At 73.8% G+C, this 42,775-nt stretch carries 25 protein-coding genes and 5 tRNA genes (1 of these 30 running past the window's edge); 11 read left to right on the plus strand and 19 right to left on the minus strand.

The features are described 5' to 3' along the window. Nucleotides 1-825: the 5' portion of a sulfatase-like hydrolase/transferase gene (locus ACFYZF_RS25715; protein WP_387024906.1), read on the minus strand. Its footprint begins 591 nt before the window's first position; the window shows 825 of its 1,416 coding nt (coding positions 1-825); its start codon is at nt 823-825; its stop codon lies off the left edge, out of view. A 236-nt stretch (nt 826-1,061) separates the two neighbouring features. Beyond that, nucleotides 1,062-1,700, minus strand: a complete 639-nt coding sequence (locus tag ACFYZF_RS25720; protein WP_387024908.1) for a response regulator — start codon at nt 1,698-1,700, stop codon at nt 1,062-1,064. Nucleotides 1,701-1,888: 188 nt separating this feature from the next. Between ACFYZF_RS25720 and ACFYZF_RS25725 the strand changes: the two genes are divergently transcribed. Next, nucleotides 1,889-2,863, plus strand: a complete 975-nt coding sequence (locus ACFYZF_RS25725; RefSeq protein ID WP_387024911.1) for an Acg family FMN-binding oxidoreductase — start codon at nt 1,889-1,891, stop codon at nt 2,861-2,863. A 39-nt stretch (nt 2,864-2,902) separates the two neighbouring features. Here the strand turns inward: ACFYZF_RS25725 and ACFYZF_RS25730 are convergent, their stop codons facing one another. The 4 genes from ACFYZF_RS25730 to ACFYZF_RS25745 form a co-directional block, all read right to left on the minus strand. Beyond that, the gene (locus ACFYZF_RS25730) at nt 2,903-3,901 is read right to left on the minus strand and encodes a reductase (RefSeq protein ID WP_387024913.1); all 999 of its coding nucleotides are present in this window, start codon (nt 3,899-3,901) and stop codon (nt 2,903-2,905) included. A 97-nt stretch (nt 3,902-3,998) separates the two neighbouring features. After that, nucleotides 3,999-5,834, minus strand: a complete 1,836-nt coding sequence (recQ, locus tag ACFYZF_RS25735; protein ID WP_387024915.1) for a DNA helicase RecQ — start codon at nt 5,832-5,834, stop codon at nt 3,999-4,001. A gap of 132 nt (nt 5,835-5,966) precedes the next feature. Then, a tRNA-Val gene (locus ACFYZF_RS25740) sits at nt 5,967-6,041 on the minus strand. 63 nt (nt 6,042-6,104) lie between these two features. Beyond that, nucleotides 6,105-6,177, minus strand: a tRNA-Gly gene (locus ACFYZF_RS25745). A gap of 206 nt (nt 6,178-6,383) precedes the next feature. Between ACFYZF_RS25745 and ACFYZF_RS25750 the strand changes: the two genes are divergently transcribed. After that, nucleotides 6,384-6,623, plus strand: a complete 240-nt coding sequence (locus ACFYZF_RS25750) for a DUF6458 family protein (protein ID WP_387024916.1) — start codon at nt 6,384-6,386, stop codon at nt 6,621-6,623. 56 nt (nt 6,624-6,679) lie between these two features. Here ACFYZF_RS25750 and ACFYZF_RS25755 read toward each other — a convergent pair whose 3' ends face one another. Beyond that, nucleotides 6,680-7,684, minus strand: coding sequence for a ParB/RepB/Spo0J family partition protein (locus ACFYZF_RS25755; RefSeq protein WP_387024918.1), 1,005 nt, complete (start codon nt 7,682-7,684; stop codon nt 6,680-6,682). Nucleotides 7,685-7,823: 139 nt separating this feature from the next. Continuing rightward, nucleotides 7,824-11,198, minus strand: coding sequence for a BTAD domain-containing putative transcriptional regulator (locus ACFYZF_RS25760; RefSeq protein ID WP_387024970.1), 3,375 nt, complete (start codon nt 11,196-11,198; stop codon nt 7,824-7,826). Nucleotides 11,199-11,624: 426 nt separating this feature from the next. Here ACFYZF_RS25760 and ACFYZF_RS25765 point away from each other — a divergent pair, with 426 nt between their 5' ends. Next, nucleotides 11,625-14,519 (plus strand): BTAD domain-containing putative transcriptional regulator, encoded by a 2,895-nt coding sequence (locus ACFYZF_RS25765; RefSeq protein ID WP_387024920.1) that lies wholly within the window; start codon nt 11,625-11,627, stop codon nt 14,517-14,519. Nucleotides 14,520-14,579: 60 nt separating this feature from the next. Here the strand turns inward: ACFYZF_RS25765 and ACFYZF_RS25770 are convergent, their stop codons facing one another. The 6 genes from ACFYZF_RS25770 to ACFYZF_RS25795 all read right to left on the minus strand — a co-directional run bounded on the left by ACFYZF_RS25770 (nt 14,580) and on the right by ACFYZF_RS25795 (nt 29,876). Next, on the minus strand, nt 14,580-16,577 hold the full coding sequence (locus tag ACFYZF_RS25770; protein ID WP_387024922.1) for a tachylectin-related carbohydrate-binding protein: 1,998 nt from the start codon (nt 16,575-16,577) through the stop codon (nt 14,580-14,582). Between the two features lie 362 nt (nt 16,578-16,939). Further along, entirely contained in the window at nt 16,940-19,306 is a 2,367-nt protein-coding gene (locus ACFYZF_RS25775) for a hypothetical protein (protein WP_387024924.1), read from the minus strand. A 36-nt stretch (nt 19,307-19,342) separates the two neighbouring features. Next, the gene (locus ACFYZF_RS25780) at nt 19,343-29,107 is read right to left on the minus strand and encodes an RHS repeat-associated core domain-containing protein (RefSeq protein WP_387024926.1); all 9,765 of its coding nucleotides are present in this window, start codon (nt 29,105-29,107) and stop codon (nt 19,343-19,345) included. Between the two features lie 499 nt (nt 29,108-29,606). Further along, nucleotides 29,607-29,681, minus strand: a tRNA-Val gene (locus ACFYZF_RS25785). Nucleotides 29,682-29,695: 14 nt separating this feature from the next. Beyond that, nucleotides 29,696-29,766, minus strand: a tRNA-Cys gene (locus tag ACFYZF_RS25790). A 37-nt stretch (nt 29,767-29,803) separates the two neighbouring features. Continuing rightward, a tRNA-Gly gene (locus ACFYZF_RS25795) sits at nt 29,804-29,876 on the minus strand. Nucleotides 29,877-30,293: 417 nt separating this feature from the next. Between ACFYZF_RS25795 and ACFYZF_RS25800 the strand changes: the two genes are divergently transcribed. Beyond that, nucleotides 30,294-30,965, plus strand: a complete 672-nt coding sequence (locus tag ACFYZF_RS25800; RefSeq protein ID WP_387024928.1) for a TetR/AcrR family transcriptional regulator — start codon at nt 30,294-30,296, stop codon at nt 30,963-30,965. Nucleotides 30,966-31,114: 149 nt separating this feature from the next. Here the strand turns inward: ACFYZF_RS25800 and ACFYZF_RS25805 are convergent, their stop codons facing one another. After that, a complete protein-coding gene (locus ACFYZF_RS25805) occupies nt 31,115-32,353 on the minus strand; it encodes an alkane 1-monooxygenase (RefSeq protein ID WP_387024930.1) in 1,239 nt (412 codons plus the stop codon). 198 nt (nt 32,354-32,551) lie between these two features. On the opposite strand from ACFYZF_RS25805, the gene ACFYZF_RS25810 reads away from it, so the two are divergent. The 4 genes from ACFYZF_RS25810 (at nt 32,552) to ACFYZF_RS25825 (ending at nt 36,234) form a co-directional block, all read left to right on the plus strand. Then, nucleotides 32,552-33,220: a class I SAM-dependent methyltransferase gene (locus ACFYZF_RS25810; RefSeq protein WP_387024932.1), complete on the plus strand. Its 669-nt coding sequence runs from the start codon at nt 32,552-32,554 to the stop codon at nt 33,218-33,220. A 9-nt stretch (nt 33,221-33,229) separates the two neighbouring features. Beyond that, nucleotides 33,230-34,393: a cytochrome P450 gene (locus tag ACFYZF_RS25815; RefSeq protein ID WP_387024934.1), complete on the plus strand. Its 1,164-nt coding sequence runs from the start codon at nt 33,230-33,232 to the stop codon at nt 34,391-34,393. An 84-nt stretch (nt 34,394-34,477) separates the two neighbouring features. Then, nucleotides 34,478-35,437 carry an ABC transporter ATP-binding protein gene (locus tag ACFYZF_RS25820; RefSeq protein ID WP_387024936.1) on the plus strand — a complete coding sequence of 320 codons (960 nt, stop codon included), beginning with the start codon at nt 34,478-34,480 and terminating at the stop codon, nt 35,435-35,437. Next, complete coding sequence (locus ACFYZF_RS25825; protein WP_387024938.1) at nt 35,434-36,234, plus strand: ABC transporter permease subunit; 801 nt, start codon at nt 35,434-35,436, stop codon at nt 36,232-36,234. Before ACFYZF_RS25820 ends, ACFYZF_RS25825 begins: the two co-directional genes overlap by 4 nt. A gap of 30 nt (nt 36,235-36,264) precedes the next feature. On the opposite strand, the gene ACFYZF_RS25830 is transcribed toward ACFYZF_RS25825, so the two are convergent. From ACFYZF_RS25830 to ACFYZF_RS25845, 4 genes are all read right to left on the minus strand, one after another. Continuing rightward, nucleotides 36,265-36,954 carry a response regulator gene (locus ACFYZF_RS25830; protein WP_387024940.1) on the minus strand — a complete coding sequence of 230 codons (690 nt, stop codon included), beginning with the start codon at nt 36,952-36,954 and terminating at the stop codon, nt 36,265-36,267. Continuing rightward, nucleotides 36,951-38,504: a sensor histidine kinase gene (locus tag ACFYZF_RS25835; RefSeq protein ID WP_387024942.1), complete on the minus strand. Its 1,554-nt coding sequence runs from the start codon at nt 38,502-38,504 to the stop codon at nt 36,951-36,953. The genes ACFYZF_RS25830 and ACFYZF_RS25835 overlap by 4 nt, the downstream gene beginning before the upstream one ends. Nucleotides 38,505-38,606: 102 nt before the next feature. Then, a complete protein-coding gene (bioD, locus tag ACFYZF_RS25840; protein ID WP_387024972.1) occupies nt 38,607-39,311 on the minus strand; it encodes a dethiobiotin synthase in 705 nt (234 codons plus the stop codon). A 172-nt stretch (nt 39,312-39,483) separates the two neighbouring features. Next, nucleotides 39,484-40,620: an 8-amino-7-oxononanoate synthase gene (locus ACFYZF_RS25845; protein ID WP_387024944.1), complete on the minus strand. Its 1,137-nt coding sequence runs from the start codon at nt 40,618-40,620 to the stop codon at nt 39,484-39,486. Nucleotides 40,621-40,838: 218 nt separating this feature from the next. On the opposite strand from ACFYZF_RS25845, the gene bioB reads away from it, so the two are divergent. The 3 genes from bioB to ACFYZF_RS25860 are packed head-to-tail and all read left to right on the plus strand — an operon-like array spanning nt 40,839 to nt 42,555. After that, nucleotides 40,839-41,834, plus strand: coding sequence for a biotin synthase BioB (gene bioB, locus ACFYZF_RS25850; protein WP_387024946.1), 996 nt, complete (start codon nt 40,839-40,841; stop codon nt 41,832-41,834). Nucleotides 41,835-41,845: 11 nt separating this feature from the next. Further along, nucleotides 41,846-42,037 carry a hypothetical protein gene (locus ACFYZF_RS25855; protein ID WP_387024948.1) on the plus strand — a complete coding sequence of 64 codons (192 nt, stop codon included), beginning with the start codon at nt 41,846-41,848 and terminating at the stop codon, nt 42,035-42,037. Nucleotides 42,038-42,042: 5 nt separating this feature from the next. Continuing rightward, nucleotides 42,043-42,555, plus strand: coding sequence for a GNAT family N-acetyltransferase (locus ACFYZF_RS25860; RefSeq protein ID WP_387024950.1), 513 nt, complete (start codon nt 42,043-42,045; stop codon nt 42,553-42,555). The last annotated feature ends 220 nt before the right edge of the window (nt 42,556-42,775 follow it).

Here is a 42,775-nt window from a genome sequence, read left to right on the forward strand (position 1 = left end):
GTCGCGGTGGAACAGCGCGCCGCTCTCGCCCGCCCGGAGGCGCGCGGTCAACTCCGCGCTGACCGCCCGGTCGCCGGGGGCCTCCCAGGGCCAGTGCGGGCTGGTGAAGTTCAGGTTCAACAGCCAGGGGCGGCGGTGCGCGCGCCGGACGAACGCGGCGGCGCGGTCGGCGACCGTGTCGGTGTAGTAGTCCAGGGACTCCACCGGCACCTCACCCTCGTACAGGTCGTGCTGGCCCAGGTGGCTGACCTTGGAGTAGTAGTCGAGGCCGCCGGAGAAGTTGCCGAAGAACTCGTCCCAGCCCGACCGCAGCGGGCTGAACCAGGGCAGGAACCCGCAGTGCCACTTGCCGTACATGGCGGTGGTGTAGCCCGCGCCCTTGAGCAGGGAGGCCAGCGTGGGGTGCGCCGGGGGCAGGCCCTCCAGTTCGTGGGCCCGGGCGATGGGCTCGGACAGCCCGCCGGGCAGCCGCCCGGGGTAGCGGCCGGTGTAGAGGGCGAAGCGGGTCGGGGAGCAGACGGCGGCGGCGGAGTAGCCGTTGGTGAAGCGGACCCCGTCACGGGCGAGCCGGTCCAGGTGGGGTGTTCGGATGTCGGGCGATCCGTAGCTGCTGAGGTCGGCCCAGCCCAGGTCGTCGCCGAGGATGACCAGCACGTTCGGCCGTCCCGTGGGGCGCTGGCCGGGGGTGTCGGCGCGGAACGGCCGCTCGTCGGGCCCGCCCGCGAGCGCCTGTTCGGGCGTGAGCGCCGACGCGGCGACTGCCCCGGCGACTCCCGCGATGCCGCCGATGATCTGCCGCCTGGTCTGGCCGTCCGATGGTGCCATGAGCCCTCCCTAAATCCTGTTTTTCCTATCGGGACAGTAGGGAGTTGGCCGTCGAAAGGCAAGGGCGCGTCCCGGCAGTCGGAAAGCCAGCCGGAACTGGGACCACCGAACGGCAAATGAGCTCGGCCGCACGCTGGCGCACGCCCTCCCGGCCCGCCCGGGGCGAAGCCTCTCGGCGGGCTGACCTACGGGATCCGGCAGGGCCAGGGCCTCGGGCCGGCCAGCGGCCCGGTCGCCTAGCTGCGGGGGCCCAGCAGGCGGGTGGCCAGGACGGCGGCCTGGGTGCGGCGCTCCAGGCCGAGCTTTGCCAGCACGCTGGAGACGTAGTTCTTCACCGTCTTCTCGGCGAGGAACATCTTGCCGGCGATCTCCCGGTTGGTCAGCCCTTCGGCGACGTACTCCAGGATGCGGCGCTCCTGCTCGGTGAGGGCCTTCAGCTCATTCGGCTGCTCCACGCCGCTGCGGATGCGCTCCAGCACCCGAGTGGTGATCGCCGGATCGAGCAGCGACTGCCCGGCGGCCACCCGGTGCACCGCGTCGACCAGGTCGGTGCCGCGGATCTGCTTCAGCACGTAGCCGGACGCGCCGGCCATGATCGCCGCGAACAGCGCCTCGTCGTCCTCGTACGAGGTGAGGATCAGGCCCTTGATCGACGAGTCCACGGCGCGGACGTCCCGGCACACGTCGATGCCGTTGCCGTCGGGCAGCCGGGCGTCGAGGATCGCCACGTCGGGCCGCAACGCGGGGATGCGGCGGGCCGCCTCCTGGGCGGAGCCCGACTCACCCACCACCTCGATGTCGCCGCTGCTGGTGAGCAGGTCGGCAAGGCCACGACGGACGACCTCGTGGTCGTCGAGAAGGAACACCCTGATCATCCCCCATTTCTACCCCCTCGCGCCGCCACCCGCACGGGCCGAAGGTCCCGACGCCGACCGCAGGCCGCCTGGGCAGGGGGGCCCGGGGCAGAGGGGACATCCGGCCCTGCCCGCACGCCGCCCCGATCACGCACTGTGGGTGTGGACCGAACGGGACGGCAGGAACTGCCACGGGAAGGAGCACCACCATGGAGACCGACTTCACCGTCGAGCAGCTCAGGGCCGCCGCGGCGGACGCCGTCCGGGCACCGTCGCTGCACAACACCCAGCCGTGGCGGTTCCGGCTGCGCGACGGCGGGATCGAGGTGACGCTGGACCGGGAGCGCCGGCTGCCGGCGACCGACCCGAGCGGCTGGGGCGCCCGGATCGCCTGCGGGGCAGCCCTGTTCAACCTACGGCTGTCGCTGGCAGCGGCGGGCACCCCGGCGAAGGTCCGGCTGCGCCCGTACCCGACGGAGACCGACGTGCTCGCCCGGCTCACCCCGGACGCGCCACGCCGCCCCACCCCGGCCGAGCAGAGCCTGTACGCGGCCATCCCGCACCGGTTCAGCAACCGCACCCCGTTCTGGCCCGACCCGGTGCCCGCCGACGTCCGCTGGCGGCTCGGCGAGGCGGCCCGGGCCGAGCAGGGCTGGCTGGAACTGGTGATCGGGGTGAGCGCCGTGAACGCGTTCGCCGAGATCGCCCGCAGCGCCAACCGGGTCCTGGAGCGCGACCCCGCCTACCGCGCCGAACTGGCCGACTGGGTACGCACCGCGCCCGCCCCCGACGGGATCCCGGCCGCCGCAGGCGGCCCGCTGGGCGAACCGCAGGACCTGCTGCCCAGTCGCGGCTTCGGCGGGCGCGACCGGGCCCCGGGGCGGGACTTCGAGCCGGAGCCGCTGGTCGCCGTGCTCGGCGCGACGGGCAACACCACCACCGACCAGGTGATCGCCGGCCAGGCCCTGCAACGGGTGCTGCTCACCGCCACCGACGCCGGGCTGGGCGTGTCGATGCTCTCCCAACCGATCGAGGTACCCGGGGCACGGGAGGCGCTGCGGCTGTCCCTGGGCCGGTTCGGCACCCCGCAGATGGTGATGCGTATCGGGTACGGCCAGCCGGGCTCCCCGACCCCGCGCCGCAGCGTCGACGAGGTGCTCGACCTGCCGGTAGCCCGGGCCTGACCCGCCCGACGCGGGACGGGCCGACGCCGCGCGGCGGGGTCAGCGGGCGGCCGCGAGCAGGGCGGCCTCCCGCTGCGGGGCCAGGCCCACCGGTGCCCGGGGCGGGCGGCCGGCGCGCGACGGCACCGTCCCCACCTCGCGCAGCCAGGCCCAGGTGTCGGCGACGGTCTCGGCCGCCGGCCGGCAGGCCAGCCCCGTCGCGTACGCCCGCTCGACGTCCCGCTCGTGCAGCCAGCGGTACTCGTGCCCGACGGGGATCCAGATCGGCAGGTCGTTCCAGGGCTCCACGCCGGCGGCGAGGATCGGCTCCGGCGCGGTCCAGCGCAGCCGGGCCGCCGAGCCGGTGGCCGCGACGCAGGCGTCGAGCAGCTCGCCCATCGTCGCGTGCCCGGTCCGCGACACCACGTTGTACGCCCCGCCGGACCCCGCCGCGCCCCGGTCCAGCAGCCAGATCGCCAGGTCACGGACGTCGACGTACTGCACCGGCAGGTCCGTGGGGCCGGGCGCGAGCACGTCGCCGCCCCGGGCGATCCGGGTCAGCCACCAGGGCAGCCGCCCGATGTCCTCGCCCGGCCCGAGGATCAACCCGGCCCGGGCCAGCAACGCCCGGTCGCCGAACACCTCCACGGCGGCCCGCTCCCCGCCGGCCTTCAGCTCCGGGTACCCGCCGTCGGTGGCGTCCGGCTCGGCGGCCACGACGCGCGCGTCCTCGGCAGCGCCGAGCGGGAACGGCAGCGCGTAGACGGATCCGCTGGATACGTAGCCGTACCAGCCCACCGAGCCGCGCAGCGCCCGGGCCGCGTCCCGCACCGCGCGCGGCGCGCCGGCCCAGGTGTCGACCACCAGGTCCCACTCGCCGCCGGCCAGCGCGGCCAGGCCGCCGGGCGCCGTCCGGTCACCCCGCAACAGGTGTACGCCCGCCGGCGGCGCGTCGCGCAGCCCCCGGTTGAACACCGTCACCGACCAGCCGCGGCGCACCGCCTCGCCGACCGTCGCCCCGCCCACGAAGCCCGTGCCGCCCAGCACCAGAAGTCTCATCCGCCCACAGTGCCGGCCCCCGGCCGGGGCGACAACGGCGTTCACCGGCAGCGGATCTGCCGACGGCAGAACCGCCCGACCGGCCCGCTCGCGGAGGTCAGCCGGCGAGGGCGGCGAGGAGATGTTCGCCGTACCGGGCGAGCTTGGCCTCCCCCACCCCGTTGACGCGGGCCAGGTCGTCGAGCGTCGACGGCGGGTCGACGGCGATCTGACGCAGCGTCGCGTCGTGGAACACCACGTACGCGGGCACCCCCTGCTCCTTGGCGGTGGCCGCCCGCCAGGCGCGCAGCCGCTCGAACACCGGCTCGGCCGCCGGGGTCAGCTCGACGGCCGCAGTCGCGCCGGGGCGGGTCTTCGCCGACCGGGTCCGCGCCGGCCGGGCCGCCTCGCGGCGCATCGGCACCGGCCGACGCCGGCCCAGCACCTCGGCGCTGGTGTCGGTGAGGACGAGAGTGCCGTAGTCGCCCTCGACGGCGAGCAGACCCTGGGCGAGCAGTTGCCGGACCACGCCCCGCCACTCGGCCTCGCTCAGCTCCTCACCGATGCCGAACACGGTCAGCGCGTCGTGCCGGTGCTGGGTCACCTTCTCGGTGCGCCGGCCGAGCAGGATGTCGACGCACTGCCCCGCGCCGAACTTCTGGTTCCGTTCCCTGTGCAGTCGCAGCACCGTCGACAGCAGCTTCTGCGCGGCGACCGTGCCGTCCCAGGACTCGGGCGGCTCCAGGCAGGTGTCGCAGTTGCCGCACGGCCCGCTGTCCTGGCCGAAGTAGCTCAGCAGCCGCACCCGGCGACACTCCACGGTCTCGCAGAGGGCCAGCATCGCGTCGAGGTGGGCGGCGAGCACCCGCCGGTGGGCGAGGTCGCCCTCCGAGGAGTCGATCATCTTGCGCTGCTGCACGACGTCCTGGAGCCCGTACGCCAGCCAGGCGGTCGACGGCAGGCCGTCCCGGCCGGCGCGGCCGGTCTCCTGGTAGTAGCCCTCCACCGAGCGGGGCAGGTCGAGGTGGGCGACGAAGCGCACGTCCGGCTTGTCGATGCCCATCCCGAAGGCGATGGTGGCGACCATGACGAGGCCGTCCTCGCGCAGGAACCGCTTCTGGTTCGCGGCGCGGGTGGCCGCGTCCAGGCCCGCGTGGTACGGCAGCGCGGAGACGCCGTTGGCGACCAGGAGTTCGGCCGTCTTGTCGACCGAGGCCCGGGACAGGCAGTAGACGATGCCGGCGTCGCCGGGGTGCTCGGTGCGGATCAGGTCGAGCAGTTGCTTGCGGGGCTCGCGCTTGGGGGCGATCCGGTACTGGATGTTGGGCCGGTCGAAGCTGGCCACGAAATGCCGGGCCCCGGTGAGGCCGAGCCGGGTGGCGATCTCGGTGGCGGTCGCAGCGGTGGCCGTGGCGGTCAGCGCGATCCGGGGCACGGTGGGCCAGCGCTCGTGCAGCATCGACAGCGCCAGGTAGTCGGGGCGGAAGTCGTGGCCCCACTGCGCCACGCAGTGCGCCTCATCGATGGCGAACAGCCCGATCCGGCCGCGCTCCAGCAGCCCGACCGTGGCGCGGCTGCCCAGCGCCTCCGGGGCGAGGTAGAGCAGGTCCAGCTCCCCGGCGAGGAACGCCGCCTCGACCCGCCGCCGGGCGTCGAAATCGAGGGTGGAGTTGAGGAAGCCGGCCCGCACCCCGACGGCGGTCAGCGCGTCGACCTGGTCCTGCATCAGGGCGATCAGCGGGGAGACGACCACCGCGACGCCGTCGCGCACCAGCGCGGGGATCTGGTAGCACAGCGACTTGCCGCCGCCGGTCGGCATCAGGACCAGGGCGTCGCCGCCGCCGACCACGTGGTCGATGATCTCCTGCTGCTCGCCGCGGAAGGCGTCGTAGCCGAAGACCCGGCGGAGCACGCCCAGCGGAGTCTCGGTGAGCGTGTCGCTGGGGGAAGTCATCGGGCGAGTCTACGAGGAGTCCCCGACACCGTCCCGTCCCACACCGACCCGCCCGCTGACCTGGGCGTGGCCGCCCTCATGACGGGTGCGGCCGGCCGGTGGCCGAGATAGGAAAGAAGGACCGTGCGTATCTGGTGGGCGATACTGGGTTTGAACCAGTGACCTCTTCCGTGTCAAGGAAGCGCGCTCCCACTGCGCCAATCGCCCGCGGGCACCCGGCCCGAACAGGTCGGGGACGGCGGCGGTCGGCCCCCGACGGGGCGGATCGCGAGCGGACGACGGGATTCGAACCCGCGACCCTCACCTTGGCAAGGTGATGCGCTACCAGCTGCGCTACGTCCGCGTGTCGCCGATGCTCTCGGTGACGGGTGAACTGTACCCGACGACAAGATCGCCGACGGCACCGGCCCACCGGCGTCCGACCGCCACCGGAAGGTACCGCCGGGGGAGAACTACGCGGACCACTTCCAGAGTCGTCCGATTACGCGGTTCACCCACGGGGTACTTCCCTCCATCGACAGCACACTGCATCCCCCGAAGGAGGCTGTCGTGGGTATCGGCACAAGCATCTTCCTGATCGCGGTCGGCGCGATCCTCACGTTCGCGCTCGACGCCAACCTCGGCGGCGTCGACCTGGACGTCGTCGGCTGGATCCTGATGGCCGCCGGCGTGCTCGGCCTCGTCATGACCACGCTGGTCTGGGGCCGTCGCCGCGAGGTGGTCACCACCACCGAGCCGGTGGAGTACCGCCGGGTCGAGGAGCGCCGGGACGTCACCCCACCGCTGTAGGTAGCGTCCGCCGACGGATCGTCGCGGCGCGGATGACACCGTTCGCCCGCCGGTGTTCAGGCCGCCCGCGGCGGGGCCTCCTCGTCGCCGAACTGATCGGCGAAGTCGAGCCAGCCGCCGGCGCAGGCGCGCGCCACCGCGTCCAGCGAGCGCCGGCAGTGGTCCGGCAGCGCGTCCGCCGTCGGGCCGGAGCGGTCGAGGAAGGCCAGCGTGGCTGACACCATTCGCAGCAGCGCCCGGCCCTGATCCGTGTAGCGCAGCGCCGGCTCCCGGGTCAACCATTCCAACTGCTCGCGGATCCTCAGCACGGCGGGCTGACCGGCGTCCCCCGAGGGCCGCTGCCCCGCCGCGCCGTCGGTGCGCCGGACCCCCTCGGGGCTCGCGGCCAGCAGGCGCCGCTGTACGTCCAGCGCGGTGCCGACGGACACGCCGGCGCGGCGGGCCACCACACGCAGGCTCGCCCCCGGCTCCTCGCGCATGATCTGCTCGGCCGCGCGGCGTCCCTCCTGGGCGGAGAGCGGGTGGCGCCGGCCGTCGCGGCCGATCCGGGTGTCCAGCCGCTGGCTGCCGTCGGCCGACTCCTGCCGCAACGTGGCGACCGTACGCGGCGCGACCCCGCACACCGAGGCGATCCAGCGGTCTGAACAGTGCGGATACGTGCCGAGGATGCGCCGCACCGCCGCCGCGCGGTCCCCCGCGCGCAGCGTCTTGCCGTGGACCGCGTTGAGCCGCACCGCGACGACGAAGGCCTCGTCGCAGGTTCCCTCGAAGTACACCACGGGCACCTGCCGCTGACCGCGGGCGCGCGCCGCGGCCAGCCGGTGCGACCCGTCCATCACGCGCATCGTGTCCCGGTGCACCACCAGCGGCGGCAATTCCTCCGTCAACCCGGCCAGGTGCCGGGCGTACGCGCCGTCGATCCCCCCGAGCCGGGGAGACAGCCCTTCCCGCAGCAGGGTGACGTCCACCCATTCGATCTCGTTGCGGACACGCCTGAGCACGTCCTCTATCCGCTTCTGCGACAGCACGGCGTGCTGCGGCACGACGTCGGTCGTTGTCACCGGTGCAGGCCCCATCGCTTCTGCTCCCCATCGGACGACAGCTACCCGAACAACCGCCCAGGCTCAGGTGGGCAGGCAGAAGCTATCGTGACATCGTCGCAGGTGGATACAGGCTGAGTACAAGGCCGGTACAGGCCCCTCAGCGGTCCGCCGTCAGCAGATCCCGGAGGCGGTCGGCCAGCACCTGCGCGCCGACCGCGCGGTACGCGGCGACGGCCGCCGCGCCCGTCGCCGGCGCCTCGTCGGCGTCGGTCGCGGCCAGGCAGCGGGCGAGCGCCGCCAGCGCATCCGCCTCGACCATCCGGAAGTCGTGCGCCGTCGCCAGCTCACGGGCCTCCGCCGCGCAGCCCCGGGCGAGCCCGTACGCCCCCAGGTCCAGGTGCACGACGGCCAGCCCTACCTGTGCGCGCGCGGCGAAGTAGGGATAGCCGTTCTGGCGTGCCATGTCCAGCGCCTGCCGCAGGCAGCGCAGCGCCCCGGCGGGGTCGCCCCCGGCCCGACGCGCCTCCCCCATCGTGCACAACAGCGCAGCCTGCGCCCGCTGGTCCCGGACGATCACCGCGAGGTCGTACCCCTGCTGGGCGGCGCTCAGTGCCCGGGCCGCGTCACCACGCTGCGCGTAGAGCTGACTCAACTCGTCCAGGGTGGACAGCTCCCCGTGCATGTTGGGCCGGGCCCGGTAGCCGGCCAGCGCGGCCGTCAGGTGCTTCTCGGCCGCGCCTTCCTGACCGAGCTGGCGCAACACCATGCCCAGGTTGCCTCGGGTGGACAGCACCGACGCCGTCCGGCCGGCTGCCGCGTTGCTCCGCAGGGCGTCGCGCAGGCACTCCGCCGCCTCCGCCAACTGGCCCTGATCGGCGTACATGGCACCGAGCCCGTTGAGCGCCAGCCCTCGCACCGCCGCCAGCTCGGCGCGGTCGCCGCACAGCCGCAGCGCCTCCCGGTACCCACGTTCCGCCTCGTCCAGGCGGCCCTGCTCGGCCCGCACCACGCCGATGTTGTGCCACAGGTACGGAGCCGCCGCCGGCCAGTCCGATCCCCGGGACAGCCGCTCGCCGGCCCGGTAGTCGGCCAGTGCCTGCGCGTGCCGGCCCAGCGCCCACATCGCCTGGCCGCGGCTGAGCAGCATCGCGGCCCGGCCGGCCCGGTCGGCCGCCGCGGTGGCGGCCCGCAGCCCGGCTTCGGCGGTACGCAGCCAGCGGTCGACGTGTCGGCGGATCAGGAAGTACCCGCGTAGCTGGTCGGCCAGCAGCCAGCTCAGTTGCGGCCGAGCGCTGTCCGCGGCCCGCTCGACCAGCGCCAACAGCGCCCCGGCCTCCGCGTCCAGCCAGCGCATCGCCGCCTCCTGGTCGGCGAAGGGCCCGCCGCCGGAACTGGTGACCAGCCGCACCATGCCCGGGTTGAGCAGTTCGACCGCCTCCGTGGCCGTCCGCAGCGACCAGGAGTACAGCCGGTTCCGGGCGGCCTCGGCGTCGGCCGGGTCCTCCTCGTCCACCAGCCGCGCCGCGTACAGCCCGAGCAGGTCATGGAAGCGGAACCGCTCGGCGGTGTACTGCAGCAGCATGTTGGCGTCCAGCAGCTCGCCCAGCACCAGGTCGGCCTCCCCCTGGCCCACGCCGAGCAGTTCCGCGGTGGCTTCGACGCCGAAGTCGTCCCCCGGATGCAGCGCACACAGCCGGAACGCCCGGCGGACCGGCTCGCTCAGGTCCTGGTAGCTGAGCTGGAAGCTGGCCAGCACGCTGGTGTCGCCCGCGCTCAGCTGGGTCAGCCGGTGGTTCTCGTCGCGCAGCCGGTGGGCCAGCTCCGACGTGGTCCAGGCCGGTCGGCTGGCCAGCCTTCCGGCGGCGATGCGCAGCGCCAGCGGCAACTGCCCGCAGGCGACCGCCAGCTCACGGGCGGACTCCGGATCGGCCGACACCCGGCCCGCGCCCACGGTCGAGTCCATCAGCCGGACGGCGTCCGGGGTGGACAGGGTCGCCAGGTCGACGATCAGCCAGGGCGACAGGTCGGGCAGCCTGCGCCGGCTGGTCACCAGCGCGTCGCTGCCGCCCGGGCCCGGCAGGAGCGCCCGCACCTGCGCCGCATCGCGGGCGTTGTCCAACACCAGCAGCATCCGGCGGTCGGCCAGGGCGCTGCGCAGCAGCGCCGACGCCTCCTCCTCGTCCGGCCCTATCCGGCCGGCCGGCACCCCGAGCGCGCGCAGGAAGCGTCCCAGCACCCCCGTCGGGGTCGCCCGCCCGCTGGGACCGCTGCCCAGGTCTGCGTACAACTGACCGTCCGGATACTCGTCCCGCAGCCGGTGCGCCAGGGTCAGGGCCAACGCTGTCTTGCCGACACCCGCCGAGCCGCTGATCAGCACCACCCGCATCGACGCCGGGGCGGAACGGGCCAACTCCGCGCCGATCTGGTCCAGTTCCCGCTCGCGGCCGACGAAATCGGACGGCCCCGCCGGCACCTGCCGGATCGAGTTCGTCCGGGGCGACGGGGCGACGGCCGCCGGCCACTGCTGCCGAAGCACCGCCTCGTAGGCGTGGCGGAGCTGCGGCCCCGGATCGACGCCAAGCTGTTCGATCAGTGCCCGGCGGACCCGGTCGTACGCGGCCAACGCCTCGGCCTGCCGGCCGGACGCCACCGCCGTCATTATCAGTTCGGCGTGCAGCGGCTCGTGCAGGTCGAGCCGCTCGGCCAGCTCCCGCAGCAGCGGCAACACCTGCTCCTGCTCGCCCAGTTGGCGGCCGAGCGCGGCGGCCTGGCACAGCAGCGTCGCGTACTGCTCGAACAGGGCGGCGACCGGCGGGGTGCCGCGCAACTGCTCCACATCGGTCTCTCCGCGCCACAACCGGGCCGCCGCGAGCAGTTGCCGCAGCGCCTGCGCGGGATCGTCGGCGGTGTGGCCGGCCTCGACCAGCTCACGGAAGCGCAGCAGGTCAGAGTGGTCGGCGTCGAGCGCCAGCCGGTATCCACTGCCAGAAGCAACCAGTACGCCTGTCCCCTCCGCCCCCCACAGGCGGCGCAGCCGGCCGACGTAGCTGTGCAGCAGGTTCAGCACGGACGGCGGGCGAGCCTCACCCCACAACAGGCCCATCAACTCCTCGCGCCCCACCACCTCGCCCCCGGCCAGTGCCAGCCGGGCCAGCAGACAGCGGTGTTTCGCCGAACCGAGCCGCAGCTCGGTGTCGCCGTGCCGAAGGATCAGCGGGCCGAGCACCGCCACGGTCAGGGCCCCGGCACCGGCCGGTTGTGAGGGCTGCGCCCGCCGCGACCGCGCCGCCGACGCCACCTGCCTCAGCTCGGCGGCGTTCTCCGCCCCCGCCGCGCTGAGGTAGTCGGCGAGCGCGTGCAGGGTGGCGGTTCGGGGCACCCGGGTGCGCCCCTGCTCCAGATCACGGATCGCCGCGATGCTGACGTTCGCGGAAATCGCCAGGTCCCGCTGGGTGAGGCCGAGTTGCTCGCGTAGCCGGCGCAGCTGCGCCGAAACGGGCTCGGGCGCATCGGCAGCCCCGTGACCGGCCATCTCGGACACCGGATCAGCGTCTGTGCCTGGTCGGATGGCACCCGGCACGGGCCGATGCCGCCGGCGCCGCCCCGTCGCCGGGATGTCGACGCCGGCAGGCCGCTACGCCGAGCGGCCAGACACTGTGACCGATGTGTCGATCACTCGGGCCGCCGATCGGTGACGCTTCATCGGACACAGTGTTTACGGTACTTCAATCTGGCTGTCCCCATACCCGGCCGCTACGGCACCTCCGGTGGTACGGGCGGGCCGCCACCCTGCCGACATGGTTCACCGCTGGCACGCCGGACCGTCGACCGCGCGTGCGCCGGCAGCAACGCGTGGGCTGCGGGGTAGCGGTACGGTGATCCGGCGGCGGCGGTGCGCCGCGCACCGCCGCCGAGACCGCTGCGTAACGGCCACAGGCGCGAAAGGTGATCGTGTCACATGCGGTTCAACCTGCTCGGCCCGTTGACCGTCGAGAGCGCCGCCGGCCTGGCGGTGCCGCTCGGCTCCGGAAAGCAGCGGCAGCTGCTGGCCACCCTGCTGCTGATGCCCAACGAGGTGGTCGGGGCGGCGCAGCTGATCGCGGCGCTGTGGGGCGACGAGCCGCCGGCCTCGGCCCTGGCCAACCTACGCACCTACGTGCTCGGCCTTCGCCGCCTGCTGGACGCCCCCGACACGCCACCGCGGATCGTCGCCGACGCGGGCGGTTACCTGCTGCGGGTGCGTCAGCAGGAGCGCGACGTGGATCGGTTCGATGCCGCCGCCTCCCGGGGACGGGCCTGCCTGGCCGTCGGAGACGCCGCGATGGCGCAGGCCGAGCTGACCGTGGCGGTCGACATGTGGCGCGGTGACCCGCTGGCCGACGTGCCGCTGTCCCCGCTGACGGCGGGTCGGGTCGCCGCGCTGACCGAGCGGTACCTGCTGGCCGAGGAGGACCTGGCGGAGGCGACGTTGCAGCTCGGCACCCCGGCCGAGACGGTACGGCGGCTGCGCGCCCTGCTCGAGCGTCATCCACAGCGCCAGCGCGCCTGGGAGCAGCTGATGCTGGGCCTGTATCGCCTCGGCGACATCACCGGCGCCCTGGACGCGTTTCGCGCTGCCCGCCGGGTGCTGGCCGAACAGACCGGGCTGGACCCGGGGCCGCGGTTGCGGCGGCTGCACGAGGACATCCTGCACCACCGTGATCCGAGCGGCCCGGTGGTGACCCCGCCCCGGGCGACCAGCTCGACCGTCCACGACCTGCCGCCGGCGGTGGAGCCCTTCGTCGGACGCGCCACCGAGATCGCGACCGGACGGGCGGAGCTGGAGGCCGGCACCGGGGCTGTCGTCGCGCTGCACGGTCCGGGCGGGGTCGGCAAGTCCGCGCTCGCGGTGCACCTGGCCCACCTGAGCGCCGAGCACTTCCCCGACGGCGTGCTCTACCTGGACCTGCGCGGCACGGCACCCGCCGCACCCCCGATCGACGCCCTCGGCCGCCTGCTGCGCGCGCTCGGCGTACCCAGCGGCGCGGCCCCCGTCGACGAGGCCGAGGCGACCGCCGTCTACCGCCGGTACCTCGCCGGCCGGCGGATCCTGGTGATCCTCGACAACGCACACACCGCGGCCCATGTCGCGGCGCTACTGCCGGCGGGCCCGCCCAGTGCCGCCATCATCACCAGCCGCCGCCACCTGGCCACGTTGCCCCGCGGGCGACACCTGCCCGTCGACGTGCTGCCCGTCCCCGACGCGATCGACCTGCTGGGCCGGGCCGGTGCGGGCGAACGGATCGCCGCCGACCCCGCCTCCGCGCACCGCCTGGCCCTGCTGTGCGGCAACCTGCCGCTGGCGCTGCGGGTCGCCGCGGCCCGGTTGTCGAGCCGGCCCGGCTGGCCGCTCGCGGCGTTCGCCGACCGGCTCGCCGACCCCACTCGGCGCCTCGACGAGCTGTCCTACGACGGCCTCGGCGTCCGGCGCACCCTGCGCCTGGCGTACGAGGCGCTCTCCGAGGGCGACGCGCACGAGCGGCTGTGCGCCCGCGCGTTCCGGCTCATCGGCGCGGTGCCACTGGCCGTGATCAGCGTCGGCGCGGTCGCGGCCCTGCTCGGCCGGAGGCCCGCGGAGGCGCACACGGTGGTGGAGACGCTCGCCGACCAACGGCTGCTCGAACCGCGACAGCCCGACCGGTACGAGATGCACGACCTGCTGCGCCTGCTCGCGTACGAACAGGCGCAGGCACACGAGAGCGGGGCCGAACGCGCCGCCGCGCTACAGCGGCTGGTCGAGACCTACATCGTGGCCGCCGAACGCGCCACCGCCCTGGCCAACGCCGGCTGGACCCCCACCGACCCGCTGCCCGACCCCGTCGGGCCTTGGCAGACCTGGCCGGAGACCGCCTCGGCGGTCAGCGGCTGGTTGGACACCGAGCACGCCAACATCGCGGCGGCGGTGGCCCGGGCCAGCGAGATCGGCGGCGAGCCGGCCCGCCTGGCGGTGAGCCTGGCCTGGCTGAGCTACGCGCTGTTCTGGCGCAGCGGCTACCCCGCCGAGGCGCTCGCGTTGATCGATCGCGGCCTGGCCCTGACCGCCGCGCTCGCGCTGCACACCGAGTACGCGGTGACCCTCTACTACCGGGCGAAGCTGCGTCAGGCCGACGGTGATCCGGCCGGCGCCGAGGCGGATCTGCTCGCCGGCGCGAAGGTGGCCGAGGGGATCCAGGACTACCTGTGCCTGTCGGGCTGCTTCGACGCGCTGGGCAACCTGCACTACCTCACCGGCGATCCGGTCCGGGCGCTGCGCCGCCACGAACAGGCCCTGGCGCTGCGGCGGCAGCACGGGACACCACTTCACGTCGCCAGCAGCCTGAGCAACATGGCCGACGCGCGGTTCGATGCCGGGCAGCCGGAGCAGGCGCTCACCGGCGTGCGCGAGGCGTTGGACTTCGCCCGCAGCATCGGCGCCACCGGCCTGGAGGGCGCGGCTCTGGCCATGTTGGGCCAGCTCGAGTGCCGGGCCGGCGACCACGGCGCGGCCGAACGGACGCTGACCGAGGCCATGGCCCGCACCGCCGCCACCGACGACCTGCCCACCCAGTGCGAGGCCGCGCTGGCTCGGTGCGCCGCGCGGCTGGCCGGTGGGCGGCCCCGGCAGGCGCTCGACGACGCCGTCTCGGCCCGCGACCTCGCCAGCCGGATCGGCGACCGCTATCTGCGCGCCGTCGCCGCCCGCGCGATGGTGGCGGCCACCATGGCCGAGGGGGGATCGCCGGCCGGACACCGGCCGGACACCGAGGCGGCGGCGGACCCGCGACGCCTGCCGGGTTACCGCTCGCCGATGTACGAGAGCTTCTTCGGTCGATGACCGCCGTGCGCCGGAGAGGGGGCGTTGGCTGGCCGCCCACGCCCCCTCTCCGGCCTCCGGTCAGCGGGAGGCAGGCGGATCGGGGAGTTCCTGCCGGAGGAAGACCGGGCTCGGGGTCGAGCCGGTGTCCCCGTTCGCCCGATCGGCGTCGCCCACCCGGGCGAGCGGTTCCTGGACGGTGTACAGCCGCAGCGTGCCGCCGGCGGTCCGGGTCAGGTAGGCCACGTTCGGACCGTTGGCGTTGATGAAGCCGAATGCCGTCGGATCGGCGGCGTAGGTCTCGAACGCGTCCTGGGCCGGGATCCAGGCGCCCCAGGCGCCGCTGCCCTGCGCCGTCTCGGCGGAGTAGTGGATGTAGCCGTCGGAGCCGCGCGCGAAGACCCCGATCCGGCCGGTGGCCGGGCTCAGCACCGCGCTCGGCGCACCCATCACCACGGAGCCGGAGCCGCCGACCGGCGCCCACGCCCCGGTGAAGGTGCCGTCGACACGGCGTTCCGTGGCCATGATCCGGCCCGCGCTGTTCCGGGCGAAGATCCGCATCCGGTGGCCGGGCAGCACCACCACGGCCGGGGTGCCGGTGAAGCCGCTGCCGCCGAGGCTGGTCCACGCCTGCAGCGTTCCGCCCGCGTACCGGGCCGCCCGCAGCGTGCCGGCGCTGTCCAAGACGACGACCAGCGCGCTCGCGTCGGCCAGCGGCACCGCCAGCGGGGTGCCGGTCAGGCCGCTGCCGCCGAGCTTGCGCCAGGCCAGCAGGTCCGGGTGCGCCGGGTCCTGCCAGCGGGCCCACAGGGCGCCGCCCGCGTCCACCGCGAACACCACCTCACGCTCGTTGGACAGTCGCACCACGGCGGGACCGGAGGCCATCCGACCGCCCAGGTCGGTCCAGCCGCCCCAGCCGGGGCTGCCGACGGAGGACTGGGTGCGGGTCCAGACATCGCTGTTGATGTTGCGAGCCGTGATCCGTACCAGGTTCTGCGTGGTCTCGGACAGCGCCGGCACCCCGCTGAACCCCTCGCTGCCGGAGACCGCGGTGAGCTGCAGCGAGCTGAAGTTGTCCGGATTCATCCGCCCGTGCAGCAGCCGGCCGATGTTGTCGGAGTGGGCGAGCTCGATGCTGGTGGAGGCGGCCTGCGTCACGGCCGCGGGCGCGTGCTGGACCACCGGTACGGGCGGCCGGGCCGGCACGTGCGACGCGGTGAGCCGGCAGGCGTCGGTGATGGCGGCCACGTTGCTGAAGACGTTCCAGCCGCTGCCGACGATCCGCTGCGTGATCGCCCAGGTGCGGTTGTCCTCGCGGAAGCGGTACTGCGTCAGGGTCCCGCCGTTGTCGATGCCGAACAGGGTGTCGCCGCCGGCCGAGAAGATGCCCCTGGTGAAGGCGTTCCAGCCAATGCCGAGGGACTCCTGGTACTCGAGCCAACGCTGGCTGTCCGGCTCGTAGCGGGAGCGGAAGAGCCGGCCGTCGGTGGCGTCCCGGGCGTACAGCACACCCGGGCCGGCGGCGACGACAAGGTCGAAACGACCCCAGCCGGTGTCGAGCAGCCGGTTCGAGAAGAGCCACTTGCCCGTAGCCTCGTCGTACCGGTGGACGCGCAGCCTTCCCTCGCCGTCGACGAGGTAGAAGTCGCCCCGCTCGTCGACGGTGATCTTGTTCCGGAACCCGGCGGTGGCGTACTGGGTGAAGCCGGTGCTGATCCGCTGACCGCCGACGCCGTTGATCGACTCCCAGCCGCTGCTGGTCCAGCGGTAGCGGTACAGGCCATTGGCGTTGATGCCGTAGAGCCGGCCACCCGGGCCGCCGACGACCCGGCCGAAGTTCTGCCAGCCCGTACCGCCGGAGACGGCGGTCGACCAGGTGGAGTTCGCGCTGCCGGGCGCGTTGAGGGGGTAGCGATAGATCGTGCCGCCGGCGGCGGCGGCGAAGACCGACGTCTGGGCGACGCAGCTCACGGTGTCGGCAGCCCGCGCGGGTGCCGGTTGGGCCACCGCCAGCAGCGTCGCTGCCAGCGCCGCGACCTGCGCGGCGGCCAGCCGGGCACGCCATCGTGACCGATTCATAGCGATCCTTTCGATCATGCCGGCGACGCGGGTCGTCGCCCGTCACCGATGGACGGTGTCGGCGACGACCCGATGGGCGGTCGGCTGTTCAAGATGAGAAGTTGGCGGTGCTGGCCTCGCTGACGGCGAGCAGGTCCCACTTCCTGGCACCGATGCCGCAGCTGGCCGACGAACGTGGAACTCCGAAACCCGCGGTGAGTCGCATGTCCACCCCTTCCGCGCCGCAGTGTCACGGCGTCGGGGTGACGCTAACCAGTACCGGTGGGACGCCGACGACGCCGCACATCCCGTACTCCGGCCCGTACCTCGGCCCACGCCGACCGGGTGGGCGCTGGCGGCGCCGCGCCCACCCGGCGCGTGCGCTAGGCCGGCGGGGCCGGGAGGGTGTGCGGGGCGAAGACGCCGCCCCCGATCGGCGCCGACGCCGCCGGCGTCGACAGGTTCCGACCGGTCGCCGCGGCCAGGCCCGTCAACGGTTGCCGCTCGTAGATGCGGCTCGCGTTGTTCGCGTTACGGAACAGGATCAGCCAGGTCTGCCCCGCGGTGTTGGTCACCGGCACGATGGTCGGATCCGTCGCCGCCGTCTCGGACAGGTCCGGGATCGCCGCGGACCACGCGGTGAACACGCCCGAGCCCTGCGTCGTCTCCCACGACAGCATCACCTCACCCGTCGCGCTGCGCGTGACGACCGCCGTGCGACCCAGCACCGGGTCCAGCACCGCCGCCGGCGGGCCCGCCGACACGTACGACCCCAACGACGTCCACTGCGCCGGGAACGCACCCGTCGCGTCCTGGTACTTCGTCATGATCGTCCCGTTGTTGGCGCGGATGAGGACCCGCGTCCGGTAGCCGGGATGCGCCACCACGGCCGGCGTGTCGGTGCCGGTGCCACCCAGGTCCGTCCAGGCGGACAGGACGCTGTCGACGTACTCTGCCGTCGCCACGGTGCCGGACACGGTACGGAGGAAGATCCGGACGCCGGTGCGGGTCGACACGACGACCGGGGTGCCGACGAAGTTCAGGTCGACCAGTGCCCGCCAGGCCGGGATGGTGCCGGTCTGCTGGTAGACCCACAGCTTGCCGTCGGCGTCCACGGCGAACACCGCCATCGTCCCGGACGGCAGTCGGGTCACCGTCGGCGCCGCGGCCATCGAGCCGCCGAAGTCCGCCCAGGCGCCCCACGTCGCCGCGCCCACCGCCGTCTGCGTACGCCCCCACACGTCCGAATCGGAGTACCGGGTCGTCACCTGCACCCGGCCGTCACTCAACAGACCCAGCGACGGCCGGCCCGTGAACGCCTCGTTGCCGGACACCACGCTCCACTGCACGGAGCCGAAGTTGTCCACATCGGTCTGGTGCCCGATCAGCACCCGGCCGATGTTGTCCGTGTACGCGTACACCATTATCCCCAACGACGCGCCCGCCACCGGGCCGGCCTGCGCGCCCACCGACGCCGCGTACGACTCCACGGGCGCCGACGGAATCGGGTCGGTGAAGTACCCCTGGATGTCCACGATGAGGCGGACGGTTCCGCCCATCGTGTTCTTGAGCCGGACGTGGCCGTTGCTGCCAGGTCGGACGATCACCAGCCCGGCCCTGTCGCGGGAGGCACGTGCGTGCACCTGGCTGACGTTGGGCTCGGCGACGCCGGCCGGCCACACCTTGACGCCGCCGCTGGCGGTCGGGCTGACGGCGACCACGCTGAGGACCACGCCGGCCACCCCCCGGGTCGGCAACCCGAGCCTGCCGGCCACCTGGACGTCGACCACGCTGCCTGCGGCGATCGCGCTTGCGCCGTTGTAGAGCCGGGTCGCCGGAAGGTACCGGAAGCCGGCCCCCGTGCCGGTGCTGCCGGTGATGTAGCCGTAGGGCGCGACGACCAGGTCGACGGCGCCACCGCTCCTGTTGGTGAACGTGACCTGACCGGCGGCGGAGAGCGGCAGCGAGACGACGTGCGAGTGGTGCCCGGTCGCCTCGAAGTTGAGCGCCGAGTGCGCCGGCTCGCCGCCGCCGGCCGGTGTCACACCGAGCCAGCCGGGCGCGGTCACGTTGACCGCGACGACGTCGGCCAGCACCGCGGTCGCGGTGGTCGGGATCACGGCCCCGGTCAGGGTCACCGTGCGGGTGCCCTGCGCGGGGATCTTCGCCAGGGCCGTTCCCGTGCCGTCCCGGGTGTCGACCAACTTGTCCTGCGCGACGGGGACGAACCCGCCGCCCCCGCCGCCGGCGGTCGAGCGGAAGTAGCCCTGCGCGGTGGCGATGATGTGCGAGTTGCCGGCGGAGTTGCGTACGGCGATCCGGCCGTTGCTGCCCGGACGGACGACCGCGGTGTTGGAGATCTGCTCCCCCGGCGAAATGTTGACCATCGAGATCCCGTTCGGGGTGGTGCCGTCGGGATATGCCTGCAGGTAGGTGTTGCCGGTGCCGCCCGGAGCCAGCAGCCGGACCAGGACCGCGCTGACCCCGGAGGAGGGGATGCCGCCGACACCCAGGACCGGGAACGTCACCACGCCGCCGGGCCCGACGACGCCGGTGCGCCCGCCGGTGCCGGAACGGGTGTCGAGCAGCGCGGCGTTGCTGGGCAGCGCGACGTAGTCGCCGCCCAGCCCGGCCGCGTCCGCGGACACGGGCGCCGGCCGGACGACCGTCACCGCGGACGCCGCCAGCAGCAGCCCCAGCACCGCCAACAGCCGCACCCCGAGCGATCTGGGACTACATTTTGTGGACATTCAACTCCTTGTCGGGCAGAAGGGCGATACGCGACATCACCGGGGTCTCCGGCTGGCGAGCGTCTTGATGACCAGCCGTCCCGTGTGACCGAGTGCGCCGACGCTGAGGCTCACGGAGAGGAGAGGGTCGAGGACTGTCTCGCCGGGGATGAAGTTGTCGCCGACGCCCTGAGCCGATTCCACCGTGTCGACCGCGTTGTTGAACCGCTCCCGACGCTCCAGGGTGCCGCCGATGATGTCGGTGCCGTCGTTCACGATGTCGCCCCTGCCCCCCGGGCAGGTGCACGGGCTGGGTGCCTTGTCGAGCACGCCGGACAGGTTGGTCGGGCCGTGGACCGGGCAGGCGGGGTCGGTGTTGTGCACCAACATGTCCAGGCCGCCGACGATCACGAAGAACGTGTGCAGCGTGTCGACGGAGAGGTTGTACACCCGCTTCCGTTCGGTCCACTCCCTGGTGGCCAGCGCGGTCGCCGTGCCGCCGGTGGACGTCTGCAACTGGTCGCCGGGGGCCAGGTCACCGGCCTCCACCCAGCGCCGGCCCTGCGGCGACCAGAACGGGTGGCCCTGCGTCGCGGTGACCGTGCCGCTCGCCGTGCCCGCCTCGCCGTCGGTGTCCACCTCGACCTCGACGAGCTCCTTCTCGCCCTCGCCGACGATGACGGCGTTGACCGCGAAGGCTCCGGTACGGCCGGTCGTGGGGTCGGCGGCGAGCACCTTCTCGCCCACCTTGATCTTGCTGATCGGCTTGGTCGAGCCATCGGCCATCCGGACCAGGGTCTCGCCGCTGAAGCTGTTGCCGGTGGCGCAGGAGGCCACGTCGGAGACGTTGTCCATGCTGTGCTTGGCGTCCCTCAGCTTTGACCCGCCCCGGGCGACGTCGGCGATCTCGTCGGCGTGCCTGACTGCCAGGCTCCCCACCCGCGCCGCGCGCACCGCGCCGCCGCCGACGCCACCGAGGGCGTAGCCGGCGACCGTCGCCACGGTCCAGGCACACGCCTCAAGGTCGCCCTTGGTCACGCAGTTGACCAGGTCGGTGACGCCGACAGCTTCGGCGACCACGTTCAGCGCGCTCTGCACGTACGGCGCCGCCGCCTGGGCGAAGTCCACCACCGCCTCGGCCGCCTTGGACACCGTCTCGACGACCACGCCGGCCGCCTGGACAGCCGCCTGGTAGATGACCTTGGTGGCCTGGACCGTGTCGGCAACGACGTCCCGGACGGTGGCGACCACCGCCGCCGGGATGTGCGCCGCGGCCGACACCACCGTCTTGATGGCGGAAATCACCGGCTTGAGCACGGCGGCGACAGCCCTGATCGGGTTGTGCCGGGCCACGTACTCGATGGCCCGTCGCGCGGTCTCCGTGATTCTCTGCTTCGCCACGTAGATCGCCTGCCGCGCCTGCGCGGCCTTCTGCCGCGCCCAGTTCACCGCGCCGGCGGTGGCCTTGCTCACCGACTTGATCGCGCGGGACACCTTGCCGCCCACCCAGGTGGCCGCGGATCTGATCTTCCCGCTGACCCAGCCGACGACGGCGCGGGCCTTGTGGTAGATGGCCTTCGCCGCGCTGGAGATCGCATTGGCGGCCCGCTTGATCGCCGAGCCGACCCAACTGGCCACGGATTTCACCCCGGACCAGACGGCGGTGGCCACCCTCTTCACCCCGGACCAGACGGAACGGGCCACCCTCTTCACCCCGGACCAGGCCTTGGAGGCAGTCTTCTTGACCTTGTTGATCACCGACTTGCACCAACCGCAGGACGGCCAGCGCCCATCCGGGTCGACGTTGGCCAGCGGATCGCCCGCCGCGTAGGTGTACCGGTTGGCCAGGATCGCGTCGCCGCTGCGGTAGTCGACCGTGTCGCGGGAGACGAACGCGCCGGTGCCCGGCTCGTACCAGCGCGCGCCCATGTCGACCTGCCCGGTGGTCGGGTCGGTCCAGTCGCCCTGGAAGCCCAGGTCGCCCGTGTCGCCCTCGGTGGCGACGACCTCGCCGAAGGGGTCGTACGCCGTCGAGTCGGTGACGTCGGTCAGGGCGGTGTCGGCCGGGTCGATGCCGGCCACCACGTCGCCGTGCCCGTCGGTGACGGCCAGCAACTCCTCGGCACCGGTTCCGACGGCGACGACCTCGCCGGCCGGCCCGCGGGAGTAGCGGCCGGTGCCGTCGGTGACGACGTCGTCGGCCGTGCCCGCGTAGCCGAACGAGACCCCGCCGCGAGTCGCCACCCGGTCCAACGCGTCGTACGTGTAACCCACCGTGCCGGCGGCGGTGAGCCGGTCGAACGCGTCGAACGCGTACGACTCGGTCAGGCCGGAACTGGTCCGCGAGGCGAGCGTGCCACGCGCGGTGTAGCTGTACGTGTAGTCCGAGTCGGACAGCAGGCGGTTGCGCTCGTCGTACGTGGCGGTCTTCGCCCCGGCCCGGGTCCGGTTGCCGGAGGCGTCCCAGGCGTATGCCACGGTGCCCTGCGGGCCGGTCCACGAGACCAGACGCCCGGCCAGGTCGTAGGCGTAGGTGTGGTTACCCGCCCCGACCGTCCCGGTCGTCTTCTTGCCGACCAGCTTGTCCTCGATGTTGTAGGTGTAGCCGACCGAGCTGACCGACTGCCCGGCCGAGTTGCGGGTGACGTCGCTGGTGACGCGCGCCAGGTTGTCGTACGCGAAGGCGCGGGTGCGGCCGGAGCCGTAGTCGATGCCGGTCAACTGCCCGGCGCTGTCGTAGGTGTAGCTCTGGGTCACCCCGGCGATGCCGTCGCGGATCGCGGTGAGCCGGCCCCGGTTGTAGGTGTAGGCGGCCGTCCCGGAGGCGTCGGCCCGGCTGGTCAACTGACCGTCGGCGTCGTAGCCGAAGCTGGCGGTGCCGGCCCGGCCGGTGGAGTTGAGCAGGTTGCCGCGATCGTCGTAACTGAACGTGTCGGTGCCGACCGGCGCGGTGGCCCGGGTCAGCCGGCCGGTCAGGTCGTAGCCGAGGGTGCGCTCCGGGGTGCCGGCGCCGCTGCCGGTCTCACCGGTCAACCGGCCCGCCGCGTCGTAGCTGCGGATCCGGGTCACCCCGCCGGGCGCGGTGATCTTGCCCGGCTGCCCGGCGATGTCGTACGCCACCGTCCAGGTGCGGTCGGTCGCGTTGGGGTGCGCGGTGGTGGCCGGCTCGATCTGCGACTCCAACATCCCCCAACTGTTGTAGGTGGAGATGGTGCGGTTGCCGCGCCCGTCGGTGTAGCGGGTGCGGTTGCCGGCCGCGTCGTAGCCGAAGCTGGTGGTGATCGAGGTGGTGGCGGTGACGGGCTCCACCTGCCGGGTCGGGCGGTCGAGCGCGTCGTACTCGTAGGTCGTGGTCACGCCGCCAGGGCTGGTCGAAGAGGTCATGTTGCCCACGGCGTCGTAGCCGTAGGTCTGGGTACGCAGGACCGAACCGTCCGGCGCCACGTCGGACTCGGCGGTGATCAGCCCCAGCGGGTCGTAGTCGACCCGCTCGGTGCGGCCCAGCCCGTCGCTGACCCGCACCTGCCGGCCGGCGTAGTCGTACCCGTAGCTGGTGGCCACCCCGGCCGGGTCGACCACGCGGGTGAGCTGACCGAGCGGGTCGTACACGTTGGAGGTGGTGGCGCCACCCGGCGACACCATCGACGTGATGTTGCCGGCGTCGTCGTAGCGGTACCGCGTGGTGAGGGTGCGGGCGGTGGGGTACCGCTCCAGCACCGTCGCGGTGAGCTGCCGGTCGAGGTCGTCGTAGGTCGCCTCGGTCCGGTTGCCGGTGGGGCCGGTCGCCGACAGCATCTGGCCGGTGCGGGTGTAGCTGTACCGGGTCACGGCCCGATCCGTGACGCCGGTCGGCTCGTCCCGGCTGACCAGCCGTCCGAGCTGGTCGTAGGCGTATCGGGTGGCGTTGCCCCGGGCGTCGACGGTCTCGACCACGTTGCCCGCGGCGTCGTAGCGGGCCGTCGTGGTCGGTTGCAGCGAGCTCACCCCCGCCGGCGGCCAGTACGTCGGGGCGGCCTGGCCGACCTGGCGGCCCACCCGGTTGTAGGCAAACTTGCTGACGTTGCCCCTGGCGTCGGCCAGGTGCACCGTCTCGTCGAAGGTGTTGTAGCCGGTGACCGTGGTCGGCGTGACCGTGGCCGGCGCGCCGCCGTTCTCCTCGGCGGCCACCGCCGGAACGGTCGCCCTGACCTGGCGGCCCAGCTCGTCGTACTCGTAGCTGGTGATCCGCCCGGCCGGGTCGGTGCTGGCGGTCAGCAGGCCACGCTGGTCGAAGGCGTTGGTGGTGACCCGGGCGACCGAGCCAGCGGTGACCGTCTGGCGGATCGGGTTGCCACTGTCGTCGTAGGCGTAGTCGACCTGCTCGGGGGCGGTGGACATGGTCCACGGCACGTTGGACGCCCGGCCGGTGCGCGTCATCCGGGTGGCGTTGCCCATCGCGTCGTACGCGTACGACGTGGTCAACGCGGCGCCACCGGGGTTGACCACGACACTGGCGACCTGGCCCGCCCGCGTGAACGTCTGCTGGGTGACCGAGGTGCCGTTGGCCGCGGCCTGCCGGGTGAGATTGCCGGCGCCGTCGTACGTGTTCTCCTCCACGACGTAGTCGCGCTTGGCGCCGTCGGGGTCACGGAAGTTCTTCAGCACGATCCGGTGCAGCTGGTCGTCGCCCTGGTACTGGTACTCCAGCCGCCGACCCATCGCGTCGGTGTCGCTGACCATCCGCCCGGCGTAGTCGTACGAGTAGGTGTGCAGCACCAGGTAGTCGCCGGTGCTGGGGCCCCCGTCACCGGTGTACGCCCGCAGCCGGACCTCGGCCAACGCGTTGCGCGCGGTGTAGGCGTAGTCGTACCGGTTGCCGTTGGCGTCCACGACCGTGGTCTCGTTGCCGAACCGGTCGTAGTTCTTGACGGTCTCGTTGCCCTCCGCATCCGTGACCTTGATCGGCCGGTTGTGCTGGTCGTACTCCCACGTGGTGGTGCGGGTCTCGTCGTCACCGCGCACGTCGTCGACGTCGACGCGGGTCACGTTGCCGTCCACGTCGTAGGCGGTCGTCGAGCGCTTCTGGTGCGCCTGGCCGGTCACCTTGTCGGTCGTGACCGGCCCGGTGGTGCCGACCGGCCGTGACAGCGCGTCGTAGGTGGAGCTGGTGACCACCCCGGCCGGGTAGGCGTTCGAGGTCTCCGTGGTGGTGAGCGTGCGACCGAGCGCGTCGTAGGTGTAGCTGGTGACCGCGCCCGACGGCTGCGTGGCCCGGTACAGGTCGCCGTTGTGGTAGTAGGCGTAGCGAGTGACCTTGCCGCGCGCGTCGGTGCTGCTCAGCAGCAGGCCGGCCGGCACGTTGCCGCCGCCGTACGCGGCCTCGCCCCCGGTGGTGTAGGTGTGGCTGACCGTACTGCCGTCCGGGTTGACCTGCGTCGCCAGCTCACCGGCCGGGGTGTGGGTGTAGGTGGTGCGGTAGGTGTTGTCGGTGGCGCTGGCCGAGCGTCCGTCCCGCGACTCGGTCGGCCGGTCGTTACGCGGGTCGAGCGGGTCGGTCACGGTCGCCGGATAGGTCGTGTAGCTGGTGTCGCAGACGCTGGTGGTACGGCAGGTCCGCTTGGACGTGACGTTGCCGCGCTCGTCGTAGGTCATCCGTACGGCGTCGCCGTTCTCGTTCGTGACCACGCTCTGGTTGCCGCGGTCGTCGTACTCGAACGTGCGGATCGCCATCCCTTCGAGCGGGTGCCGCACGAACACCGGCCCGCCCGCGTCACCCGGGATGATCGTGCAGAACGCCGGGTCGCCCGGGTCGGGGGTGGAGCACACCTCGGTCGGCGGCGGTGACGGTGACGGTGTGGGCGAGGAGGGCCGGTCCTCCTCGCGGGTCTCCAGACCGAGCGGGGTGCCCGAGCGCAGCAGTTGCCCGGTGAGCGCGTCGTACTCGTACAGGTGCGGCCGGTTGGCCGGGTCCAGCACCTGCACGCTGCGGCGCAGGTCGGTGGCGCCGCCGTACACCAGCGGCGCGCCGATGCTCCAGGTGCCGCCGTGCCGGTCGGTGTGCTTGGTGGCCCGGTCGGCCGCGGTGTCGTATGTGAACTGCGCCGCGATCTTGCCGCTGGGCAGGGTCACCGTGGTCAACTGGTTCGCGCCGGCGGCGTACCGGTAGTGCGCGGCGACCGCCGCCTGGCCCAGCGGGTGGGAGTAGACGGCCACCTCGTCGATCGCGCCGGTGAAGTACCGTCGCGCCGTCGCGCCCCAGGCCGGCCAGGAGGCCGGCGAGGTCGCGTACGCCGCGCCGAGCTGGTTGAAGGTGAGCAGCGAGTGCTCGACCGTCGCGCCGGTGCGCTCGGCCACCTTGGCGCCGTCGAGGTAGAGCGTCTGCACGCCCCCCATCGCCGACAGCACGACGTGGTGCCAGCGCCCGTCGTTGACGACGGCGGTCGAGGCCAGCGGCGCGATCGTGGGGCCGCCGAACTGGCCGCGAAGCCGGCCGTCGGTGCCCACGTACAGCGCCGGCACCCCGGTGGTGGACTCGGCGCCGAGCGCCTTGTCCTGGTAGCCCAGCAGCGGGCCGCCGCTGCCGGTGACGCTGTTCTTGAACCAGAGCTCGACCGCGCCGTCACGGGGCTTCTTCACCGCGCCCTTGGGCAGCTCGACCACGGAGGAGGTGCCGTTGAAGCTGGCCGCCGTATTGCCGGTGCCAGTCAGCGCGCCGGCCGTGCCGAGGGTGACGCCCGTGTAGGCGCCGGCGTCCTTGCCGAGGTTGACCGCGACCTCGCTGCCGGCGGCGGCGCCCTGCGCCTCGCCCAGACGCCAGTACGACTCCGGCTTCGCGTCGAGCATCCCGGTGCGGTAGTGCGAACCGGCGGCGTGGCCGTACTGGGTGCAGGCGTTGCCCGGGGCGCAGACCGAGGTGAGCAGGTCACCACTGTAGGTGTAGGTCCAGGTCGGCGCCGTGCCGTTGACCGCGTCCGCGGCGACGCTGACCACGTGCGCGCCGGACCAGGTGAAGACCAACGACCGGCCGGCGGTGTTGGTCTGGCTGTTGGAGACCCGGGCCCGGGTCAGCTTCCCGTCGGTGGCGCTGTAGGTCAGCACGATCGACCGCAGGGCGGCATCGGTGATCTTCGTCAGTCGGCCGGCGGCGGAGAACTGGTAGGCCATCTTCGCCTTGTCCACCAGGGTCCAGACGGTGCCGTTCCAGGTCAGCGACGCGGTACGGCCGGACGGTGCGGCGAAGGTGCCGTCCGGGTTCCTGCCGAAGCGCACCTGCTGGCCGTCCGGGTAGGTGACCAGCACGTTGCCGGAGCCGTCGGCGTCGGCGACGAGCCGCATGTCGTAGCGGGTCGACCAGCCGGCCCCGAACGCGCCGTCGCGCCGCGGGTCGAGGCTGTTGTAGGTGCGGACCAGATTCAGCTCGGGACCGACCGTGGTGACCGTGGCATCCACCGCGGTGGTGGAGACGTTGCCGGTCTGCGCGTCGAACTCACGGTCGCGCGCCGCAGTCGTCGCGCCCGCGATCCGCGAGGTGATCTCCGGCTGAGGCACGGAGGTGAGCAGCGTGGAGCGCGGCGACGACACCTCGTTGCCGCCGTCCTTGACTATCACCCGCCACTGGTAGGTCTTGGTCCAGTACAGCCGGCCGGCCGGCACGGTCCAGGCGGTCTTGGCCTGGAAGCCGGAGTCGAAGCAGCCGGTGGTGCCGCCGGACGCCGTCTGCTCACACACCTCGAACTTGTAGGTGAGCGACAATCCCGGGGGCGCGTCGATGTCCACCGCGCGCGCCCACAGCTGCGGGGACAGGGTCGGTGCGGAATACCCGTTCGGCGGGTAGAGCTCCTGCACGACCGGCGGGATGTCGATGACCTCTAGCACCATCCGGGCGGGCGGCACCTGGTGGTCGGTGAAGACCACGCCGCCGGTGCGCACCATGGTGAAGTCGAGGAAGTACCTGCCCGGCGGCATAGCCTTGATGGTCGCGTCGAGGGTCACCCTGGCGCCACGGGCCACCGGGGCGGTCAGGTTGGCCGCGCGCTGCTGGGAGACCGCCGCGCCGGTTTGCGCGTTGTAGGCGCGGTAGGCCAGGTAGTAGCTGCCCACCGCCCACGCCTCGGCGCTGAGGTTGGTCACCGTCACGGCGACCCGGCCGGCCTGGTTCTGCAGCACCGGCGGGTTGGGCACCGGCTTCGGGATCTGGTACGAGGCGTTGTACGGACTGTGCGTCACGTACAACCTCGGCGGGTTCGCCGTTCCGTTGCCGGTGAACCGCTTCCCGCTGAGCGGATCGGCCGAGGCACGCAGCGACAGGCCGTTGTTGGCCTGTTCCCCGTTGACCCAACGCTGCACCAGGGCGGCCCCGGCGCCGCCAAGGTCGAACGCCTCGGCCGCAGCCGGGCAGGCCGACTGGTTCTGGCCGAACGCGACATAGCCGTGCGCGAACGACTCGCCGGCCAACGCCCCGCCGACAGCCGGGCCGGGATAGGAGTAGCCGCTGCCGGCCGACCACCCAGCCGTCACCGGGTGCACGGTCACCTCCCGCGCCTGGCAGGAGTCGGAGTCGTAGTTGACCACCTGGAGCTGCGCGCCGAAGATGGTGTGGTAGCGCAGCCGGTCCACCAGGCCGCCGAACTTGATGTACGACGCGGCGTTGGTCCCGCTCACCGTGCCGACCCGCAGCTCGGTGCCGCCCGCGGCGGAGCCGGAGCCGTGCACGTACATGGCCGAGTCGGCGGCGCCCTCCGCGACCGGCAGCTCCACCGTCGGGTCCAGCCGCACCGGATAGACCCGGGCCTGGTCGCGCAGCCACCCGTCGTCGACGGAGACCCGCAGCGTCGGCCTGCCGCCGACGCCGATCAGCTGGTACCTGACGGCCGTCGAGGTCACCGGAACGGGTGCGGCGTCGATGACGTAGCCCGGCGGGAAGACGGCCCGCACCGTGCCGGCGGCGTCGGAGAGCCGCACCGAGTTGTCGTGTACCGCCGCGGTGAGCCCTTCGAGGCGCAGCGGGAAGTCGTACACCCGCGGCGCGTCCACGGAGCGCAGTACCAGGGTCTCCTTCAGCGCCCCGGGGCGCGACTCCAGTTCCAGGTCCACGTCGGGTAGCACCCCGCGGTAGACGACCAGCGCTCCGTCGGCCCGACCGGGCACCGGCGCGGCGCCGGCCAACCCGTACGACACGGACTTGCCGTCGGGGAGGGCGAAGCGGGCCAGGGCCGGGGCGTCGGCCCGTGCGGCGAGCCGGACACCCACCGCGTCGGCCGCGTTGCGCCAGCCCGCAGCGGTGTCGGCGGTCAGCTTCGGGTCGATCGGCGCCCAACCGCCCCCGGGGGTCCGGTAGTTGATCGGCGCGGTGGAGAACACGGTGGTCTGGGAGCCGTCGGTGTTGGCGTACACCTGCTGGTAGGCATCGCGCTGCTGCGCCAACTCCCGGCTGCTGGTCGGCTGGTAGCCACGCGCCGGCACCTTCGGTGGCTGCCCCAGCGAGGCGGTGTTGGCCGGGGCGGTCGGCTGCTGCGCCAACGAGTGCTGCGGATAGCGCGATCGTTGGGAGGCGGGGATCTTCCGGTTCACCTGCTGCTGCGCGGCTGCGGCAGTCTTCGACGGCCCGTCCCACCGCTGCTGTGGTGCGGCGGCGTCACCGTCGCCCCGGGCCGACTCGGCCCCCGTACGCGACATCGCATTCTGGCCTTCGACCGGCCGGGGCAGATCCCCCGTCCCGCTCACCAGGATGACGAACGCCATCGTCGCGGCCAGCGCGCTGACCAGTGTTCGACGCAGTGGCGGGCGCGCACGGAGCAGGTCCACGGTCCGGCCACCTGACGCGCTCATGTTGCCGTCATGCATCGCAGACCTCCGTGACGCGCGAGTTACTACCCCGCATCGCGGCGCCGCGATGCCGCCAGTTGAATATCTCGGCGCACTGCGGCACATCGCCAGCTATATGGAACCGTTATCCACAGCGGCCGTTCAACCGCTGCCGGTATCCGGCTGAACACCTGAAACGCGGGCCCTGAACCGCGTTCACCGCCGTCGTCGAACGGCTCCCCACGGACGGCCTGCAACGTCGTCGGGGAGCACTCCCCACGAGCGCCTTCCGCCAGTCAGGGCCCAGCCGGGCGGCAGTGGGCAGGCGACAACCGTCGCGGCCAGGAAGCGCACCCGGAGCGGAACAACGCCCCCCTCGCCACCACCGCCGGCGCCGCCCGTGGAACGACCGGCTGACGGAGGCGATCGCCCCGGGGCGGCGACCACGATCCCTCGGCCACGCCTCGCGTAAAGGGCCCGGACAGCAGTCGACCCGTTACCGGAACTCCGGTAACGGGTCGCTCAGCCTGTCAACTACTGGTGGGCGATACTGGGTTTGAACCAGTGACCTCTTCCGTGTCAAGGAAGCGCGCTCCCACTGCGCCAATCGCCCTCGTCAACTTGCCGAGGTGGAGACGGGATTTGAACCCGTGTAGACGGCTTTGCAGGCCGTTGCCTCGCCTCTCGGCCACTCCACCACCGAGGTTGCCGCCGACATGCATGGCGGCAGCTCCGAGCGGACGACGGGATTCGAACCCGCGACCCTCACCTTGGCAAGGTGATGCGCTACCAGCTGCGCTACGTCCGCTTGTCTCCGGCGTTAACCGGTGACGGAAGAGAACTTTAGCCGAGTCCGGGAACCGTTGCCAACTCGGGGCGGCCCCGGCGCGTCCCGCAGCCCCGAGCCGACCGCCGCCGAGCCCCCGACCCAGCGAGCGAGCCCCCGCCCTCCCCCGCGCAAGATCACGCAAATCCAGGGATTTAGTGGTCTCGGCGACCTGCGAGACCACTAAATCCCTGGGTTTGCGGTCTCGGCCGGGCTCAAGGAGCGGTGCGCGGGCGGGCGAGACGGGGAGCCTGGCGCGTAAGCTTCCTAGGAACCTGGATAGGATCACTTGGGGCATGCCTGGCAAGAGGGAAAAACTGTCCGTCTTCCGACTCTCTCGGGGTGAATCAGCCGCAGCGGTAACTGTTTGTGCACGAACGGATAGGTTACGGTAGCGGCGTGACGAGACGTGCCGCCGAGATCCGCCTGGATGCCCTGTTGCGCACGGCCTGTGACGTGATCACGGAACGAGGGCTGGCCAACACCCGCACGGCCGACGTGGCGCAGGCCGCCGGGGTCAGCCAGGCACTGGTTTTCTACCACTTCGCCACCAAGGAACGGCTCCTCGCCCAGGCCTTCGAGTACGCGGTGGAACAGGACCTCGCCCGGCTCGACGCCGTGGTCCGGTCGTCCGGCTCCCCCCTGGCCAAGCTCCGCAGGATGCTCAAGCTCTACACCCCCACCGGACGGTCGACCTCCTGGCCGATGTGGATCGACGGTTGGTCGGAGTCCCTGCGTACCCCGGAGCTGGAAAAGCTCTCCCGCCGGCTGGACCTGCGCTGGCGGGAGGATCTCGCGGCGGTGATCAGCAACGGGGTGCGCGAGGGCATCTTCGAGTGCGCCGACCCGGCCGGCGCGGCCTGGCGGATCAACGCGGTGATGGACGGCCTCGCCGTTCAGTTCGCGGTCCACGAACGGGTGATCTCCCGCCGCCAGTTCGCCGAGTGGATCCGGCTGGTGACCGCCCGCGAGCTGGGGCTGGACCCGGCCCAGCTCGACTGGTCCGCCCCGGCGCAGGAGCGTTCCCGCCGGGCCGAGCAGCCCCAACCACAGCCCGACGGCGTGGGCTGACCGGCCTGATGGCCGTGCGCTGACCGCACGCCGCAGCCCGACGGCCGTGGGCTGACCGCACGCCGCAGCCCGACGCAGCCGTGGGCTGACTGCCGACGAGACTCCCCGCTGACCGGCGCAAGCCCGCCCGGACGGCACGACGCGGGCGGTCAGCGGGGGGTCGACGTGGATGCGGGGGTGCCAGGAGCGCCGGGGCCGCCGGGTGCCGGCAGGCCCAGGCGTTTCCGCAGCCGGGCGAGGGCCGGCGGGTGGACGTTGGTCAGGTCCAGGTCGCCGCCGTAGTGGGCGAGCACCCGGCGGTCCATCACCCGCCGCCACACGGGCGGCATCAGGGCGGCGACGACCATGGTGGCGTACCCGGCGGGAAGCTGTGGCGAGGAGCTGAAGCTGCGCAGCGTCTGGTAGCGGCGCAGCGGGTTGGCGTGGTGGTCGCTGTGCCGCTGGAGCTGGAAGAGGAAGATGTTGGTGACCGTCCGGTCGCTGTTCCAGCTGTGCCGGGGGTCGACCTTCTCGTACCGGCCGGCCCGGGTGTGCCGCCGGGCCAGGCCGTAGTGCTCCAGGTAGTTGACCACTTCCAGCAGGGAGAACCCGAGGACGCCCTGAAGCAGCAGGAAGGGCAGCACACCCGACCCGAACGCGGCGACCAGGACGGCGAACAGGACGACGGTCATCGCCCAGGCGTTGAGAATGTCGTTGCGGTACGTCCACGGGCTGCGGCCCCGGACGCGGAACCGGGTCGTCTCGAGCCGCCAGGCCGACCGCAGGCCGCCCCAGACGGTACGCGGCCAGAACGCGTAGAAGCTCTCCCCGAGCCGGGAACTGGCCGGGTCCGGCGGGGTGGCGACCCGGACGTGGTGGCCCCGGTTGTGCTCGACGTAAAAGTGCCCATACCCGGTCGGGGCGAGGGCCACCTTGGACAGCCAGCGCTCCAGCCGCTCCCGCTTGTGGCCCAGCTCGTGCGCGGTGTTGATGGCGATGCCGTTGACCACGCCAAGGGTGGCGACCAGCCCGGCCGCGCCGAGCGGGCGCAGGTCGCCCGAGGCCCAGAGCGCACAGCCGAGAACCAGTCCGCCGTACTGGGCGGGAAGGTAGAGGTAGGTGAGCCAGCGGTAGTAGCCGTCCCGCGCCAGGTCCGGCACCGCCTCCTCCGGCGGGTTGCGCCGGTCGTCGCCGATCAGCAGGTCGACCACGGGGATCACGCCGAAGACCGCCACCGGGGTGAGCCACCAGGCCCACGATCCCGCCCCGCCCCGCCAGCTCAGCCAGGCCAGGAAGGGCAGCGCCGGCACCAGCAGCGCGAGCGGCCAGAGCGGCCTGCGCGGGTCGCGCCAGGCGCCGGAGAGGGCTGGCGCCGCGGGCGGGACTGTCGATTCGGCGTGCGCGGCCATCGCCGACCTCCGATCTCCCGGGTACGCCCCGACTGTGGCACGGGTCACTGCGTTTTACAAGAGATGAGCTTTTGTAAAATCGATGACCGTGGCTATGTTGGTCCGATCGGCGCCACCACCATCGGCGGATGGCCGTCGAGCACGGGCGGTGGCCGGCCCCGACCGGCGGTGGCCGGGCCCGCCGGGGAGAATCGGCGCGTGTCCGAACTCTCCACAGCCTTCGTGAAGCTGCACGCACGGCTCGCCCCGGTGACGTTCGTCCCCGAGGTCCGCCTGCACCAGGCCGACGAGCCGATCGGCCTGTGGGAACTCACCGAGGGCGAGTTCCGCAGCTCCCAGCCGCCGCCGTTCTGGGCGTTCGCCTGGGCCGGCGGGCAGGGACTCGCCCGGTACGTCACCGACCACCCCGAGCTGGTCGCCGGCCGCCGGGTGCTCGACCTCGCGTCCGGCTCCGGCCTGGTCGCCATCGCCGCCGCCCGCGCCGGCGCGGCGGCCGTGCGCGCCGTCGAGGTCGACGAGCGCGCAGTGGCCGCGGTCGCCCTCAACGCCAAGGCCAACGGGGTACGCGTCGACGCCGAGCTGGGCGACATCCTCGACGGCGACGCAGCCGACGCCGAGGTGGTGCTCGCCGGGGACGTCTTCTACAGCGAGGCGATGGCCCGGCGGATGCTGCGCTTCCTGCTCCGGGCTGCCCGGGCCGGCGCCCTGGTGCTGGTCGGCGACCCGGGCCGGGCGTTCCTGCCCCGGGAGCGGTTCCGCGAGCTGGCCGCCTACGACGTGCCGGTGCCGGAGGCGCTGGAGAGCGTACGGGTGAAGCGCACCACCGTGTGGGAGCTGGACCCGACGCCGCCGGGAGCCGCCCGCTAGGTTGACGCCGTGCTGTTCCGGGGGTGGGGGGACGCCGTCAGCGGGCGGTGGCCGGACGTGGCGACGGTCGTCGACCACGTCGGCGTCGTACACCTGGTGGTGACCCGGCACGCGCTGGTCCGGCAGGTGCTCGCCGACCCGGTGACCTTCCGGCCCGACAACGCCCTGGACGCGGTCACCCCGCTGCCGGTGGCCGCCCTGCGGTTGCTCGCCGAGCACCGGTTCAGGCTGCCGCCGACCCTGGCGAACAACGGCGGGGCGAGCCACCCGGAGATCCGCGGCATCGTCGCCGACGCACTGCACCCGACCCGGGTCGCCGCGCAGCGGCCCTGGCTGACCGGGCTGGTCCGCGAGCGGGTGGCCCGGCTGCGCGCGGCGCTCGACGCGGGCGTACCGGTCGACCTGTACGCCGGCCTCGCCGCGGACCTGCCGCTGTTGGTGCTGGCCCGGCTGGTCGAGCTGCCGGACGCCCCGGTCGGCGCGGTGAAGGAGTTCGCCCGCGCGGCGCTGGAGCTGTTCTGGGCCCCGCTCGACGAGGCGCGGCAGCGGGCGCTCGCCGCCGAGGTGGGCCGGTTCCACACCGTGCTGCGGGGGTTCGCCGCCACCGGGGGCGGCCTCGCCGCCCGGCTGCGGGCCGCCGGGCACCCGCCCGACGTGGTCGTCGGGGCGTTGTTCTTCCTGCTGGTCGCCGGGCAGGAGACCACCTCGCAGTTCCTCACCCTGCTGCTGCACCGGCTGACCGGCGAGCCGACGGTGCGCGCCGGGCTGCGCGACGGCAGCGTCGCGGTCGCCGACGTGGTCGAGGAGGGGCTGCGGCTGGAGCCGCCCATCGTCACCTGGCGGCGGGTGGCGGCTGTGGACGCCACGCTGGGCGGGACGGCGGTGCCGGCGGGGACCGGCGTGGTGCTCTGGCTGGCCCGCGCCGGCCGGGACCCGGACGTGGTGCCGGCCCCGGACGAGTTCCGCCCGGGGCAGCCCGGATCCCGCCGGCACCTGGCGTTCGGGGCGGGGGCGCACCGCTGCGTCGGCGCCCAGTTGGCCAGGCTGGAGGCCGCCGTGGTGGTCGCCGAGGCCGCGCCGCTGCTCGACGGGGTACGCGTCGTCCGCCCGCCCTGGTACCCGGACAACCTGACCTTCCGGATGCCGGACGCCTTCGTGGTCGCCCGCCCCTGACCCGGGCGGACCTGACGAAGGTGGGGGTGGGTCGTCGCCGATCGGCAGCAGCGGGCGGGCCGCCCGGCTCCCTACGGTCGATCCATGATCACACTACGTGGCCTGACGAAGCGGTTCGGCCCCACGACCGCCGTCGACGACCTGACCGTCGACATCGCACCCGGCCGGGTCACCGGGTTCCTCGGCCCGAACGGCGCGGGCAAGTCCACCACCATGCGGATGATCCTCGGCCTGGACCGGCCCACCGCCGGCCGCGCCCTGGTCGACGGCCGGCCGTACCGGGAGCTGCGGCACCCGCTGCACGCCGTCGGCGCGCTGCTGGACGCCGGGGCGATCCACCCCGCCCGGCCCGGGCGTGCCCACCTGCTGGCCACCGCGCGCAGCAACGGCATCGGCCGCCGCCGGGTCGACGAGGTGCTGGCCCTGGTCGGCCTGGACGACCGGGCCGCCGCGAAGCCCGGCCGGACCCTCTCCCTCGGCATGGGCCAGCGGCTCGGCATCGCCGGGGCGCTGCTCGGCGACCCGCCGGTCCTGCTGTTCGACGAGCCGGTCAACGGCCTCGACCCGGACGGGGTGCGCTGGATCCGGCAGCTCACCCGCTCGCTCGCCGCGCAGGGCCGGACGGTGCTGGTCTCCAGCCACCTGATGAGCGAGATGCAGCAGACCGCCGACCACCTCGTGGTGATCGGCCGGGGCCGGCTCATCGCCGACGCGCCCACCGCCGAGGTGATCGCGGGCGGCTCCGCCGCCGCCTCGGTGCGGGTACGCGGCCCCCAGCCGGCCGGCCTGGCGTCGCTGGCCCGGCGGCTGGCCGGTGACGGAGGCGTCGTCGAGGCCGACGGACCGCACGCGCTGACCGTCACCGGGCTGACCGCCGAACGGGTCGGCGACCTCGCGTACGAGCTGGGGGTGGCCCTGCACGAGCTGACCCCGGTGGCCGCGTCGCTGGAGCAGGCGTTCATGGCGCTCACCGACGGCAGCGTCGAGTACGCCGCCGTCCCGACCGGCTCCCCCACCACCCACCACCGGATCGAGGCCCGATGAACGCGCAGCCCGCCACCCGTACCGCACCGACTGTCGGCCCGTTCGCCGGGGCGGTCGCCGCCGAGTGGACCAAGCTGTGGTCGGTGCGGTCCACCTGGTGGACGCTGTTGGCGGCGGCGCTGCTGACGGCCGCCGGCGCCGGCCAGCTCGCCATCTACGCCGCCAACGCCAACACCAACGACGACCCGGCCGACGACCGGGGGATGATCACCCTCGGCAGCGTCGTCATCGACTCCCTGGAACTCACCCAGTACGCCGTGCTGGCCATCGGCCTGCTCGCGGTCACCGCCGAGTTCGGCGCCGGCACGCTGCGGACCACCCTGCGCTGCACGCCGTCGCGCGGTCGCGTACTGCTGGCGAAGGCCGCGGTGAGCGGGGCGGTGACCTTCGGAGCGGGGCTGCTGCTCGGCGGGATCGGCGCGCTGGTCGCCGGCGCGGTGCTCGGCGAGTGGGGCGACGCCCCGCTCGGCGGCACGGTCCGCGACGTGCTGGCGTCGGCGGCCTACCTGGCGCTGGTCGGGGTGCTGGCGCTCGGCCTCGGCGCGGTGCTGCGCAGCGCGGTGCTGACGGTGATCGTCCTGATCGCGGTGCTGATGATCGTGCCGCTGTCGCTCCAGGAGCCGGGCATCGCCGTGCTGACCCGGATCGCCGACGGCTTCCCGGGCGTCGCCGGGGGCCACTTCCTCGTCGGGGACGCCGACCCCTACCCGCCGGTGGTGGGGTTGCTGCTGCTCGCCGGCTGGGCCGCCGCCGCGCTGGCCGCCGGCCGGGCCGCCCTGCGCCACCGCGACGCCTGAGGATCACGTCCCGCCAGGCGACCCTGAGGATCACGTCTCGACGAGGCCTGCCTCGTGGGCGAGGATCGCCGCCTGCACCCGGTTGCGCACCTCCAAACGGGTGAAGATGCTGGTCAGATAGCTCTTCACGGTGCCCTCGACGAGGTGCAGGCGGCGGGCGATCTCGGCGTTGGACAGGCCCGCGCCGACCAGGGCGAGCACCTCCCGCTCCCGGTCGGTCAGCCCGGCGGTGCGGTCCCGGGCCGCCGGGCGGCGGGCCATCCGGGCCCCGTTCAGCTCGATCACCCGACGGGCGATCCGCGGCGACAGGTACGCCCCGCCGCCGGCCACCGCCCGCACCCCGGCGATCAGCTCCCGCGGGTCGCCGGCCTTGAGCAGGAAACCGCTCGCGCCGTGCCCGAGCGCCCGGGCCACGTGGTCGTCCTCGCCGAACGTGGTGAGCATGACCGTGGCCGTGCCCGGCGCCACCCGGCGGATCTCGGCGGCGGCGGCCAGCCCGTCCAGGCGGGGCATCCGGATGTCCAGCAGTGCCACGTCCGGCCGGTGCGCCCGGACCAGCTCGACGGCCGCCGCGCCGTCGCCGGCCTCGCCGGCCACCTCGATGCCGGGGTCCGCGCCGAGGATCGCCCGGACCCCGGCCCGGATCATCGCCTCGTCGTCGGCGAGCACCACCCGCACCGGCCGGGCTTCCCCCGGCGCGTCGTCCCATCGGTCCGTCATCGGTCGATCCGCTCCTTGCCCACGAGTCGCCCGTCCGAGAAGCAGAGCCGCCAGGTGGCCTGCCCGAACGGGAAATTGCCGTCGGTGTAGTACTCGCAGCCGGGGCGCGCCCCGGCCGGCGGCTCCGCCTGGCGGCGTGGCAGGCCGGTCAGCTCCTGCCGGGTGGCGCCCAGCGGCAGCCGGTCGAAAGCCACGGCGTCGAGGACCGCGCCCGCCGTGGCGAACGGGTAGTAGACCAGGGTCAGCACCAGCCCGAGCACCACCGGGGCGCCGAGCGCCGCGACCAGGCTCCGGCGGACCCGGCGACGGGCCTCGCGCACCCGCCGCGCCGCCTCCGCCGACCGCCCTTCGACCGACCGGCCCTCCGCCGACCGGCCCTCGACCGGCTGTGGCGGCGGGGGGTCGAGCGGCGGGGTGGGCGCGAGTGGGAGGCGGGCCAGCACGGTGAAGCCGCCCGCCGCCCCCGGGCCTGCGGTCAGCGTGCCGCCGGCCAGGCGTACCCGCTCCCGGAGGGCGAGCAGGCCCGAGCCGCTGGACGGCGGACCGGGCAGCGGGCCGGCCGGCGGCGGGGCGTTGGCCACGCCCACCTCGACCCGGCCGCCGAGGCGGGCCAGGGTGACGGCGACCGGCGCGCCGGGGGCGTACCGGGCGGCGTTGGTCAGCGCCTCCCGGACCACCCGGTGCGCCACGTGCTCAGCCCTCGCGGGCAGGTCGAGGGGGTCGCCGTCCAGCCGCACCGCCATCCCCGCCTCCCGGGCCCGGTCGACCAGCTCCGCGACGCTCTCCCCGGCCGGCAGGGTGGACGCCGGGCCGCCGCCCTCCTCCCGGAGCACCCCGATGATCTCGTGCAGCCGCTCGGTGGCCCCGGAGACGCTGGCCCGCAGCTCCCCGGCCGCCGTCCGGTGCCGGGCCGGCAGGTCGTCGGCGAGTTCGAGGGCGGCGGCGCGCAGCGCGATCAGGCTCAGCTCGTGACCGAGGGAGTCGTGCATCTCCTGGGCGATCCGGGCCCGCTCCCGCAGCCGGATCCGCTCGGCCGCGCCGCGCCGCTCCCGGGCCACCGCCTCGGCGTGCCGGTCCCCCGCCACCACCAGCTCCCCCTGCTGCCGCCGGTACCGGCCGACCAGCCACGGGAACACCCCGGCGAAGAGCAACACCGAGGCGAGCAGGAACCAGGTGGCAGCGCCGGTGCCGAGCAGTCCCACGTTCAGGATGGTGCCCCCGGCGGCGATCACCCCGAACACCACCGCGGCGGGGGCCGTCCCGGTGCTGCGCCGTCCGGCCAGGTAGCTGAACACCGGGATGGCGAAGACGAAGTTGCCGTCGAACAGGGAACCGACCACCACCAGCACCAACGCGGGCAACGGGCGGCGGTGGCCCAGCCGGACGGCGACGGCGAGCAGCAGCAGGGCGCCGAGCCCGAACGGGACGGTGTTCCTGTCGTACGGCGGCGTGAGCCGGGCGAAGCCGATCGGCGTCGCGACCACCGCCCAGAGCAGCCCGTCCCGCACCAGCCCGCCCCGGACGCCGCCACGCCACCGCTCCCACCACATGGCGGCCAGGCTACCGACGGTGGTCGGGCCCGGGCACCGACGAAAGTCAGGTGGCCGCCCGACGGACCGTGCGCGCCCGTCCGCCGCCGGCCGGGCCGGTGGTCAGCCGCTGTCCTCGGCCCAGGCGCGCCAGTCGTCGAGCACCCCGTAGAGCGCCGGGGTGAGCCAGCCCGGGGCGGACCGGCGGAACACCCCCGGGTCCATCGCCCCGGCGCCCGCAGGAAGCGCGCCGAACAGGTTGGGCACCAGGTCGGTCAGGTTCGCCCAGTGCACCAGCTCCGGCGTCGCCGGCCAGGCGCCGATCACCACTCCGGCCGGCACCGCGCGCCGCTGGAGCGCCTCGAGGGTCAGCGCGGTGTGGTTGAGGGTGCCCAGCCCGGGGCGGGCAACCACCACGGCGGGTGCGTCGAGCGCCACCGCCAGGTCGGCCACCGTCCAGGGCTCCCCCGAGGGACGCAGCCCCATCGGTACGAGCAGCCCGCCGGCCCCCTCGATCAGCACCAGGTCGTGCTTGTCGGCCTCCTCACGGACGGCGTCGACGACGTCGTACAGCTCCAGCGGCTCCAGCCGTGCCACCCGGGCGGCGGCGAGCGGGGCGAGCGGGTCGGGGTAGCTGGCCAGGGTCCGGCCGGTGAGGGGGGCGGCCAGCCGGGTCACCGAGTCGATGTCGCCCGGCTCGCCGGTGGCCGTACCCGTCTGACCGGGCTTGACCACGGCGACCCGCAGGCCGGCGGCCTGCGCGGCGGCCGTCACCGCCGCGGTCACCACCGTCTTGCCGACCCCGGTGTCGGTGCCGGTGACCAGCACCGGCCCGGTCCACGCCCCGCTCACGACGGCACCTCCGCCCGGCGTCGGCGCGGCGTGCCGGCCCCGCCCCCGTCCCGTGCCCCCGGCGCCGCGCCACCCGCCACGGTGGCCCCGGCGCGACCCGCCCCACCGGCGACGGGGCGGCGCGACCCTCCGCGACCGGGGCGGCCGGTCACGGGGCGCACTCCACGATCACGTCGAGGGCCCGCTCGAAGTCCGCCCGGGGCACCCCGGCGCTGATCGTCAGCCGCAGCCGGGACCGGCTGTCCGGGGTGGACGGCGGCCGGAAGCAGCCGACGGCCACCCCCCGGTCGGCGCAGTCGGCAGCCCAGGCGGTCGCCGCCTCCGGGCCCGGGGCGGTCACCGACACCACGGCGGCGTCCGGCGCGGAGACGGTCAGCCCGGCGGCGCGCAGCCGGCGTACGGTCTCCGCGGCCCGCTCGGCCAGCTCGGCGCGCAGGTCGTCGCCGGCGCGGGCCAGGTCCAGCGCGGCGCGGACCCCGGCGGCCACGGCCGGCGGCAGGGCGGTGTCGAAGATGAAGGTCCGGCCGGTCTCCACCAGGTGCCGGACGAACTCGGCCGGCCCGGCGACCACGCCCCCCGCGCCGCCCAGCGCCTTGGACAGGGTCGCGGTGACCACCACGTCCGGCTCGCCGGCCAGCCCGGCGGCGGCCACCCCGCCCGCACCGGCCGGGCCCGTGACGCCGAGCGCGTGCGCGTCGTCGACCAGCAGCAGGGCGCCGTGCCGGCGGGCCACGGCGTGCAGCTCCGCCAGCGGGGCGAGGTCGCCGTCGACCGAGAAGACCGACTCGGTGACCACCACGGCCGGGCGGCCGGGCGCGGCGGCCAGCGCGGCGGCCACCGCCGCCGGGTCGGCGTGCGGGGTGACCACGGTCTCCGCGCCGGAGATCCGGCAGCCGTCGATCAGCGAGGCGTGGTTGTGGGCGTCCGAGACGAGCAGGGTACGCGGCTGCGCCAGCGCCCGGACCGCGCCGAGGTTGGCCAGGTAACCGGAGGAGAAGACCAGGCTGCCGTCGGTGCCGAGCCAGTCCGCGAGGGCGGCCTCCAGCCCGTGGTGCACGTCGGTGGACCCGCGTACCAGCCGGGAGCCGGTCGCGCCCAGCCCGTACGCCGCGAGGGCCCGCCCGGCCGCGGCGGTGACCTCTGGGTGGGTGGTCAGGCCGAGGTAGTCGTTGCCGGCGAGGTCGACCACGGTGTCGCCGGCGGCCCGGGGGCGCAGCCGGCGGGTCAGTCCCGCCTTCGCCCGCAGCTCGGCACGGCGGTGCAGCACCGCCAGCCAGTCCGCCACGCCACGCTCCCCACGTCCGCCGATCCCGGCCGTCCGCCACGGCCGCCTACGCCCGGGCGAAGCTACCACCCGTGGCCCGCGGCCCGGCGTGGCGCGGCCCCGGCACGCGGGACCGCCAGTGGTCCCGGGCGGGGAACGAACGGAAGCGGGCACGGGGGTCCACCTGGGCCTGCTCGGGCGCTTCTCCGGGTCGGGGTGGCCCTTGTAGGGTACGAGCCATGCCAGAGATCCTCGACCAGGCCCGGAAGCAGGTGCTGGAGAACGGCGTCGGCCTCGACGAGGCCGGTGCCCTCGCCGTGCTGAACCTTCCCGACGAGCACCTCCCCGCCGCCCTCCAACTCGCGCACGAGGTGCGGATGCGCTGGTGCGGGCCGGAGGTCGAGGTCGAGGGCATCGTCTCGCTGAAGACCGGCGGCTGCCCGGAGGACTGTCACTTCTGCTCGCAGTCCGGCCTGTTCACCTCGCCGGTCCGCTCGGTCCTGCTGGACATCCCCTCCCTGGTGAAGGCGGCGAAGCAGACCGCGGCGACCGGGGCGACCGAGTTCTGCATCGTGGCCGCCGTTCGTGGCCCCGACGCCCGGCTGATGAAGCAGCTGCGCGAGGGCGTCGCCGCGATCAGGGCCGAGGTCGACATCCAGGTCGCCGCGTCGCTCGGCATGCTGAGCCAGGAGCAGGTCGACGAGCTGGTCGACATGGGCGTGCACCGCTACAACCACAACCTGGAGACCTGCCGCTCCTACTTCCCGAACGTCGTCACCACCCACTCCTGGGAGGAGCGGTGGGAGACGCTGAGGATGGTCCGCGAGTCCGGCATGGAGGTCTGCTGCGGCGGCATCCTCGGCCTCGGCGAGACGGTGGAGCAGCGCGCGGAGTTCGCCGCGCAGCTCGCCGCGCTGGACCCGCACGAGGTCCCGCTGAACTTCCTCAACCCGCGCCCGGGCACCCCGCTGGGCGACCGTCCGGTGGTCGAGGGCAAGGACGCGCTGCGCGCCATCGCCGCGTTCCGGCTGGCCATGCCGCGCACCATCCTGCGGTACGCGGGCGGCCGGGAGCTCACTCTCGGCGACCTGGGCACCCGGGAAGGCCTGCTCGGCGGCATCAACGCGGTCATCGTCGGCAACTATCTGACCACGCTGGGCCGGCCGGCGACCGACGACCTGGCGCTGTTGGACGACCTGAAGATGCCGGTCAAGGCCCTCTCCGCGACGCTGTGACGCCGACGCCGATGACCACGACACGGGTGTGGTGCGACCGGTGCGGGGAGCCGGCGGACGCCGGGGACCACGCGGCGTGCCGGGCGGCGCGCGAACTGGAGCCGCCCCGGTTCTGCGCGCACTGCCGACGGCGGATGAAGGTGCAGGTGCTGCCGGTGGGTTGGGCGGCGGTCTGCGTCGAGCACGGCGAGTTGCGGGGCTGAGCGCGATGCCGACGCTGAGGGGCAGGGCGGTCACGCTTCGACCGGCGACGGACGCCGACGTGCCGGTCCTCGCGGCGATCCGGTCCACGCCCGAGGTGCGGCGCTGGTGGCGCGGCGGCGACGACCTGACCGGGGCCGTACGCGCCGACCTGGCCGACGACGTGCTGACCGTGTACGCGATCGAGCACGACGGCCGGGTCGTCGGCGCCATCCAGTGGTACGCCGAGAGCGACCCCGACTACCGGCACGCCAGCCTCGACCTCTTCCTCGACCCGGAGGTACGCGGCAGCGGGCTGGGCGGGGACGCCGTCCGCACCCTGGCCCGGCACCTGATCGACGACCACGGTCACCACCGGCTCACCATCGACCCGGCGGCGGCCAACACCCCCGCGATCCGCGCGTACGCGAAGGTCGGTTTCCGCCCGGTCGGGGTGCTGCGCCGCTACGAGCGCGACGAGGACGGCCGCTGGCACGACGGCCTGCTGATGGACCTCCTCGCCGGCGACCTGGCCGACTGATCCGGCGCTTCCCCCGCCTGGCTCGTCCGCGCCCGCCCCGACGAGGTCGCGGCCAGCCTCCGCCGCGCTCCGCTGGCGGCAGGCTGGCGCCCCGCAACATGAATCTTGGACGGTTACCGTCCCGTGGGCGGTCTCAAGCGGTGGTTGCAACATCGAGGAGCTGGGACATTCTCTCACCAGGGGTGTCCCAGTCCAGGGTTTGTCGGGGGCGTCCGTTGAG

It is taken from the genome of Micromonospora sp. NPDC001898 (genome assembly GCF_042891255.1).
GTDB lineage: Bacteria > Actinomycetota > Actinomycetes > Mycobacteriales > Micromonosporaceae > Micromonospora.

Bases quoted from the DNA above. Each gene is read 5' to 3' on its own strand.
- ACFYZF_RS25765 (WP_387024920.1), top strand. From the start codon at position 11,625: ATGCGGTTCAACCTGCTCGGCCCGTTGACCGTCGAGAGCGCCGCCGGC.
- ACFYZF_RS25860 (WP_387024950.1), top strand. From the start codon at position 42,043: ATGCCGACGCTGAGGGGCAGGGCGGTCACGCTTCGACCGGCGACGGAC.
- ACFYZF_RS25855 (WP_387024948.1), top strand. From the start codon at position 41,846: ATGACCACGACACGGGTGTGGTGCGACCGGTGCGGGGAGCCGGCGGAC.
- ACFYZF_RS25805 (WP_387024930.1), bottom strand. From the start codon at position 32,353: ATGGCCGCGCACGCCGAATCGACAGTCCCGCCCGCGGCGCCAGCCCTC.
- ACFYZF_RS25760 (WP_387024970.1), bottom strand. From the start codon at position 11,198: ATGGCCGGTCACGGGGCTGCCGATGCGCCCGAGCCCGTTTCGGCGCAG.
- ACFYZF_RS25720 (WP_387024908.1), bottom strand. From the start codon at position 1,700: ATGATCAGGGTGTTCCTTCTCGACGACCACGAGGTCGTCCGTCGTGGC.
- ACFYZF_RS25770 (WP_387024922.1), bottom strand. From the start codon at position 16,577: ATGAATCGGTCACGATGGCGTGCCCGGCTGGCCGCCGCGCAGGTCGCG.
- bioB (WP_387024946.1), top strand. From the start codon at position 40,839: ATGCCAGAGATCCTCGACCAGGCCCGGAAGCAGGTGCTGGAGAACGGC.
- recQ (WP_387024915.1), bottom strand. From the start codon at position 5,834: ATGACTTCCCCCAGCGACACGCTCACCGAGACTCCGCTGGGCGTGCTC.
- ACFYZF_RS25730 (WP_387024913.1), bottom strand. From the start codon at position 3,901: ATGAGACTTCTGGTGCTGGGCGGCACGGGCTTCGTGGGCGGGGCGACG.
- ACFYZF_RS25820 (WP_387024936.1), top strand. From the start codon at position 34,478: ATGATCACACTACGTGGCCTGACGAAGCGGTTCGGCCCCACGACCGCC.
- ACFYZF_RS25830 (WP_387024940.1), bottom strand. From the start codon at position 36,954: ATGACGGACCGATGGGACGACGCGCCGGGGGAAGCCCGGCCGGTGCGG.
- ACFYZF_RS25780 (WP_387024926.1), bottom strand. From the start codon at position 29,107: ATGCATGACGGCAACATGAGCGCGTCAGGTGGCCGGACCGTGGACCTG.
- ACFYZF_RS25775 (WP_387024924.1), bottom strand. From the start codon at position 19,306: ATGTCCACAAAATGTAGTCCCAGATCGCTCGGGGTGCGGCTGTTGGCG.
- ACFYZF_RS25825 (WP_387024938.1), top strand. From the start codon at position 35,434: ATGAACGCGCAGCCCGCCACCCGTACCGCACCGACTGTCGGCCCGTTC.
- ACFYZF_RS25725 (WP_387024911.1), top strand. From the start codon at position 1,889: ATGGAGACCGACTTCACCGTCGAGCAGCTCAGGGCCGCCGCGGCGGAC.
- ACFYZF_RS25835 (WP_387024942.1), bottom strand. From the start codon at position 38,504: ATGTGGTGGGAGCGGTGGCGTGGCGGCGTCCGGGGCGGGCTGGTGCGG.